Here is a 56,489-nt window from a genome sequence, read left to right as displayed (position 1 = left end):
TGTCCAAAACATGCATCTTCATTTTCTTCCGTTGTTTCTTTTATGTAGCGCAGTAAATGGTCTAATTCACTGCCATCATCCAATGGAATTTCCAAATTGATATACAACTCATGCACTCCGTTTTCCACCGGATACTGCGTGCTGTATGTTCCTTCCCTGTCACGTACTGTACGAAAAATTTCATACACTGTCTGACCGCCTCCAATAAAATCGTTCATTGTAATATAAATATGGTACACATCAGGCAGTTCCTTATACGCTTTCCCTTTCTGTAAAAGGTGTGTATCAATACTTCCATTGCAGTACCTCACACGCCGCATATGGTCGTCATCATCGGATATCTGAAATTCCACATGAATCGGCTCTTCTCCCGCCGTCTCTGCTAGAATATCCAGTACCACACTGCGAAATTGCAGATTGGTAATATCATACTGCGACGTCACCCCTGTAACCTCATATCCCTCTCCTAGAATAATCTTCACTAAGTCTTGGCAGGCCTCCTTGTCTCGGAACACTACTCTTGAAAACAAATCACTGATAAGATTCATCTTCTGAGGCAGGTTTTCAAATATTGTCTGATTCATAAAATCATTTCCTCCTTTCCTGTGATGTTGTCACAAAAGGCAGGAACATTTATATACAATCCTGCCCTATTCTTTTTTCCGGAATAAAGCAAGAGTCTTTTATAAAATAATCATAGAATCTGGATACTAAGTCTGAACCATTGCTTTTCTAGATATTTATATTATATATTGTTGCATGTGTCATGTCAAGCATCGTTTCGCGCCACAAAAAGTCGCGAAACGACTTCTTTACAGTAGCATTTTATGTTATAATAATTTAGTAAAAATACTTCACAAAGAAAAGAGGAATAAACATGGCTTGGTATGACGAATCAGTATTTTATCATATTTACCCTTTGGGATTAACGGGCGCACCGGCGCAGAATGATTATGGCGAGGTTATCCACAGGCTTCCTAAGCTGCTCCCATGGATTGACCATATAAAAGAAATCGGATGCAATGCAATTTACATCGGACCGCTTTTTGAATCCGTAGGACATGGCTATGAAACAACGGATTACCGAACACTCGACAGACGTCTCGGCGACAATGACGATTTAAAAGAATTTGTCCGTACATGTCACGAAAAAGGAGTGCGGGTTATCTTTGACGGTGTTTTCAATCACACAGGAAGAGATTTTTTTGCTTTCAAAGACCTGCAGAAAAACCGTGAGAATTCACAATACAAAGACTGGTACTGCAATGTGAATTTTGGTGGAAATAATGAATACAACGATGGATTTTCCTATGATAACTGGGGCGGTTATAATCTGTTAGTAAAACTGAACCAGTGGAATCCACAGGTAAAAGATTATATTTACGATGTAATCCGCTTCTGGGTTTCTGAATTTGACATTGATGGCATCCGGCTTGACGCAGCAGATGTTCTTGATTTTGATTTTATGAAGGGAATGCGTCAGGTTGCCAATGAAGTAAAACCGGATTTCTGGCTGATGGGCGAAGTCATTCATGGCGAATATACACGCTGGGTTAATTCGGAAACTTTGCATTCTGTAACCAATTATAACCTGAATAAAGCTCTTTGGTCCGGCTGCAACGAGCATAACTTTTTTGAAATTGCACACACAGTAAAGCGTCTTTATGACATGGGTGGATGCCATTACCGGAACTTGGAATTGTACAGTTTCGCCGACAACCATGATGTTGAGCGAATTGCAAGTAAGATAATAAACAAAGACCATCTCGGCGTAATCTACACTTTGATGTACACACTTCCGGGGATTCCGTCTATTTACTACGGCTCCGAATTCGGTATCGAAGGAAAAAAAGAACAAGGTTCCGATGCTTCACTCCGACCACACTTAGAACTTAGTGACTATGCCGATGCAATGACTGACAATCCGCTGACTGCGCTGATTGCCAAACTCGGTTCTATCCATCAAGCGCAAAAAGCATTGTGTTATGGTGAATACAAAGAACTTCTTCTTACGAACCGCCAATATGCTTTTGCACGCTGTTATGAAAATGAAGACGTGATTACAGCCGTCAATAACGATGAGCAGTCGACAACTCTCCATATTCCGTATCAGGGACCAAAAACACAGTTTAAAGGTGCACTATCCGGCAAAGATTATATGGTGCAGAATGGTTCAATTGAAATTACACTGGATGCATGTGGCGGCGATATTCTTATTTAGAAATATTTTTTGGTTCACGGTTGACTAAATAAATTCCTGCACATACAAGCAAAAGTGCAAAAAGCGTATTTACATTCCATAGGCTGTCTTTCAGAAAAATAACTGATAAGAGGCTTCCAAATACCGGAATTAAGAAATTAAAAACTGTCACTCTACCCATCGGATTATATTTTAACAAAACAGTCCATAGGGAAAAGGCTGCTGCCGACAAGAATGCTAAATACAAAAGCAGCAGCCAGCCGGTGGCAGGTACTTCCAAAATCGAAATTCTCCCTCCAAATAAAAAACCCACACCAATCAACAAAACCGCACCCAGAATAAGCTGCCACCCACAAAGAGTAACCGGTCCCATTTTCTTTGCCGCCTCTTTGTTACACAGCGAGCCAAGTGCCGATGACACAGCAGAACAAAGCATAAAACCTTCTCCTAAAAAGGAAAACGAACCGCCAATACTCCCTTTTCCGAGATTTACCACAAACACGCCAAGAAGGCCCAAAAGACACCCCGCAATTTTTCTTCCATTAATTGATTCATGATAAAAAATGCATGCCGTCACCACACAAAAAAACGCTGTACTCCCATTCAAAATTGCACCTTTTACTCCTGTCACGTGCGCCATACCAATATAATAAAAAACGTACTGCAAAGCAGTCTGGACAAATGCTACAAGTACAATCTGTCCTTTCGGCCACTGCTTTCTCCGTTCCTTTTTATGCTCCTTTTTCTCCACAAAAAAAGAAATCAAAAGAGTCAAAATACCTGCAATCAAAAATCTCGCACCGGCAAACATAAGCTGGTCTGCGGTGTCCTGACTAGCAATCCGAAACATACGGTATCCGGTTTTTATACCGGGAAATGCACTTCCCCAGAGCAAGGTACACAACACCGCCGTTGCAAACACAATCCATTTTTTTGAAAATAACTTCTGTGCGTTCATAAATACAATATTACCCTTTCACCTTTTTCTATGCAACAAAATGGCACCCCCTCAGGAAGACAGGATGCCATAAACTATCTCATTCATCAGTATCCGTAAAAAGGATTACCGGTTTGGACAAATGATATTGATAATATTTAATTACATTACCACTATACATACGCATCGGATTCCAGTTGCACAAATCATAATCCTTGTGATATGGCAAATGATAATAAAAAGAATCATTCGAGCGACTGGTTTTATCGTAAGTAACCAAACTCTTTGCAAAAATCTCTTGTGGTGTCATTCTCTATCCTCCGACCTTTCTTTTTTCCATTATATGACGGAACAAAAAATTTGGCAAGGAAAAATGAAGAAGGTTTTTGTTCTATGGCTGTTTCCTCCTCTTACTCTCCAATCCCATACTCCTGTAACAATTCTTTTTGGTAGTCTGTATCCATGATTGCTTTTTGTATATCTTCCATTCGGTTATCCGCCAACAAGCATTGGTATAATGCGTTAATTTCCTCGATTCCCTGTGAAATTCCTTGTAAAATCCCTTGTGAAATCCCCTTTGCTATTCCACGCGCCTCTCCTTGAGCAATCCCTTTCTCTATTCCTCGCGCTTCTCCACGTTCTTCATACATATCTAACAATACACACATATCGATTTTTCCTCCTTTTCCTTCTGTTGTCTCAATTAATTCTTTTGCTTTCCGATATCTCCTGTCATTTGTCACCGCAGACAGCCAATCTAAAAATGCTTCCGGGTGGTCTAATTGAAACTCCGTTGTTTGGAAATATTCATCCAGTTTTCTTCTGTCATTTCCGCAGGACAGGTAACGGACTATGTATTTAAAATCCGATTGATACTGGCGAATTGTCGTTTCCGGCTGACTGGCTAGGTTAATCACACAAACCGAATACGAGGGTATCCATTTTGTAAGTTCTTCACCAATATCTTCCGGAAACTCCAGCATATCATTCAGACATCTTGGCTTTCCCCATTCATTCTGACTGTAATTCAAAACCAGAGTGATGACCGGACTTAATTTCTGTGAATCGTTAAGTTCTTTTGTCATCGGGTTTGGATAATTGCCGGTTTTTCGATTGCTTTCCTTCACTTCCTTTATCTGCTCCATATATTTGGCGTGCTGGTATCCCATATCGCGCACCGGCATAACGTTGTTTCTGTCACTCTGATTTTCCAGACATAAGAAAAAACTTCTATTGTTCTTCTTACACTTCATCGGCACATCCATCTGTAACTGCCGAAGTTTATCATCCGATACGGCTTTCGTAATCAACTCGCCGGGTTCTCTCGACAACTCTTCTGCTGACACATAACATCTGCCACCAAATAAGTTGACATTCACAATGTCTGAAAATACATCTTTGTATTGTAGTAAATTTTTCTCTGCTAAATCTTTTGCTCCCAAATGGTATCCTCCTCTTACTCTCCAATCCCATACTCCTGTAACAGTTCTTTTTGGTAGTCTGTATCCATGATTGCTTTTTGTATATCTTCCATTCGGTTATCCGCCAACAAGCATTGGTACAATGCGTTAATTTCCTCGATTCCCTGTGAAATTCCTTGTAAAATCCCTTGCGAAATCCCCTTTGCCATTCCTCGCGCCTCTCCTTGAGCAATTCCTTTCTTCATTCCTCGTGCTTCTCCCTGCGCAATCCCTTTCTCTATTCCTCGCGCTTCTCCACGTTCTTCATACATATCTAACAATACACACATATCGATTTTTCCTCCTTTTCCTTCTGTTGTCTCAATTAATTCTTTTGCTTTCCGATATCTCCTGTCATTTGTCACCGCAGACAACCAGTCCAAAAAAGCTTCCGGGTGGTCTAACTGAAACTCCGTTGTTTGGAAATATTCATCCAGTTTTTTTCTGTCGTTTCCACAGCACAGGTAACGGACTATGTATTTAAAATCCGATTGATACTGGCGAATTGTCGTTTCCGGCTGACTGGCTAGGTTAATCACACAAACCGAATACGAGGGTATCCATTTTGTAAGTTCTTCACCAATATCTTCCGGAAACTCCAGCATATCATTCAGACATCTTGGCTTTCCCCATTCATTCTGACTGTAATTCAAAACCAGAGTGATGACCGGACTTAATTTCTGTGAATCATTAAGTTCTTTTGTCATCGGGTTTGGATAATTGCCGGTTTTCCGATTACTTTCCTTCGCTTCCTTGATCTGCTCCATATATTTGGCATGCTGATATCCCATGTCCCGTACTGGCATAACGTTATTTTTGTCACTCTGATTCTCCAAACATAAGAAAAAACTTCTGTTGTTCTTCTTACACTTCATCGGCACATCCATCTGCAACTGGCGAAGTTTTTCATCTGAAACGGCTTTCGTAATCAACTCGCCGGGTTCTCTCGACAACTCTTCCGCCGACACATAACATCTGCCACCAAATAGGTTTACATTCACAATGTCTGAAAATACATCTTTGTATTGTAGTAAATTTTTCTCTGCTAAATCTTTTGCTCCCAAACAGTATCCTCCTTAATTACCTAAATTCTTTTATTTCTATCACTACAAGGAGAACATCTGCTGCGCCCCACCCTTGTTTGTATATATACTAGCACAATCAAAGTGCAAAGTCAATATATTTACTTACAATTGTCAGACGACTTACGCCCCTCAAAAAGAACCTTAAATCGTGCCAAGCAAGCCAAATCTCGGCATATAAAAAGAGCGTAAAACGACACCACCAATAGGAGGGGCGTTCTACGCTCAAAGTTTTTATAAATCTTCCAATTGAATCTTTACAATCCATTTATCAATCGGAGTTAATTCCGTATTTGTTGCATAATAGTGAACAGTAGTCAAATCATCCTCTACAAAAAGCGTGAATAATTCATATTTTGGACATGATAAATCATGTTCATACTAATCACACTATGCTAAAGTATAACCATAAGATTATATGAGGAGGGTTACCATGAACATATTAAAAAAACAAACCATCAGTATCGGTTTATGCTTTGCGCTTGCCGTATCGACATTTAGTGCCTTTACTCCGGCAACAGCGGCTGCAAAAGCAAAACTGGTCAAAAAGAAACTTACATTAACCGTTGGACAAAAGAAAAAGATTGCGATAAAATCAAAAAAGAAAAAAGCAAAATATTCTTTCAAAGCTTCCAACAAAAAAGCTTCCGTAAGTAAATCCGGCGTTATCACCGCAAAAAAAGCCGGCAAAGTTAAAATTGCAGTAAAAGAGAAGTTGAAGAAAAAAACAAGAAAGGTGGGAACCATTACGGTTACTATCAAAAAGAAAATAGCACAAAACACGACAGTTCCGGCACTTAATACGCCAACACCTGTCGTTACAGCTACCCCGGCGGCGTCTCCGAGCAATGAACCTACTGCCGAACCGACCGCTACCGCTACTGCAACACCGACTCCAAAAGTCACTCCTACTCCATTTCCTGAGAACCCTGAATTTTCGAATATTCCAAAAGGTTATACCGCAAAAAATCAGGCTAACAAAGGAGAAGTAGAACGCTTTGAATATGAATCAACAGAATACATCAGTGACGATGAATCTACAAAAAAGACACCAATTGACCGCTATGCTATGGTTGTTCTTCCAAAAGACTATTCAAAGGCAAAAAAATATCCGGTTGTTTATATGCTCCACGGATTAAGCGACACGCCGGAATCCATGGTCGGAAACGGAATTCTTAACGATGGTGCAGGTACACAGTATGTGGTATGGAATGCCATTGCCAATGGTGATGTCAAAGAATGTATCGTCGTTTACCCATGTGTATGCTGTAACGAAGAAGGAAAAAGCAATTTTAACACAGATGCAAAAACAGCCTCTTATTATGACTACATCATTAATGACTTAACAAAAGTATTAATGCCTGCCATTAATAAAGAATATTCCACACTGACCGGACGAGAAAACACGGCGGTTTGTGGATTTTCTATGGGCGGACGCGAGACATTGAACATTGGTATAAGACGTCCTGATTTATTTAGCGGTATCGGATTATTTAACCCGGCACCGGGTGCTTTAGATGGCGGTGACATGCTTACAAAGGCAGATTTAAAACTTGCCGATGAGTACATAAACAGTACTTACATTCAGATTACAAAAGGTGCTACCGACACAGTTGTTGGCAGTAATCCAACCAATTATTACAATGCACTAAAGGCTGCCGGCATCCCATGTTCCTACTATGAAACAATGGGCGGCGACCCTGCAGGCAAAGGAAACGGTGGCCACTGGGCAACCGTTTATCATCATGGTTTGTATAATTTCTTAAAACGTATTTTCAAGTAAAAAAGAAAGGGGATTCTGAAACATGAAAAAAACATTTCTCTGCTTCAGTTTGTCCTTTGCACTTTTAGCATCTGCCCTGAACCCGTTGTTCTCGGCAGATGTTTTTGCAAAGGCAAAGTTAGCAAAAACAAAAATCACATTAACCGTAGGACAAAAGAAAAAGATTACAATAAAGGGAAAAAAGAAAAAAGCGAAGTACACATTTAAGGCTTCTAACAAAAAAGTTTCGGTAAACAAAAAAGGAGTTGTTACCGCAAAAAAAGCCGGAAAAACAAAAATTACCGTAAAGGAAAAACTTAAGAAAAAAACTAAGAAGATTGGGGTCGTTACAATTATAATAAAGAGCAAAGTATCAAATAGAAAGTCGATCGCAAGTGCGCAGCCGGCAGCCACAAATTCCGGAAATACCGGTGAAAAACCAACGACTGCACCAACAGCATCAGCCACACCAACACTGCCCCCTACTCCAACCGGCTCTCCGAAGCCTACTGCCACCCCACGTCCAACAGAAAATCCGGATTATTCTGATCTGCCATCCGGATTCATGAAAAAAAACGAGGCTAACAGTGGCACTCTGGAAGAATTCTACTACGATTCTACAGAAGTGTCAGAGGGCGAAACAGTAAAACGTCATGCACGCGTTGCACTGCCAAAAGGATACACGGAATCAAAAAAATACCCTGTCATCTATATGCAGCACGGTATTTTCGGTAACGAATATTCTCTTACCGGAGACAATACACAATATGTTGCCTGGAACGCTATGGCAAATGATGATATGAAAGATTCCATTGTTGTTTTTGCTAATGTTTGTGCAAACAAAGAAGGAAAAGGAACCGGCTTTAGTTTGGAGCATTACAAAGCCTATGACAACTTTATCAATGACTTAACAAAATGCCTTATGCCTGCTATCAACAAAAAATATTCTACACTGACAGGTCGTGAAAATACTGCTGTCTGCGGTTTTTCTATGGGTGGACGTGTAAGTTTGCAAATTGGATTTGAGCGACCGGATTTATTTGGTTACATTGGTGCTTTTTGTCCGGCTCCGGGTCTTTTGCCTTACACGATGAATGGAGTTACTGAACCCGGATTTTATACGGATTCCACATTTACGCTGCCAAGCGAATATTTAAATGACACTTATGTACAGATAACAAAAGGATTTAAAGATGATGTTGTAAAACAGCACCCACTTTTGTATCATCAGGCTCTGCAAAAAACAAACACACCTCATGTTTACTACGAAACGATGGGTGGTGATCCAAGCGGCAGCGGCAGTGGCAACCATGAAAAAGCAGTTTACCAGCATGGTTTCTACAATTTTATGAAAAATATTTTCAAACCAAATGTAACCGTTCCGGCAGGTGCATTAAGAAAAGATGGAGTAAAAGGAACAACGGAGGAATTCGAATACGAGTCCACTGCTGTAGCAGAAGGAAAAACAGTGACAAGAAAAGCCTTAGTTGGACTTCCGGATGGATACAATCCAAAGAAAAAATATCCGGTTGTCTACGGTTTACACGGTTATGGCTGGGGCATCTATAATCTTGCTCAAGATGGTGCCACAGATGTTGTTTGGAACGGCTATGCCAATGATGTAATGGATGAAGTCATTATGGTATTTCCTAATATTTGTGCAAATGAATCCGGTCAGGGAAACGGTTACAGCCAAGAAACCTATGACGCCTATGATAACTGTGTCAATGATATCGTAAACTGCTTAATGCCTGCTATTAACAAACATTACAGCGTCAAAACCGGACGTCTCAATACAGCCGTCTGGGGATTCTCAATGGGTGGCAGAGAAGCTTTGAATGCAGGATTTAAACATCCGGATAAATTTGGTTATATCGGTGCCTTTTGTCCCGCTCCGGGCGTTCTCCCATATAGTGCAGAAAAAGGGATTTTTACCGAAGATACTTTCACACTGCCGGATGCTTATAAAGAAAACACGTTAGTTATGATTGTAAAAGGGAAAAATGACACAACGGTAGGTAACAATCCTATCCTTTACCATAAGGCCTTGGAAAAAAATAATGTTCCGCACATTTATTATGAAACCATGGGCGGAGATGCTGTAAACCGCGGAGGTGGCGGCCACCAAAATGTCGTTTATCTGCACGGATTGTATAATTTAATGAAGCGGGCTTTTCCGTGTAAATAAATTTGTACACAGGTTAAAAATATCACCATGTAAAAAAACAGTCGCCTTGCTTAAAATCAAAGCGACTGTTTTTTCAGTCTTTTAAACAACCAACAGGTATAATCTTTACCCCTGAATCTGTTGTATACGCCATATTCGCATTTGCACAAATTACAATTAACGCTGAAGGTTCTCTATATACATCTCGTGGATGTCTTTCACTTGCCAAAGCCTTTTGATTGTATTTTTGAATAACATCCTTGAATTTCAATAGCGATTTCTCAGCTTCCGGTATTTTATTTACTCCTATTTTTATTTCAATAAGTGCATATCTTCCATCAGGCATCTGATATACCGCATCTGCTTCTAATCCTGTATCATCCGTGTAGTGTAAAAGACGTGCATTGTGTTTCTCAGCATAGACCAACAAATCCCTTAATACCATATTTTCAAATACGTGTCCAAACAAATCCAAATCATTTATAAAATAATTCGGGTTAATTCCCAATGCAGCAAGACCAATGGAAGGATCAATAAATATATGCTTTTTTGCAGCTCTAATTGCCGTTTTGGAACGAAGATGTGGAGTCCATGCATCAATATCTTTGACCACAAACAATGCCTCTAATGCATCAATATACGACGCAAGCGTAGCATCCGTAACATTCTGAGTTGCTTTTACATCTGCAAAGATATTTTTTCTTTTAGCTGTTGTAGCCATATTTCTGGCATATGACCACAATAGACTTCTGGCCCATTCAGGATTTCTATTCGTTCCATCGATAGCCGATATATCCTTTTGATAAATTTGTCTGTAATAATCTTTTGCAATTTCTAATTTCGCAGTATCCTTTGTTAATGCCATGCACCTTGGCCAACCACCTCTGCAAGCAGCAAAGAATAAGTTTTCTAATTTTAAATCAGACATGATACCATCAATATCATAGTTCTCCTCATTCAAGATTTTTGACAAAGATATTGCACCACTAGATTCCCCTGTTTCAAATAATGTCATAGGGTACATGGTAACTTCTGTAATTCTTCCTGTCCCCGTATGCGGTGTATTAATTTTTTTACTCGCTGACCCCGTCAAATAATACTCCCCCACATTCTCCGGATTGTCATCACAGGCTTTCCTTATTGTACCCCAAATTTTTACCGCATCCTGCCACTCATCAAACAAAATCGGTTTTGGATTTTTTAGGAATAGTTTTGGTGCTGTTTCTGCCACAGCAATGTAACCTTCTCTTTTATCTTCATCCTGAAATTCGATAACAGTTTTACAACGCTCTTTCGCTGTCCTTGTTTTTCCACATCCCTTTGGGCCGGTTATACTAACTGCATTAAAAGCCTCTGTCCTCTGATCTATCACATCATCAACAATTCTTCTTATATAATCCATAATGATTCCCCCTCGTCATTAACTATATTTTACACGTGTTCACGCCTTTTCGCAAGCGTATTTTAAATTTTTCGGCACTTTCATTTTAAATTTTTCGGCATTTTCATTTTGAGTTTTTCGGCGCTTTTATTATGAATTTTTCGGTTTTTTACTTTTTTCCACCATAAATAGCACATTCACCAAGCTCCTCTTCTATCCGAAGTAGTCTGTTATACTTAGCCACCCGGTCTGTGCGCGCCGGTGCGCCGGTTTTAATCTGCCCGGCATTCATGCCGACTGCAATGTCTGCAATCGTAGTGTCTTCCGTTTCACCCGAACGATGACTGACAATGGCATTCCATCCGGTCGTCTGTGTCATTCGAATCGCCTCGAGAGTTTCTGTCACGGTTCCAATCTGATTTGGCTTGATTAAGACCGCATTTGCCGCCTGAAGTTTAATTCCCTTTTCGATACGTTTAGTATTTGTAACAAACAAATCATCACCAACAAGCTGCACTTTATCTCCTAATTTATCCATGAGTTTCTGCCAGCCCGACCAATCTTCTTCTGCCAGTCCGTCTTCAATCGAAACAATTGGGTACCTGCGGCACAAATCACACCAAAAATCAATCATTTCATCTGTACTTTTGTACTCACCGGATTTCCAGAATAAATATTCGCCCGGTCTTCCTGCCTTTACAGCCTCCTCATACATTTCTGTGCTGGCACCATCCATAGCAATCGAAAAATCCTCGCCCGGACGGTATCCTGCTTTTTCAATAGCCCCTGTAATAAAAGAAAGCGCCTCGTCCTCATGAGCAAGATGCGGTGCGAATCCACCCTCATCACCAATGGAGGTGGCAAATCCCTTTTCTGCCAACAGTTTCTTCAAGGTAGCGTATACATTCGCGCACCACTCCAAACACTGATGAAAGGAAGATGCTCCTATCGGCATAATCATAAACTCCTGAATCGTTAAACTACTGTCCGCATGTTTTCCGCCATTCATAATATTCATCATCGGAATCGGCATAACACGCGCGTTTGGTCCGCCCAGATACTGATACAACGGAACACCGAGCTGTTTTGCTGCCGCCTTTGCCACAGCAAGCGATGTTCCTAAAATGGCATTAGCACCCAATTTTGCTTTGTTTGCGGTTCCATCTTCACGTATCATCAGCGTATCAATTTCCACCTGATTTAATGCATTTTTTCCTTCCAGTTTATCGGCAAGAATGTCATTGACATTTTCTACCGCACGCTTTACGCCATTTCCACGGTAACGCGGCAATTCACTGTCTCGCAGTTCCACTGCTTCAAACGCCCCCGTAGACGCCCCGGAGGGAACGGATGCTCTGCCCGCTGCCCCCCCGCACAATTTTACCTCTACCTCAATCGTTGGATTTCCTCTGGAATCTAAAATCTCTCTTCCTCGTATCGTATTAATTCGAAATGTCTGTATCATAAAAAAAGCCTCCTGTTTTCGATTAGTATAAACAGAAGGCTTCTTTCCTATACGATTATTTTTTGTGCTTTTTATTTTTCTTATTTTCCTCGTCCTCAAACGACTTATCCAACTGCTCTAACAGTTTTTTCTGCTCTTTGGTAAGCTTTGTCGGCACATCCACAACCAAATCCACATAATGGTTTCCTCGCATTTTGCGGTTACGAAGGGACGGAACTCCCTTACCACGCAAACGAACTCTTGTACCGGTCTGCGTTCCTGCCTTTACATTGTATGCGACATCGCCATCAATTGTCGGGATAACCACATCTCCGCCAAGAACAGCTCTTGGATAAGAAATCCGTACGGTTGAGTAAATATCATAATCCATACGCTGGAAATCTTTGTGGCGTTCTACATATACTTCTACAAGCAAATCACCGCGGGCACCGCCATTTTTGCCCGGTTCTCCTTTGCCACGCAGACGAACGCTCTGTCCGTGGTCGATTCCTGCCGGAATGCTGACCTGCAATTTCTCTTTTTTGCTTGTATAACCCTGTCCGTGACAAGCCGGACATTTTTCCTTAATAATTGTACCTTTACCGCCACAAGCCGGACATGTAGTAACATTCTGCACCATTCCGAAAAGTGACTGCTGTGTCTGAACAATCTGTCCTCGTCCGCCGCATCGCTCACATTTGACCGGGCTAGTTCCTGCTTTGGCTCCGCTTCCCCCACAAGTCTTGCATTCAACTTTGGATGGAATTTCAATTTCCTTTTCCGTACCAAAGCAAGCTTCTTCAAATGTAATTTTTACCTGTGTCCGCAGATTTGCTCCGCGCTGTGGGGCATTCGGATCTGCACGCCGGCTTCTGCCGCCGCCAAATCCTCCACCGAATAAATCTCCGAAAATATCTCCGAAACTGCCAAAGATATCATCCATATTCATATTGGTGAATCCACCGCCGCCACCGGCACCACCATCAAAAGCGGCATGACCAAACTGATCATACTGGCGTCTCTTTTCCGGGTCACTTAATACGGCATAAGCCTCAGAAGCTTCCTTGAATTTTGCTTCTGCTTCTTTATCACCCGGATTCGTATCGGGGTGGTACTTTTTGGCTAATACACGATAGGCCTTTTTCAGCGCTGCCTCATCGGCATTCTTGTCTACGCCAAGGACTTCGTAATAATCTCTCTTGTCTGCCATGTCTCCTCCACTCTCTTTCTATCCTTTTACGTGCAAATAACCCGCGTGATTCTCATCATCGCGGGCATTCGCCCTTCTCAGCTCCCAGTTCTCTAATGAGCCGTGATTCTTCGCAGCTCCCAGTTCTCTAATGAGCCGTGATTCTTCGCAGCTTCGCTGCTCATCATCGCGGGCATTCGCCCTATGACAAGGAAACAAATGTTTTTCTCTTGTGCAAGCACAAGAAAATCATTTGTTTCCTTGTCGCACGGCTCATTAGAGTTCGCGGAAGTCCCCATCTACTACGTCATCGCCGCTATTGTCCTGAGCTGCACCGGCTCCAGGGTTTGGTCCGGCACCTGCGCCACTCATGTCAGGGCCTGCTCCCTGTGCACCTCCGGCAGCCTGCTGTGCCTGCTCGTATACTTTTGCGAATACCTGCTGTGCATTTGTCATCAAAGATTCTTTTGCTGCTTTCAACTCATCAACATCAGCATCGCTCATGTTCTCCGGTGTTGTACGCTCCAAGATTGCTTTTACTTTATCAATCTCAGCCTGTACTTTTTCTTTCTCTGCTGCATCTACGCCATCGCCAACGTCCTGCAATGCTTTCTCAGTCTGGAATACCATACTGTCAGCTTCGTTGCGGGCATCAATGCCTTCTTTTCTCTTCTTATCCTGTGCTTCGAATTCAGCAGCTTCTTTAACTGCTTTTTCGATTTCTTCATCATTCATGTTAGAACCAGCAGTAATTGTGATGTGCTGTTCTTTTCCTGTTCCCAAGTCCTTAGCGGATACATTTACAATACCATTGGCATCGATATCAAATGTAACCTCAATCTGTGGTACTCCACGCATTGCCGGAGGAATACCATCCAAGCGGAACTGTCCAAGAGATTTATTATCTCTAGCGAACTGTCTCTCGCCCTGTACTACGTTAATGTCTACAGCGGTCTGGTTATCTGCTGCGGTAGAGAAAATCTGACTCTTCTTAGTAGGAATTGTTGTATTTCTCTCGATAAGTTTGGTAGCCACACCACCCATTGTCTCGATAGCAAGTGACAATGGAGTTACATCCAGAAGAAGGATGTCGCCGGCACCGGAATCTCCAGCCAGTTTACCACCCTGAATCGAAGCACCAAGTGCTACACACTCATCCGGGTTCAAGGATTTGTTTGGCTCATGTCCGGTCAACTGTTTTACTTTATCCTGTACAGCAGGGATACGTGTTGAACCACCAACTAACAATACTTTTCCTAATTCAGAAGCGGTAATACCGGCATCTTTCAATGCGTTCTGAACCGGTGTTGCTGTTCTCTCTACAAGGTCAGCGGTCAATTCATCGAATTTTGCACGTGTTAAGTTCATATCAAAGTGCTTTGGTCCCTCAGCTGTAGCTGTGATAAATGGCAGGTTAATGTTTGTTGTAGTTGCAGAAGACAACTCTTTCTTTGCTTTCTCTGCTGCTTCTTTCAAACGCTGCATTGCCATCTTATCAGTAGAAAGATCTACACCTTCTGCCTTCTTAAATTCAGAAACCATGTAGTCACATACTTTATTATCAAAGTCGTCACCACCAAGTTTGTTATCACCGGAAGTAGAAAGTACTTCGATGACGCCATCACCAATCTCAATGATGGAAACATCAAATGTACCACCACCAAGGTCGTATACCATAATCTTCTGCTCGCCTTCATTATCCAAACCATAAGCAAGTGCTGCTGCTGTTGGCTCGTTGATGATACGTTTTACATCCAAACCTGCAATTTTACCTGCATCTTTGGTTGCCTGACGCTGTGCGTCGTTAAAGTAAGCAGGAACTGTAATTACAGCCTCTGTTACCTTCTCACCACCAAGGTAATTCTCTGCATCGCCTTTCAATTTCTGAAGAATCATAGCGGAAATTTCCTGTGGTGTGTATTTCTTGTCATCAATTGTTGCACGGTAATCCGTACCCATATGTCTCTTAATAGAAGAAATGGTCTTTTCTGCATTTGTTACTGCCTGACGCTTTGCCGGCTCACCAACCAAACGCTCACCAGTCTTTGTAAATGCTACAACAGATGGGGTTGTTCTTGCGCCCTCAGCGTTTGCTACAACAACCGGTTTACCACCTTCCATTACTGCTACACAACTGTTTGTTGTTCCTAAGTCAATACCAATAATCTTGCTCATAATAATACTTCCTTTCTGTCTATACCATGACTGTTATTTTCTTTATTAGTTTAACACTTTAACCATACTGTGTCTGACTACTGAATCTTTATACATATAACCCTTTTGGAATTCCTCAATGACCTGATTGGATGCATCTGAATCATCTTCATCATGCATAACGGCATTATGGAAATTCGGGTCAAATTCTTTACCAACTGCCTCAATCGGTGTCACACCGATTTCTTCTAATCCGGTAAGAAGCTGTTTGTAAACGGCCTCAATTCCTTTGGCAAATGGTGTCTCTTTTTCTTCCTCGGAAAGTCCGTCGAAACCTCGCTCCAAGTTATCCACAACCGGAAGCATCTTTTCAACAACTGACTTCGCACCAATTTCAAACATGGCACTTTTTTCTTTTTCCGAGCGGTTTCTAAAGTTTTCAAACTCTGCCAGATTTCTCATCAGGCGGTCATTCAACTCTTCAATCTTTTCATCTTTTTTGTCTTTTTTTGCTTTCTTCTTAACCGCTTTTTCTGACTTCTCCGTTTTTTTCTTTTCTTTTGTTTCTTCTTTATCGGCTTGTTCCACCGTTTCTTCTACGGTTTCTTCTTCCTTTACTTCTTCTTTAACGTCTTCGTTTTTCATCTCTTCAGCCAATTCACTTCACCTCGCTATTTCTTTTTAAATATGTCATCTAGCTGCTGCATGCAGTTTTCCAATGTGCCAACTACTTTTTCGTAGTCCATACGCTTTGGTCCGACAATACCTATCTTTCCATAAACGCCTTCTTTAATTCGGTACGTGGCAGTTACAACGGAACAATCTTTCATTGACTCTACCGGTGATTCCTCACCAATGTACACCTGAATGCCATGTTCTTTGTCATCCTCCGGTGGTTCATCGTTGGCCCATGCTGACAACATCTGTTTTTCTTCAAATGTGGAAAGCAGTCCGGTCATTTTCTCCTTATCCGATAACTCCGGATATTTCAAAATATTCGTGGCACCCGATGTGTAAATCTCTGAGTCATCCTCTTCTGTCATAACTTCCGAAATACAATCCAAAATGCTGGATGCCAATTCTCCGTATTCCCCTGCTTTTTCCTTGATTTGCTGCATAATCGCCATGTTAATCTCAGTAAAATCAAGTCCGGTGAGTGCCGTGTTCATCAAAAAATTCATCTGAGCAATCACATTCTCATCGGCATCCGTCATAAGGTTAATGAACTTGTTGCTTACGTGGTTGTTATCAAGAACAACAATCACAAGCAGCTGTCGTTCACTCATCTGATTTAGCTGGATAAACTTAATCCGCTTATGCTGATACTTTGGCTTGGTCACCATGGAAGTGTAATTCGTATTCTGTGCAAGTAACTTTGCAACCTGCTGTAACAGAAGGTCAATCTTGTCTGCCTTCTCGACCATCAACTCCTTCATCTCAGACACTTCTTCATCTTTTCTCTGTAAAATCGTGTCTACATATAGTCGGTATGCTTTATCCGAAGGAATTCTGCCGGCAGAAGTGTGTGGCTGTAAAATGTAACCCATCTCTTCCAGATCCGACATTTCATTACGGATGGTTGCGGAACTAAGATTCAAATCCGTGTACTTGGAAACGGTTCGGGAACCAACCGGCTCGCCTGTCTCCATATAATTACGAATAATCGCTTCGAGTATCTTTTGTTTTCTCTCATTCAGTTCCAAAATACCACCTCGATTTCTTTTTGTTAGCACTCACTATCAAAGAGTGCTAATCATTGACTAAACTAAAGATACCACCTTGTGTTACCTTTGTCAATAGGGTTTGTAAAAATTTTTTTCAAAATAAAAACACCGGTGCAAAAAAGGCTCCTTCTAAGCACCGGTGCATTGTTTCATTCTTATTATTTTTGCAGAGACGCAGCATAATCATTAATTACATAATCCATAATGGATGCCGTTCCTACAATTTCACATCCATAAATATAGTCATCTCCGCTTTTCTGCTGACGGATAATTCGAACAACACAATTGAGCGAATCGTTTTCTGCCAAAGTAAGTCTCGCATTAAAGTAATACCCCATCGGCAGTACACTGGCTGAACGAAAACCAATGCCCGCTTTGGAAACATCAATTACCTCAATCGGTGCATTAATATTTTCCACCTTTACGTGATCCTGCTTAAATAAATTGGAAATTTCCAAATTCAATTTTGCCGGCCAGCGTTTTTCTCTTCTCATCTCAATCATAATAAGCCTCCATTATTCATCGTCATCTTCATCATCTGTATCTGCATCATCTATAACAGTAACGGTACATTTTGCTTTTACACCGCTTCCGTCAGTTGCCATTGCCGTAATCACTGCCTTACCGGCATCTACGATATAAACATAACCATCCTCATCTACTTTAACCACTTTTTTATTGGAACTGGTCCATTTCAATGTCTGGTTTGTTGCATTGGATGGAGAAATGCGAGGTTCAAATTCATAATCTTCTTCGTCCTCATCATCTTCATCATCATCGTCTTCATCATCCGAATCCTCATCAGAATCCTCTGTGTCATCATCCGAATCATCATCGGAATCGTCCTCTTCTTCAACCAATGGCATATGAAGTGTCAACTTTTTCTTCATGCTGATTTTTTTAATCAAAACATTCTTTTTTGCAACGGTAACAGTAAATTTTACCTGTTTCGCCGGATTCGCTTTGGATTTCACTGTAATCTTAGCTTTTCCTATTTTTTTGGCTTTCAAAACGCCCTTTTTAGAAACCGTAACAACCGATTTTTTGGAAGACTCAAACTTGACCGCTTTGCTTGCCTTACTTCCTTTTTTTAGAATAACATTCACGGAAAGTTTCAGTTTCTTGCCTTTACCAAGTGTGATATTTTTGCCTTGGACATTCGTAACCTCAACTTTTTTTACATCTTTGCTCTTTGTCATCTTTGCCTGGCTCGGATTCCAGATAACCGTGTAGGTCATCATAACCGCAAGCGCTAACACCCCGGCGAACAGCCTAAAACATCTTTTCTTCATATAAAATACCCCCTTAAAATAAATAATGGCATCTGCGAATCACTTCACAGATATCATCATTTTATCATACGTGTCATTTTATTGTCAAATATTCCATATTATTGTTTGTGTCAAGTGTTCGTTGGCACTTTTGAATTTTCCGTAATTTCGTAGAAAACATTTGTCACACACCTGCTATCTCCTCCCTAGACAACTCTTTTTCCTTAATTTGTCCTATATGGTTGCATCTTGGCGTCATAATCTCAATCAAGCAGAGAAAATTAGGCTGTTAAAACAACGTTTTTTGCCAATTTTCTTCTTCATAGTTGTTTTTTTCAGAAAATCACAAAAAATTATGCAACTCTTTTTTTGTTTGACAGCAATTTAGGTTGCATACGATTGATTTGTATCAAATGCTCATTGCCGCTTTTAAACTTTCCGTAATTTCGTAGAAAACCTTTGTCACCCCATCATTCCAGACTCAGTTTCTCTTTACCTTATAACCGCATCTATTAGCAACACATAACCATCTCATCCGGCGATACTTCATCCTCATAGTAGGTAATTACGGTACGGTTTTGGGCTTCCAGTGATTTAGGAGAAAAACATTTGCGTCTCGTGGGTTTGAGTACGTCGGTATGTGGCACTGGTACTTTCAGTGCCCATACCGCTACGCACTCAACTAGTGAGAACGCCCACGAGACGCAAATGTTTTTCTCCTAAATTACCGGAATCCCAAAAAATACCGGCTCTATTATTTCCGATCAAGAATCTCTGTCAATATCTGATTTACCATACCCGGATTTGCTTTACCCTGCATCGCTTTCATTGTCTGGCCAACCAAGAAACCAATTGCTTTTTTCTTCCCTGCCTGATAATCGGCAACAGACTGTGGATTTTCCTCTACAATCTTCTCAATCGTTTCGCGCAGAGCTCCTTCGTCACTGACCGTACCAAGTCCATGCTCTTTGACATACTGCTCCGGGTCTGTATTCTCTGTGAAAACAACTTCGAAGACTTCTTTTGCTACGGTGGAGTTAATCGTTCCTTTATCCGCAAGGGCAATTAACTTTGCGAGATTCTCCGGGGCAAAAGTGATGTCTTCCGGCTCCATTTCTTTCTCTTTTAAAAGACGCATCGTCTCGCCCATCAGCCAGTTTGATGCTTTCTTTGGATTTGCTCCAAGTGAAACCGTCTGCTCAAACAAATCTGCCATCTTCTTGCTCGCCGTAAGAATTGAAATGTCATAGGCAGGAATATCAAATTCTTTTTCATAGCGCGCTGCCTTCTGCTCCTGAAACTCCGGTTCGCTGTCCTTAATCTTCTGAATCCATTCATCGGAAATGACAATCGGCGTCAAATCCGGGTCCGGGAAGTAACGGTAATCCTGCGCATCCTCTTTGGAACGCATTGCATAGGAATATTCTTTATTGTCATCCCATCGTCTTGTTTCCTGCACAACCTTTTTGCCATCTTCCAACAGTTCAATCTGACGTGCACGTTCTCCTTCAATGGCGCGGGCAATTGCTTTAAATGAGTTCAAGTTTTTCATCTCGGTACGGGTGCCAAATTCACTCGCACCAACCTCACGCACTGACAAGTTGACATCCGCACGCATCGAACCTTCATTTAATTTACAATCAGATGCGCCAAGGTACTGAATGGTCATACGAAGTTTTTCCAGATACGCAATTACTTCATCTGCGCTTCGCATATCCGGCTCTGACACAATTTCAATCAGAGGCACACCGGAACGGTTATAATCCACAAGGGAGCAGTCAGCCCAGTCATCATGTACCAGTTTGCCGGCATCCTCTTCCATATGAATTTCATGAATACCAACGTTTTTTTTGCCACCGGCTGTCTCAATTTCAACATGTCCATTGATACAGATTGGCAGATACAACTGGGAAATCTGATAGTTCTGTGGGTTATCCGGGTAAAAATAGTTTTTTCGATCAAATTTACAATACTGGTTAATGTCGCAGTTTAATGCCAGACCAACTGCCATCGCATATTCTACAACCTGTTTATTTAATACCGGCAGAGAACCCGGCATACCGGTACACACCGGACAGGTATGAGTATTTGGCGCACCGCCAAATGCCGTTGAGCAGCCGCAGAAAATTTTCGTTTTCGTTGCTAATTCCACATGGACTTCCAGTCCAATCACTGTTTCGTACTGTTTTGCCATGATTACTCCGCCTCCTTTGCCTGTTCATATGTGTATGCCGTCTGAATCATTTTCTTCTCATTAAAACAATCAGCGATAAGCTGCAAACCAATCGGCAGACCATTTTTATCCGTTCCACAAGGAACTGTCATTCCCGGCAGACCGGCAAGGTTTACAGAAATCGTATAAATATCACCCAAATACATTTTCAATGGGTCACTTAAGCTGTCTCCAATTTTAGGTGCTGTCGTTGGCGCTGCCGGTGATAAAATCACATCATATTTTTCAAATGCACGGTCAAACGCCTTTTTAATCAATGCTTTAGTACGCAGTGCTTTTAAGTAGTAAGCATCATAATAACCACTGCTTAAAACAAAGGAACCAAGCATAATACGACGTTTTACTTCCGGACCAAAGCCTTCGGAACGGCTCTTTTTGTACATATTATGAAGTCCTTCGTATTCTTCTGTGCGGTAACCGTATTTTACACCGTCAAAGCGGGACAAGTTGGAACTTGCCTCAGCGGAAGCAATGACATAATACGCCGGAATTGCATACTCAACAAGACTTAAGTCAAATTCCTCGACAATTGCTCCTTTTTGTTTCAAAACTTCTGCTGCCTTGAAAATCGCATCCTTTACCTCGGAATCAAGTCCTTCTCCAAAGTAGTCTTTTGGAATACCAATTTTCATTCCCTTTACGTCATCTACAAGTGCCGATGTGAAATCGGTATCCTCACGTGCCACACTGGTGCTGTCCTTCTTATCATAGGAAGAAATTGCTTCCAAAATTGTTGCGCAGTCGGTTACATCTTTAGCAATTGGACCAATCTGGTCAAGTGAAGAACCGTAAGCAATCAGCCCGTAACGGGAAACCGTACCATACGTTGGCTTGATTCCGGTCACACCACAGAATGAACTTGGCTGGCGGATAGAACCGCCGGTATCTGAACCAAGGGCAAAGGAACATTCCTCCGCCGCAACTGCCGCACAGGAACCACCGGAAGAACCGCCCGGTACATGCTCCGTATTGTGTGGGTTTCTCGTAATTCCGTAAGCAGAGGTCTCTGTTGTACTTCCCATCGCGAACTCATCCATGTTTGTTTTTCCGATGATAACTGCTCCTGCTGCCTCCAGATTTTTTACTGCTTCCGATGTATACGTTGGCACAAAATTATATAAAATCTTGGAACTGCATGTTGTAAGCACGCCCTCGGTACACATATTATCTTTGATTGCCACCGGAACTCCCGCAAGCGGGCCTGTCAGCTCACCGGCATCAATTTTTTTCTGTATTTCTTTTGCTTTTTCTAAAATAGCTTCTTTCTCTAACACCGTAACATAACTGTGAATCGTATCTTCTTTTTTCTCAATCTGCTCTAAGGCGTCCAATACTGCCTCTTCTACAGTCACTTCCCCGGCTTGAATCTTTTTTCCGAGTGCAACCGCCGTCAAACTCATTAAACTCATATGCTTCCTCCATTCCGCTTATTAAGCAAAGGTTTTTGGCACCATGTATGTTCCTTCTTTTTTCTGCGGTGCATTTTTCAACATGTTCTCTCTATCATCTCCATTTGTCACTTCGTCCTCACGGAACACATTGTGAACCGGGAACACATGAGACAAAGGTTCCACGCCCTCGGTGTCAAGTTCGTTTAATTTGTCAATGTAATCGAGCATACTTTCCATATCTTTTTTTGCCTGTTCTTTTTCTTCTTCATTCAATTCTAGTTTTGCTAAAATTCCTACATATTCAATTGTTTCATCTGAAATATGATTTGCCATACAAACACTTCCTTTCTTTTATGGTTCGAGACGGTTCAAATCCCTTGGGAACAAGGTCGTCTCACGAACATTCTCTTCCCCTAACAGTTTCATTGTTAAGCGCTCCATTCCAATTCCCAGTCCACCATGTGGCGGCATGCCATGTTTGAAAATCATCATGTACTGCTCCATGCCTTCCTGCGTCATTCCCCTGTCCGCGATTTTGTCCACAAGCGTCTGGTAATCGTGAATGCGCTGTCCACCGGTTGTGATTTCAAGTCCGTGGAACAATAAATCAAAACTCAGTGTATACGTCGTATCTTCCGGGTCATCCATCGCATAGAACGGACGTTTTTTTGAAGGATAATGGGTAACAAACACAAAATCGGCATCCATTTCTTCCTTAAAGTATTGTCCAATCAGTGCTTCCTCTTCCGGCTCTAAGTCAAATGGGTTGCGGATTGTCCGGTTGTATTTTTCTGCCACGAGTTCTTTTGCCTTGTCAAACCGAACCTGTGGAATTTTATCAACCTTTGGCAGTGTGACTTTCAAAAGATCCAATTCTTTTTTGTACTCTTTTTGCAAAAGTTCCATCGTGTACTGCAAAAATCCGGTTTCCATCTCCATAATATCTTCAAAGCTGTCAATATAGCCCATCTCAAAGTCAAGAGAAGTATACTCATTCAAATGACGCTTTGTGTTGTGCTTTTCTGCACGAAATACCGGCGCCGCCTCAAAGACACGGTCAAACACGCCAACCATCATCTGTTTGTAAAACTGCGGGCTTTGTGCAAGCACAGCATGTTTATGAAAATATTCGAGACGGAATAAGTTTGCACCGCCCTCAGCACCTCTGGCGCCGATTTTTGGCGAATGGATTTCGGTAAAGCCCTGCTCATGCAGAAAATCCCGGAATCCACGGATGATTCCTTCCTGGATTCTAAATTTCGCACGCTCCTTTACATTTCGCAGAGAAAGCGGACGCAAATCCAATTTTGTTTCCAGCGAGGTATTCATTTTCCATTTGTTAATAGCTATCGGCATTGGTTCCGTTGGCTTTGACAAAATGGTTACGGTACGCAGGCGGATTTCAAATCCATGCGGTGCACGCTCCTCTTTTGCCACAACACCGGTCACACAAACGGTATCTTCTTCCTGCAATTCTTTCAGCGAAATATCCGTAACGCCATCTTCATAAACGGTCTGCAAAAGCCCCTCGCTCTTTCTCAAAACCACAAACGCCACATCGCCCATGTCTCTGATTTTGTGAACTGCACCATTTACCGTTACTTCTTTTCCCTCATACTCACCGGCTAAAATGTCTTGAATGCCAAGTGTCTTTTTTTCTGTCTTTCCTGTTAAATATTCCATAGTAACCTCCATTCCCATGTGTCTTCACATGATTCCACCAAATGATTTTGAAGGTTGCAAAAAAAAGCAACCTGCCTTCGACAGATTGCTTTGAAATAAATACGTCCCAGCAAAGCATCTCTGCCTTCTGGGACGGGAAAAATGTTCATCAAAATAAGAGCCTAAAAACCCGCGGTACCACCCGCATTGAGACACCCCGTCGTATCTCCACTCATTCAACCAATAACGGTGTCACCCGGATGAGCCTACCTCTTATAACCGTTTCAACTCATCAGCTCCGGAATGTTCTCCTGTTTACCGCTTCCGCAAGACGCTCGCAGTCCATGACGCCTCTCCCTGTCGTAAAGTCACTGCATAAACAATCGTTTCCTTCATCGCTTTGCCATGTATTGTAGCACAGCGAAAAAAATGTGTCAATCACCCTTGAAAAATTTTTTCCTGCAAGAATTTACATTCAACATCTATTTTCGTCCCAAAATAGGGAATATTTGTAATGTATATTATGCAAAAAATAATATTTTTTATACAAAAGTGTCCGTTCACTCCCAATTTTGTGCCGTTCACGACTTTTACGATTCACGGTGCTCATAATGTGCTATGATAATAAACGGAGTTGAAATTTTCAGAAGGGAGGATGATATTCACTACATAATTTCAGGAAAAGCGAATAAGCAGGGACCTTGACTTCTCAGAAGCAATTTGGGTAGATGCGTTCTGTGATATATCCGTTATATATTACAGTATCGGTGGCGAGAGAAAGTGTTTAAAGGAACTTGTGTATATAGAGAGCTACACCAGAAAAAGCGAACAGGGGTACATAAAAGTTCTGAATATAATGGAAAAAGAAGTTTATTCGTATCGAGACGGGATAACGCTTTGCGTTATAGTCTCTCACGAATAAGCTTCTTTTTCTATGTTTTTATAAGTATCCTACATCAAATCCCTGCTGTCAAGCACGACTGTAAACGGCCCATCATTCACAAGGGCAACTTTCATATCGGCACCAAACTCCCCCTGCTCGACCACCGGGATTTCTTTGCGGCAGGCTTCCAATATATACTCATACATCGGCTCTGCCATCTCCGGTCTGCCGGCGTCTGTAAAAGATGGACGATTTCCCTTTTTGCAGTTGGCATATAAGGTGAACTGGGAAATCATAAGCAGTTCGCCGGACACATCTTTTAGGGCAAGATTTGTTTTCCCATTTTCGTCTTCAAATATACGCATATTCAAAAGTTTGTGTAAAAGTTTATCTGCAATTTCTTTTGTATCATCCTCTCCAATGCCGATTAACACAACAAAACCTTTTCCTATTTCTCCACGTACTTTTCCGTCGATTGTGACAGAAGCACTGCTGACTCTTTGTATTACAAAACGCATGGTTTCCTCCTTTTTATGCCTTTCTGTTTTCCCGGCATGTGAAATAAATAACCTGATATTCTTTTCCGACTTCCTTCAAAAAGGTAAGCGCATGACGCATTTTTTCGTCGTCCAGATTCACAAAGGAATCGTCAAAAACAAGAAATGGTTTGTCCTTTTCATACATGGCATCTACCATTGCCATACGCGCACAGATTCCGGCGAGGTCTTTGCGTCCCTCACTCAAAAAACGAATTTCCCGCGGCATGCCCATTTCCTCCACAGTCAAATTTACGCCAGCATCAAATCGGTAATCTTTAGCATCGCCACCATCTACCATTTGGTAATATTTCGTGAAACCTTTCTGCACCGGTTCAATATAGCGCGCTGTCAGCGTATCTTTTGCCTGCTGTAATTTATCCATTGTTTTTAGCAAAAGCTCATACTTCTTATTGCCGCTTGCAAAGTGCTCTTTCCGCTCCTCTAACTCAAGACGGATTTCTGCAAGTTCATCAAGTTTTTCCTCCAGCTGCTCTAATTGTTTCTCGTATGCAGCCATATTTTTGCGGTTGGTTTCCTGCTCGGTCATCCACCGTTTTTCACGCTCGTGACTTTCGCTCAGGCCTTCCTTTTCCTCAGGCTTATCTGTCTGGCGGATGCGCTCCATATCGTGGTCATTTTCAAACTGTAACAAATTTTTTCCTGCCGCCTGCCATGACTGCTCTGCCACCTGAACACGGTTGATGGCCCCGGCAATTTTTTGCAGTTCCTCGTCAAATGGCTCTTCAAAAATCAAACCATACTCTTTTCCGCCAAGTACAAATTCTTCTTTTGCCTGCTCGTATTTCTTTTTTGCCCCCAGAAAACTTTCCAGTTTTTCACAGAGACGACGGTACTGTTTCAGTTCGCTGCGAAGCTTTGACAAGCCAAATGCAAACCGCTCTTCTGAAATTCCCATTTCTACATAACCATCCATGAACTCACGAAGCGATTTTTGAAGAGTCTGATAACGAACCTCATCTTCTTCACTTACCGCCTCGCTCTTTGCCTGGTGCGTCTCATAGGCTATCGTATCCATCTGCATCTGCTGAATCACATCGCGGGAATCGCCGGAAATTCCTTCCGGGAAATAGGCAGAAAGCACGAAAGAAATCTTTTCATTTCCCTGCTCTATCTCTCTTTTTGCCCGTTCCATCTCCTGTTCAAGTTCCAAAAGCGGTTGCTCACTTAAATCTTCTTCCTGTTTTTTCCCTTTTTGCTGTACAAAAAGAACCACGGCGGCAAGTGCCAGAACAACAAAAGCTGCCATGCCGGCAAGCACCTGTACGAAGCTAAGCCCCACACCAAGAACCAACGCAAGACAGCCAAGAACAAGTGGAAGCGGTGACGCTTTTTCCGGCTTTTTCTGTGCCGCCACCTGCTTTAATGCACGGGCTGTTGTCTGCGCATTTGCAAGTTGATCCTCCTTATGTCGGACATCTTCACAGATTCGATTTAATTTCAGCAATTCATCCTTCGCCGGCATTCCATTCGGATAGCTTTTTTTCAGCGTTTCCCACTCATTTTGTTCCGCCGGGGTAAACTCTCCTTTGCGAATGGTCTGTTTGAGCGATTCATATTCGGTAAGAGCCTCCTCCATCGACTGCAGTGCTTCATCCTCCGGAATCTCCTGTCCGAACCGTTCTTTGACAGAGGACACAAGTGCATTTTCCTCGCCAGTCAGCTGATTTCTCACCATCTGCTCACGGAACTGTTCGCACTCCCGTCTTTGCTTCTGCCATTTTTCCATCTGCTCCATCGAAGGAATTTTATCCTCGTAAGGAAATGCATTTTTACTGTCTTCCCACTGTTTTCCCGCCTGCTCTTTGGCAGACACAAGTGTGTCATACTCTTTTCTATTTACCGCATAGTCCATCGCCTTACTAAGTTTTTCCTGCTTCTTTTGCTCCGCAGCAATCACCTCGGAAAGCTCTTTTTCTTTTTCTTCACACTGCTTGTAATAAGTTTCCGCCTCTAAAATCCCCTGCCGGATGCTTTCTTCTTCACGAAGTTTCTGCTCTCTTTCTTCGATTTCACGTTTTTCTCTGTTCAGCGAACCGGTTTTTCTTTTTGGCGTCATTTTATTCGTGGTATCTTTCAATTTGTCATACACACTTTGAAAATTGTGGATATCATCCGTCTGCTCAATCAGATTGCCAAGTTTCGCATGAATCCCGTCGGTCGGTGCAGACTCGCAGTCCTTCTGTGAAAAAAATACTGTGCGGCCAAAGGATGCCGCATCAATACCAAATAATTCAACACCGATATTCTCGGAAAAATCCTCGCACGGAAGGTTTGTCGAAAGGTCATAGAGTTCAAAAATATCATCTTTGTCTTTTTTCCCAAACACGCGGTTTAGCTGATAACTTTTTCCCTCTGTTTCGAATTTAACACTTCCGCCATACACGCCTTTCGCACTCTGCCACGGGAAATAACGCTTTCTTTCATTCACCAGTTTGTCCTGTTTATTACCATTTAAAAAACCAAAAAACATAATTCGGATAAAATTCGCAAGCGTACTTTTTCCCCATCCGTTTTCCTCGCAGAATGTATTGACACCCTCTGAAAAGTCAAAGGAGACATCGCTTAATTTACCGAAATTTTCTATTTTACACTGTAATAATTTCACTCGATTTCCTCCCCTTCCAAAGCTCGTATGCCATACTGAATCATCTGCGCCTTTTCCTCGTCAGAAAGTTTCTCATCCGCCTGTACCAGACGAACAAACTCGCCGCGAAGTGACGCATCGTTTTGATAATCTTCATAGTCAATTCGGATTTTTGTTTTGTCCGTCACTTTCACGGTATAATAATCATCCTGAATCCATTGATTCAAATAATCCAAATCTTTTTCACTGGCAAGTGCCATCTCGCCAACTAATACAAATTTCACAAAATCCTCATGTGGCAGATGCTCTTTTTTTGCCGTCTCGTTGATGGCATCCATAATCTCAGCTGTACTCATGCAGTCACTGACATCGACTTCTACATAATGACCGTTTCTAAGGGCAAATGGGATAAATTCACTCGCCACGGTTCTCTCTTCCAAATCCACATCTAAAAGAACAAAGCCATGCTCCCCATATTCATCAAAGCCACGGCATTCTAAACACCCCGGATAGCAATACTCACCTCGGCTATCCAGTGTTTCCTTTTTATAACCATGCACATGTCCAAGTGCCAGATAATCAATGCCCTTGCCACGCAAATCACGCAGCGGCACGACTTCCGCCTTGTCCTGTGCAGCGTATTCCGCTTCCTGTCCGTGAAGCATCACAATATTTACATCCTCACGGTTTAAAGTCAGCGAATTGGCTATCAGCGCATGATTTTCCTCACACAACTCAACGCCGCTAATCACAAGACGGCATCCCTCATCTGCCTGCACATAAGCGGTCCACTCTTCACCAAACAATTTTAAATTTTCAGGACATTCTTTGCCATTTGGCAAAAAAAGACGCACATCATGATTTCCTTTCAGATAATAAAATGTCATCTCAGGGCGTGTCGAAATCGCATGATAAACTGCATTGCGTGCCGTTGCCGAAATATTTTTCCGGTCAAACAAATCACCCGCAATCAAAACCGCCGACACATTTTCCTTGTCGGCATACTCCATCATCCGGTTAAAAGAAGCGAGTAATTCTGCTTTTCGCTCCTTTGCTTTTTCCTTTGTCAAATGCGTCGTCATGCTTGAATCCAAATGCAAATCCGCACAATGAATCAGTTTCATCGCTTCACCCCTTCCTCTTACTCTCTCTCTTTACGGCTCCATCTTCCGCTTGCGCCACACGGCAAAACAAGTCCCTGCTTACCGCGCACCGGCAATCCGATTTCATCTGCTTCAACCGTTCCGCCAAAACGGCTTTTTAATTCCAAATTTAACATATAAGAAAGCACCGCCGGCTGTAATCCTGTTGTATAAGAATTAATCAGGAAAAATAATGGCTTGTCTGCAAGTACCTTCGTGCAAAGCTGTACCAGTGGGAAAATTTTTTCTTCTATTTTCCAAATCTCGCCTTTGGGACCTCTTCCATAGGAAGGCGGGTCCATAATAATCGCATCATAATGATTGCCCCGGCGAATTTCACGCTCCACAAATTTTACGCAGTCATCCACCAGATAGCGAATCGGCGCATTGGCAAGCCCGGACGCTGCCGCATTTTCTTTCGCCCAGGTAAGCATCCCTTTTGATGCGTCCACATGTGTCACAGCTGCCCCCGCATCGGCGCATGCCACTGTCGCGCCACCCGTGTATGCAAATAAATTCAGCACCTTAATTTCTTTTCCCGGATTTTTCTTCTTTGCCTCGCGAATCAAATTTCCGCTCCACTCCCAGTTTACCGCCTGCTCAGGGAAAAGTCCGGTATGTTTAAAATGAAATGGTTTCAAATGAAATTTGAGATTTCCATAGGAAATCTCCCACTGCTCCGGCAAATCAAAAAATTCCCACTGTCCGCCGCCTTTATTGCTTCTGTGGTAATGTCCGTTTTTCTGTTTCCACTCTCTTACTTTATGCGGTGTGTTCCAAATCACCTGCGGGTCCGGGCGCACAAGAATATAATCACCCCACCGCTCTAATTTTTCTCCCGCCGAAGTATCTAACACTTCATAATCGTTCCATCCATCTGCAATCCACATAATTTACAATCCTCTTCTTCTATTTTTTCTCGCTTGAAAATACACTCTTGATTTCTTTACCAACTTTTTTTGCCTCTTTGGTGACAACCTCTGCGGCATGGTCAATTTTCTTGTCCAGTTCTTTTTCTTTGGCGTACTTGCCGGCTTTGTCTGCCGCATTGTTCACGGCGTCAACTGCCTTGCCAAAACCATCCATCATTTTTTCTTTATTTAATAATGGCATAACGCCACCTCCTTGTCATTTGGTATGATTATATCATAAGATGAGGGAAGAAACTAGTGGGTGTTTGTGTCAGTTTGTGTCAAGTGTTCGGTGGGACTTTTTTTGTTTTTCTACGGAATTACTGGAATCCAAAGGAATTGACAGCGAACATTTAGCGCAAACTTATTCCTTTAATCTGAGTTTTGTTAAAATTCCAATCGAATTTTCCCAGACAAAACAACTCTTTTCCCAGATTTTCTACTTTATGGTTGCTTTGCTTGCAAGTGGTTTTCTATTTTGTACAACTCTTTTTTAATTTTGAACGGATTAGCGTTGCCTAAGACTTTTGATGCTTATATATAATGGATTTCTCCATTGCTCCACAACTGCTGCAAACCCACAAACAAAGAAAAATGGTGCTGGGACAACAGAACAGTCCTAGCACCAACTTTGTCTACATAATACTTACTTTCCTTAATTAGCAGTTAATCTCTGCTTTAATTCCAAGCAAGTCTTTGTTTTCATCGAGAATTGGTGTGACCACGTCTTCAACAAATTCTTTTACCTGACTTGGTGCACGGCCAACATATTTACTTGGGTCCATGGTCTTCTGCAATTCTTCCAAAGTCATTGGGAAGGCATCGTCTGCGGCAATCAACTCTAAGAGGTTATTGTCTAAGCCGCGCTCTTTTACATTTCTGCCTGCTTCCATGGAAAGCTCACGAATCTTCTCATGCAGTTCCTGACGGTTGCCGCCGGCTTTTACGGCATCCATCATGATATTTTCGGTTGCCATAAATGGAAGTTCGGACATGAGACGTTTTGTAATTACTTTATCGTAAACAACAAGTCCATCGGCTACATTTAAGAACAAATCCAAAATACCGTCGATTGTGAGGAAGCCTTCTGCTACGCTCAGACGCTTATTTGCAGAATCATCGAGCGTTCTCTCAAACCACTGAGTTGCCGATGTAATCGCCGGGTTCAAGGCATCAATCATCACATAGCGGGACAGGGATGCAATTCTTTCGCTTCGCATTGGGTTTCTCTTGTATGCCATTGCAGAGGAACCAATCTGGCTCTTTTCAAATGGCTCTTCCACTTCTTTCAAATGCTGAAGAAGACGGATATCGTTTGAAAATTTATGTGCGCTGGCTGCGATGCCGGCAAGTATATTTACTACGCGAGTATCCAATTTACGGGAATAGGTCTGTCCGGAAACAGGGAAGCATGCGTCAAATCCCATTTTCTTTGCAATCAGTTTGTCCGCTTCTTTACATTTGCTCTCATCACCGTCAAACAGCTCAAGGAAACTTGCCTGTGTACCGGTAGTTCCTTTCGAACCAAGAAGTTTCATATGAGACAGCACGTGATTCAAATCTTCCAAATCCATCACAAGTTCCTGAATCCAAAGCGTTGCACGCTTACCAACTGTTGTCGGCTGTGCCGGCTGGAAATGAGTAAATGCAAGCGTCGGAAGGTCTTTGTATTTCATTGCAAAATCAGATAATACGGAAATGACATTCACCAGTTTTTTCTTTACTAATTTAAGTGCTTCGGTCATGATAATGACGTCTGTATTATCACCAACATAGCAGGAAGTTGCTCCGAGATGAATGATTCCTGCTGCCTTTGGACACTGTTTGCCATATGCATATACATGGCTCATTACGTCGTGGCGCACCTCTTTTTCGCGAGCTTTTGCAACATCATAATTAATATCTGTCACATGTGCTTTTAACTCCTCAATCTGCTCGTCTGTAATACGTGGATTTCCATCTGCATCCTTTAAGCCAAGTTCTTTCTCGGTTTCTGCTAATGCAATCCATAATTTTCTCCAAGTCTGAAATTTCATATCCGGCGAGAAAATAAACTGCATTTCTTTGCTGGCGTATCTCTCCGACAACGGGCTTACATATCTGTCTGTACTCATATTCTTTCTTTCCTTTCTCTATCCTTTTATAAAATAGTGCCAGGGCTTTTCCTTAACACCTATTTACGGTTCAAAACTTCCACGAATATCTTCGGTTGGCGGCTCTACCGGGTAATTTCCGGAGAAGCACGCATCACAGTAACCAGTGTCTCCCTCAATCAATTCCGGCAGTCTCTCGCCATCTAAGTAACCAAGCGAATCCGCTCCAATCAACTCACAAATCTGGGATACCGTGTGGTCATGTGCAATCAGCTGGTCGCAGCTTGGCACGTCGGTTCCAAAATAGCATGGAAACAAAAATGGCGGCGAACTGATTCTTACATGCACCTCAGTCGCTCCGGCATCTTTGAGCATTTTTACAATGTGACCGCTCGTCGTACCACGCACAATCGAATCATCGACCATCACAACACGCTTGCCATTAACCACTTCCTTCAGGGCATTCAGCTTAATATTTACACTGGACTCACGGGCAGACTGTTTGGGTTTAATAAATGTTCTTCCCACATAACTGTTCTTGATAAAACCAACACCATACGGAATATTTGACTCCAAGGCAAATCCCATCGCAGCCGCATTTCCGGAATCCGGCACTCCAATGACAATATCCGCTTCTGCCGGATGCATCTGGGCAAGGATTTTTCCTGCCATAATACGTGAATTATAAACACTCACACCATCCACATAACTGTCCGGTCTTGCAAAATAAATATATTCAAAAATACATCTTGCCGGTTTTACCCTGCAGAGACTTTCATCCGATGTAATACCGTTTTTGTCTAACATAACAATTTCACCCGGTTTAACATCCCGGACAAATGTTGCACCAACAGCATTGAGTGCACAAGTTTCGCTGGCAAGCAGATAACTGTTATCTCGTTTTCCAATCACCAGAGGGCGAAAACCAAATGGATCGCGGGCACCAATCAATTTTCTCGGACTGGAAATCACAAGTGAATATGCACCTTTTAATTTCTTCATCGCATTTTTCACAGCTTCTTCTACCGTACCTGTTTTCAAACGCTCTCTCGCAATATGGTACGCAATGACTTCCGAATCAATGGTCGTCTGGAAAATAGCCCCTGTGTATTCCAGTTCTTTGCGGAGTTCCGGCGCATTTACCAGATTTCCGTTATGTGCTAACATAAGAATACCTTTGACATAATTTAATACTAACGGCTGTACATTCTGTCCATTGCTCGCACCTGCCGTCGAGTAACGGACATGTCCAACCCCGATATTTCCTTTGAGTTTTTCAAGTTTTTCAGAATCAAAGACTTCATTGACAAGTCCCATGCCTTTTGAAGACAATACTTTTCCTTTCGGTCCTTTTGTATCGCTGACCGCAATACCACAGCTTTCCTGACCTCTGTGCTGCAAAGCGAAAAGTCCATAATAAATTGTGGAGGCAACATCACCGCCATCCAAATCATAGACACCGAAAACACCACACTCTTCATGCAGTCCATCGTAATAAGTTTCATCAACCTGTGAGTTCATTTCAAGTCCTTCCTTTTGCTGTTTATTCTAACACAAGTATGCCCCTTTGAATCTTATTCTGTAAGATTCGCCGGACGGATGTGTTAATCACTTTTTCATCAATCCTGCCTTCCTCCACGGCAGTAATTAAAGCCTCATAGCACTCCTTGAAATTCCCCGGCAGGACGATTAAATCGCATCCTGCTTTTACCGCTTCCACTACGGCAAATTCATTTGTATAATTGTTCTCTATCACATTATCATTGAGTGGGCTTGTCATAACAATTCCATCAAATCCGAGTTCTTCCCGTAAAAGTTTCGTCACAATATCCTGCGACATAAATGCCGGTACTTTTTTCACCGTCAACTTACTGTATGCGGCATTGCTCACCATCACGCAGTCAGCGCCTGCCTGAATCCCGCTCGCATACGGCACAAAATTCGTATCACGTATCGTCATCAGACTGTCTGTATTTTCGGCAATTGACTCTGTCACATCCGCAGAAACATTACCAATTCCCGGAAAAGTCTTAAGCGTCACGGAAAGTCCGCCCTCGCGCATGCCACTTACAAAATCATCCAACAAATCTGCCACGCCATCCGCATCACTTCCCAGGCAGCGCATTGCATACGATGGATTTTGGGCACTTGCCAAATCCGCCACCGGCGCCAGATTCAGATTTATACCGATTTTCGTCAATTCTCCGGCAATCGTTTTCCCCGATTCATAAATCTGGTTTGCCGTCATATTTTGTCCCATTTCTTTTGGGGTAACATAACCGGTATCTTTTAAATCCTCAACTTTGGCAGAAATGGAATTTTCTCCACCACCGTCTTCCTCTACGGCAACGTAAAGCGCACTTCCTGATACAACGCTCGCCTGTAAATTCTGCACCAGTTTTTTCGTCTGCTTCTGCGACTTAATATTTTCCTTCGTAAGATAGACGCCACCCAGGTGATAATCAATAATTGCCTGTTTCATGCTGTCCGTCGCCTTATAAGCGGTTCCGTCCACCGATGGTGATACATCTAACTGCAGTAAATCCACCAAAAACATCTGTCCTACTTTTTGTTCAATTGTCATTGTTTTTACAATCTTCTCTGCCTCTGAAAAAGCCTCATCCTCTGAAATCAACGGCGTAACGCTCGCTGTTGCAGACGGTGTACTCGTACTTTCGCCGGCTTTCTTCTCAACCTCTTTGTCCGTACCGCACGAGCACAGAAGCAAAACAAGGCTCAGCATAATCCCCATCCACTGATATCGTTTCATCGTCGTGAATCCCTCTTTTTCATTTTATCTTTTTTTCTCTCACTATCTAACGCAAAAAAGCCATATTATCACTAATCATAATGCTGTCAATATTATAGTATATTCTCTGTCTATATGCAAATAAAATATTTCCGTCTTTTTTTTCATTTTTTTGTGTAAATCACCCAAGCCACCCTGCATAGGATAACAGTGTAAATGAAATTTAGGAGGCAAACCTATGAGTGATTTGTCAGCAACAAACTGTGGCGGAGGATGCTCCTGCAACGAGAACAATTCTTCCTGCTGCTGGATTATTATCCTTTTACTTCTTTGCTGCGGCGGCTGTGGTAACGGCTTTGGCGGCGGCATGGGCGGTGATTGCAGCTGCATCATTTGGATTCTCATTATCCTCTGCTGCTGCGGAGGCAATAACGGATTCGGTGGATTCGGCTGCGGCTGCTAATTGAAAATTGCTTAATGCAAAAAAATGGGGCGGATAACCGCCTCATTTTTTATTTACGATTCGTCTGAAATGAATGATTCCGTCCAATAGAACCGTTCTCCTCTTTCCATGCCTGCGGGAAATATTTTCTTTTTTCCTCCGGCGTCAAAGATTCATAACACGCTAAATCCACCTCATAAATGGTTGTGTCGTCCACAATTACTTTTGTCCTTTCCTTCATCGGTATCTGCCCGCCTTATGTTTCTTATTTTATTGTATGAAAGCTTTTTAGAAACGGTTCATAAGGACATTCACGGGCAGCCTCTCATTCGCCAGGACTGCTTGATATTACCTTTCCGGTATTCCAAAGCATAACTGCACGTTTGGCGGCATCCAAGCGCTCTTCATCCGAACGGAAATCAATATTTACCGTATGACATCCACAATCCAGACATGATACATAATAACTACATCCACATTCCTCTTCTAATAACGCACCGCCATCACATAATGGACAATCGCTAATTTCTAACATTTCATCGATGTTCATAATTTTCCTCTTTTCATTTATTCTTTGCTCTATCATAAGGCAGATGGCAATGCTAAGTCAATAGGCTATGTACTTTTACCTCATTAACTTTTATTCTTTTTCAAGAACAATAATTTTATTTGAAAAATTTTTGACTGCAGGAATTTTACCAATAATACGATATATCGGCATCATTTTTTTCATGCCTTCAATCAGGCTTACTTCTTGTTTATATGAAAATGCCGGAACAAGCTTTTGCAGCAATTTTCCGTTTTTGACACCCCATGTAAATTTTGCATTACTGCCTTCAATTGATTTTTCCTTTATATGACGCACGACAAACGGCGACATCGTCTCAATCATAACGGTAACTTTTGGAAAAGTTTTCTCTATAATGGAAAACATCTGTAGCACATCTTTTTCTTGTAAATACATAGAAAGTCCCTCAATCACAACCAATACATTTTCGCCGTCACACACGATTTCATCCGTGTAGGATGCGTCCATTGCTGACTTTGCAATCTGATAAATCGGCCCGTTTTCCGTAAGAAACTTTTCTCTTATCTCCATTGTTTCCGGCAAATCCACATTGTACCAGCGCAGATACTTTCCTTTCATTCGGTAACATCTTGTGTCCATACCACTGGCAATATTTATCACAACGGTCTTTGCATTTTTACTCAAATACCGCTCTACCATCTCATCCAGTACAATCGTTCTTGCGATTACACCATAACTCATCGCCTTATCTTTATCCGCATTAGAAAAATCGTAATCCAGCTTTGACACAATCTCTGCTGCCATATCATCCTGAATCATCGGATTGTCTTTCTCCGATTCCTTTGCCCTCGCATATAAAGTCTGAATCATTGTCTCCGGCACACCGGTCACACTTACTTTCTCTTTCATCGTATCATCCTTTCGTAACGTTTGTTATGAATTGTTATGTTGTAAAAAAAGCTCCACAGTTAGTCTCTGTGAAGCTTTCTTAAACTCTCTATTAATCTTTCGGTTCCGCCTCCGGCGTAAATACCAATCTGTTTCACTAAACACAGGCTGTATTCCATGTCATAATCCTCTTTTACAATCCGCAAACAACTGTCTAGCCGCTGCTTTGCCAATATTTTATCAATCCTTTATCCGGCATTGTCTTAAGTTGGCTCCGGTAATATGTAAGAAATGACTGCTCCATCATTTTTTCAACACGCTCTCGGAATCCTTCGTAACACCCGCCCTGCAGCAGATTGTCCTAAGACTTGCTTTTGCATATCCATTGGCGTAAAACTCTTCCAACGCCGCCTGTTTAATTTTTTCAATGGTTTCTTGTTTGTTTTTCATCATAACACTTGTTATGTTAGTCTAATTTGGGGAGTTTGTCAACTGCTGTAACAAAATTCTGTATGTCATTACTATAAGACTAAACATAACACACAATGCAATTCTCAAAAGATTAATTTCTACCACGCCATAAACTTCAAAAAAACATAGTCCCCCATGATTTGCATAAAAAAGTTCTTTTCCTACGAATAAAACATAGTCTGCAATACACATTCCAACTACCGCTTTTACTGACAATTTACTTGCAATAAACAGTACCAACACCACAAACAACGGTAACGGCTACAATATCACATACCAAAATTCTCTTATATTTAATATGGTATTAAGGATAAAAAATAAGCCACTTGAATTTTCATTCCAGTCTAATGCACACACAATATTTTATAGTAACTATCATTTGTTTTGAAGTCATACATTCCGCGCCGCTTAATAACTTCTCTTATAATTACAATAACTATAATTGCCAAAAGAGCACCTATAAAAGATATCTTAAAAACTTCTAATTCCTGCTCCGGCAACTCATGAGGCGTCGTAAAATTTTTTATAATTATCAAAATTTTCGCTATTGTCAACATTGAAAAAATCTCTCTAATGACACTTTTGCTTTTAAAATGTATATATATCAAAAGAAACATCCCAATAAGTCCTCCTACAAAAAAAGAGACCTCATTATAAAATAATTGTTCCCCCAAAAAGGACCCTATCATAAAACAATCAAACGCAACAACAAGAAAAATGCATATATCATAGTATATTTGTGTTTTCTCTGTTACATAAAGAAGTATAATTCAAATAGCAAATGATGCTATCTCATATATTAATAACAATTCTTTATTCATTAATAATTGAACTAAAATACTTTGCATTAATTTCTCCTCTCCTTCACACCAATACAGACTGTTTGCTTTTTGTTTCCACGAGTTTGCCAGACTTATCATATTCGTTTACTACGATCTGGTAACTAGCACTGCCATCTGTATTGTTCTGCGAAAGTTCTTTTTTGATTTTACACAACAAAAGATTATAGCCATACGTTTCCGCCACATTCTCATTGTTTTCATTGACAACAATCTACCTCCTTCTACGTCCACTTTATGTAGCTGCTCCTATCTCCCTCATAAATATGCAAATAATCCCCTTGCACATCTATATTTGCAGAAAAATACTTGCTAAATGTAAATATTGTTTGTGTATCTCCTGTTTTTAAATTTTTCTTGATAATTTTATTGTCAGTTTGATAAACAAATTCATCATTTTCTGCTATTATTGCAATACTGGAACTTTGCTTTTTTAATATCTTCAACTTATTATTTTTTTTACTAATTTTATAACAGCACGCCATAACCACATCCTTTGACTCAATCGGATATGCTGGAATATACTCTCGTAACACATTACAAACACCATAAATCTTATCTCCCATTTGGTATTCGACTATTAAATAATTAGGGTTTGAAATACCACATTGCCCTATTTCCTTCACAAGTAAAGTTCGATTAATCTTCTCTTGCTTTGTTTCTGCCTGATAATTAGATTTCACATCATCCAACGTAAAATTTCCCGTTGAGGTTCCTGCATAATCTAACCATGAAGGTTCTGTTGAAAAAAAGCCCTCTTCATGATAATACATCTTGGTATTTCCAATTTTGCATCCCCAGTCATGATTCTTTATTATTTTTTTCGGCTGTTTTCCAAATTTCTCTTCCTCTATATAACAATTTGCATAAAATCCTTTATAATAAGATTCAAAATAATAACGGTAATCATCCTTTAAATCCCAATTTCCAAAAAATAAATAGTTGTCTTTCCATGCGATTGTTGCAACATTAGACACCCTACATTCTTTTAATTTATTTGACTTGTAATCATATTGAACAATTTTTCCAGTTCCTTTTTGGTCATCCCATCGATATAGTAAAAAAAAGGTCTTCTCCCCTAACACCACTTGATCTGGGCTATTACCTAATAAATCAAGCTCTGTAACTTTTGTTCCGGCATGATCTTCAATTAGAATATGTTCCATTTTTGCATCAATTTTACCAGTATATTTTTCGTTTGACATTATTGGCATTTGTTCATAACCAAAATAGCATCCTTTCATCCTCTCTCTTGGAATAAAAATCAATATCCAATATGCCAATCCTATAAATAACATAATTCCAAATAAAATACAGCAAATAATTATTAATTTCCCCTTTTTTCTCATTTTATCTCCCTTCATAAATGTTTCATCCTACTTTCTTCATATCACCTTGGAAATCCATGCAATATAAAGCATTTTCACCCGGATAATCATGGTCCTGTACTACATCCCCCTCATCTTCCTGCCAATATGCTCCCACTATATCTTCATCGTACTCCACTAGATATATCTTTTCATCTGTGGCATACACTGACATCCATTTTTTCTTTGATAATTTAACATCCTTTCTTGTCTTTTTATCAACTCGATGAAGCCGATACTTCTTGTCCAAATAAAAAATATATTTTCTATTAGTAGAAAATGCAAATTGACCTCCCCAATATTCTCCAGCATTTCTCAATAATGGCCGCATTTTCCCACCTTTGCGGGGAATTGCGAACTCCTGACAATAAATATATGTTTCATCCATTGTCACAAAAACACAATCGTAGTTAGTTGGATGAAAGGGCGGTACTCCATAACATTTATATGCCTTTTTTCTTTTATAGCATAATATTTCACTTTCTTTTTTTGTGTTTAAATCATAAGCATATAAATATACTTTTTTCCCTTTCTGCCTTCCATACAAAATCTGTCCATCAACAAAAGTCAGGTACGGCTTAGCCTCGTTCATATTCGATGTAGATAAAATCTTCTCTGTCCTTTTCTTATTATTAATACTAAATCTTTGTAATGATTTGCCGGATTTATATGGTTGATAATCCAACTTTTTGTCTATCACTTCATCTCTTGAATCATGATATATGCATTGCTGATAAAGTGCTGAATAATCATATAAATGATCAGCCCGAAAATAATTGTCCTGTGAATCCGCATTTTCTGTTTTTTCATAATCATCTATAATTGATTGAACTTTTTTGTTTTTCAAATCGACACGAACAAGTGCCTGTCTCGTTGTCTCCACCTCCGCTTCTCCTTCTTCTATTGTTATAAAAGCATAAAAATCATTTTGATATTTAGCAAAACCGGATATGTATCCATAATCCAACGTAAATTCTCCCACAAAAACATCTTCATCTCTAAAAATTTTATATTCCCTTTTGCTATTTGATTTCAAATAATAGTAATGCCCATTATCAATCTGCCCGAACACACTCGTGGGATCAGCCTCTCTAAAATATACTCCCGTATCTTTTTCATTTAATTTAGCAAGTTTCAACGTGCATTTTTTCCCCGTTTCATCTGTAACCTTAACAGGCTGTATACTCTCACGGCTTAAAATTTGTTGACATATTTTTTCCTCTCTACCGCTTTTTTCTATATAATAATATAACAATACATTGTCGGTTTTGTAAAAACGTAACACTTTTTTATCAACATATTTTTCGGATTTATCTTCTCGAAGTTCTTCTTTCCATATACTATCATTTCCATTGCAATAATATAGCTGTCCTTCAAAAATGTACATATACCTTGGACAACTATTACTGATTACAGATAAGTGCTTTCCGTCATAATCCACATAACAAACTTTTTGTTTCTCTTTGTCGGCAAAATAAATTCCTTTTTTGTCCGCTATAAAAAAATCCATTTCCGCTTTCACAACATTTGTATTAGATGAACCATCAATGTTTACCTTTTCTATCATTTTATCATTCATGCTGTAATAATAAATCCAGTCCTGTACTAAAATAAGATTGCAAATTCTATCTTCACGATTGGAATAAATGTATGTTTTTTCACTTCCATCACATCGAATTTTGGCTATATGTTGTATTCCCTCTCTTTCCTCTAAAAAATATAGGTAATCTCCATAATAAGCCAAATTGTCAATTATTCCCTTATAAATAACCTGTTTTTTACTACCATCCAATCTCATTTTAATAATTTGATGATTTTTAACATCTCTGCAAAATAACCATCCCTTTCCTATATTTATATTGTCACATCTATTATCATGCAGTTTTTGTTCTGTTTCTCCTTTTAAATTTTTACGATATAAACTCCAATTATCGTTTGCATTTGAATAATAGATTTTTCCACTTTCTTCTGCCAGTTCTCCACCAAAAACAATATTGTTTAAAATACTCCCATTAGTTTCTATGCTTTCATTATATTTGCTATCACTTTTCTTTTCAGATACACAGTGATTACATACTATTATCAAACCTATTGCCAGAATAACTCCCAATAAAGTACCAATATAAATCCTTATTCTTTTTTTGCTGTAACGCAGTTCCTCCATTTTATCCCTCCACACTTAATTTTGAAAATGGCTCACTGTAATTTATGCCGCCCAAATTGTAATCTTTCATAAACTCAGGTACAGCATTTACTTGTGCACCAACTATTCTATAATTACTTTATCGTAATCTCTTTTCAAAAAACTATACTTGTTACCGGACTTCTCTATTATTTGTAAACAAATATCTCGGTAAAGTTCTCCTTCATCACGTAAAGTTTCTGCTGTTTCACCCAAGGATTTTACTCTTTCACTCGGTGATTTATTCAACGAATTTGTTTCTGCTTTACTTATTTGCAAAACAGCTTGTGCCTCTTTTATGTATTTTTTCACCTGATAATCAAATTTTTCTATGCTTTTTTTATCATCCTCATATTTACACCGTTCACTCAACCAGTGTATCACATTTTCATATTCCGTTTCCTATAATTTCCCGTATAATCTTTGCTTGCCCCTGATTTCAGCGTATGTCATATCTTGTTTCATCACCTTATCAAAATAGCTGTCAATCGGATTAGCATTATCTACAGAAACTACTTTGTCCTGCGATAATTGCACATATGTTTTTTCTTTATTTAATACAAATATACTCAAAACAACATTAACAAGTAAACTGATGCCCAAAAACAGGCAAAACAATATTTTTTTCATTCGGATACCCCCTCATATAAATCAACACTTTCTCAAATACAACGATTCACCTTTCCGGAATGTTGCAGTAAAATCACCTCAATCATACCATACATCACTTGGAAGTTTCACACCCTTCTTTTTCAACCTAATACATTCCACCCCATCTCTATATCCACTCTGGTAAAAAATCAACCCAGTTCCTTCTTCCCAAATAAAAGTCTCCCAATATCCTGAATGCTGTGGATATTGATAGTAGCCACCATAACGCAGTCTCTTTTTAGGCGAATCTTGAATCTTTTTTAAGTACTGATGCCAGTCTATCTTATCGTGTTTTAATGTATCTTTATATGTCTTTTTCTGCCAAACAATTGTACTATACTTTGGAATCTCACTGGTCTTTATGATTCTATTTAACGTTTTCTTCGACAGCGTCCAAACATTTCCTTGTGCCTCATAATCGTTATTTTCCCATATACGCATTATCCTATTTTTTTTCACATAAAAATAACCAAGGCTAAGCCTTTTTGTTGGAATCTTAAGATCTGATGCCTGTTCAATCTTCAAGTGATACAGAATGCCTTTTTTTAGTTTTGCAATCTTTATAAAATTCATTTTTGTTTTATACTTCAAAGCCGGAATATCTCCCCATTCATCATAAAAACCTGCACTCGCATCAAATTTAACTTTACCACTTCCTTGCATATTCCAATACGAATTGATACCTTTTTGTAAAGTCTCAGTTTTCCCCTGAGACTTTTTTGTTTCTTGTGATTTTGTGTCCATCGTTGGTTTTGCTTCTACCTTTTTTTCAATCTTTTCAACACTATAATTACCAAACAATGGAGAAATCCTGCTACGAACATAGACTATCACCGCAAGTAAAATTACAATTCCTACCGTAACTAGAATATTTTTAGTTTTTTTCATAATACACACCCTCCTCATTAATTCATATCATTTGATATATAACGCTTTAGCACTATAAAAACTATATTTATTATATTAACAAGCACAGATTTTGTCAATTTATGTTTTCCTCAAATACAACAATTTAGCCCTCAATATGTTGCATCGTATTGGATATATTTATTTTCCACAGCTACAATTCACCTCATTTCTGTTTCATCTACCGGGTTATTTTCTTCCAGTTTCTCAACTTTTCCATCCACGCAGCGAATTCGATACAGTACATCACTCCATTCATCGGATGCTTCCTTATCGTTGTCTTCAAGAAATTCCCATTCTTTTGAATAGCCCCTAACATAAAGCCATTTTCTTTTCTTCTGTTTTATTTTCCTCTTTTTCATTTACATCCTCCGTATTAATCAATAACGCTTCGGTAATCAAAAAATTCCACCACGAGAATCGTCATAATTAAATTACTTCAGCCGAATCAGCTTAACGTAATGTACAAATGCCCTTTCCATCCATCGTCATTTGATAAATTGGACAATCACTGTCATATATGCTCTCTGCCTCATCATCTTCATCACATTTCAAATATGCCATATTAGCCTTGTATTTTCGTACACATATATTCCCTTTTATACAGGCCACTCCAACACATTTTTTTGCAATTACCGTTTCACTTTGATTACTCATATCATATCTGCACAGATTAAACTTTTTATCTATGTAAAGCAAATATTTACTGCTAAAATCATATAAAGTTCTTGTTTGAATATATGCACTTTTTAACATACGTTTTTTTACACGAAGCACTGAACTATACTGTACTTTAGTTTTATAAGAGATACCAAGTCTCTTTTTCGTGCCTTTCGATACGTTATTAAAATCAACCAGTTTTCCATCTGTCAACCGAATTCCATAAAGGAAATTTCGTCTTACAAAACAAAATTTTCCACCACTAAGAAAACATTTATTAAAAAATGATGATTGTTCGTCCAAAGTGACCAAAAATCCAATTCTCGTTTTCCATTCAAAGCAAACTTCCGGTCTTTGGCTTTCTTCAGAAATCCTGTATATAGTTGCAGAATATATGTTAAATAAGTCCTCCCAATCATCGTCGCGCTGTTTCACAAAATAAAATGCATTCTTATATCTTACAAAGGCAATTAGTCTTTCTTGATTTCCCAATGTAAACGTCAAAATCTTTTTCCTATTTTTATACACAAAATACTTATTTTTCGTTTTGTCCATACGGAGGTAATAGTAGTTCCCATTTACTACCTGTGAATACTGCGAAGCATCACAAACACTTTGGAAATAATTATTCGCATTCACATCCGGACAGTCCGCCATATTTTCATTGATTTTTCCCACCTGCACTGCTTTTCCCCCACGCTCTGACATCTGAACAACTCTACATTTGTCCGGCACATCCCAATTTTGTATTTCACCATAATCAGTCTCATAATCAGGTTCCAGTTCTTCGTCATATTTCTTAATAAACAAACAATCTTTTGATGTCTGTACATCGGACGCCTTTTTCTTATATACAATTGTATCCGCTAAACTCACCTTGTTTATTTTATGCACCTGACGTTCTTTGTCCAAATAATATATATTTTTGTTTGTGCATGAAAACAATACATCTCCGCCATCTTTGACAGCGTTGTTAAAGATTTGTTTTTTTGTTCCGTCCTGTCTATTTACCATGCAATTTGACACATACAAATTTTCATTATCAAATTTAATACTGACAGAACAATTTTTAACTGCATTTTTGCTAACATATGAATAAAATTTCTTTTCCATATTATTCTGCATATCAAAATAGTACAAATTTATCTTATTTTCATCGTGGATACCATAAAATATCTTATTATCATATACCGTATAATCCGAATCCCCTTGCGGTAGATGTGGCGCATTTATAACGGCTTTGTTTTTCTTTCCTGTCATGTTCCAAATATGTATTTTCTCTTGGTAATAAAGAATAACTTTATCCTTATAAACACACACATCATAAGCATCCGGTATCTGGGAGTCCGACCTGCTTTCACTAGCATTAAAGATTTCTACAAATGCATTGTTCTTAAAATCTATTTTTCCAATACTCCATTTATAAACGGCCTCTTCAAATTTGGTGTCTTTATCCGTATATTCATTGGCACATATTCGCAGTGCATAAAACTCTTTTTTGTATCTTACAAGTCCTGCTATATAACCATCAGACAAAGAAAAACCGCCAATTGTATTTCCATTGCAAAGAACTATATAATTTCTATCACCATCGGACTGCATCGTATAACATTTTCCTTCGCTAATCTGCCAATACTTTGCCGTTCTATCCGCACAAATCATCTTTAAGCCCTCTGATTGTGCATTGATATCCGGAATTTGTGTTGGATACTCAAACAACTGCATTTCTGCACATTCATTTTTCTTTGTTTCCTTTTCTTCTATTTTATTTTTCTCTTTTCTATTAAAGCAGATAAAAGCTACTACAAAAACAATTGCAAGTACCACTCCTGCCAAACCAATTTTTTTAATCTTACTCATCCCACTTTCTCAACTCTTTCATACTCTTAATTGCATAAATTTCATTATCCATTCCATCTCTATCACATAACCGGACAGCTCCTGTTTTGCTATCATATTTTAGCAACCCATTTTCGTCCTGCCAAAACCACTTGCCTTGAACACAACCTAACAATATCATAAATACATTTTTCTCATTCCACGACAAATATAAATGTTTTGCATTATCCAATTCCGGCTCATAAAGCACTAAATTTTTATTTACTTGATAGGATAACAATACCTCTCTATTGTAACCGCCCTTCACTTTTGTTTTTACCGAAAAATAAATCTTTTCTTTACTATAATACAATTCCTCTATGCTAAATTTTTTTATATCATCCATAGAAACACACAGGCAATTAACAAGCACCGGTAAAACTTCTTTTTTGGTTATTATCGCACTCTTTTCACCCGTTTTAATACTATATTTCTCTATTATTTGAGGGCGATTTTCTTTGCAATAATAAACTTCATCCTTTAATGGGTCAAATGCCACATTACTTGTCTGTTTTTCGTTAATCAAACTAACTTTGTTTTGTTTAATATCATAATAAAACAAAGCCTCTTCTCCCCATACAATTCCTTTCGACGAACTTCCAAACACTTGCCACTCCAGTATTTTTAGACTTGTTATTTCTTTTGGAACGATGCACTTTTTTGTTTTATTATTTTTCAGATCAACTAAAAAAATCTCATCTTCTTGTTGTATAATATAACTCCCCACTAAAGAATTATTATAGTTTACACATGATGCAGAGCGTAAATAAACAAGATACTTATCTACGACTATTGCTTCAGTTACTCCATCCAAATGCTCCACAACGTTTTGCTCTTTGCCTGCTAATACACTTCTCCCACCTCTCCCCTTCTTTAAAGGAATGCGGCATACTGCTTCAATTTCTATCCCATATTGGGTATTTTTTTTAATCTCCTTCTTAAAATACAACCAATCATCCGTTACTCGAATCAAGCACCCTTCCCCCATTGTTGCCTTTAGCTTTCTCTTATTTTCTCCGTTTATGTCATATGAAAATAAATTATTTTTCTCCACACAAAATATATCCGTAGAATTTGCATAGGGATAATCCCCCTCCCACGTTATCTTTTTCTTTACCTCTTGTTTATCCGTATTTTGCTTCACACCGCAGCTTGTACAACTAAACAATATTAACATAATCATTATTATAACTAACTTTTTATTGTACCGGATTGCCATCCCTTTTGTTCCTCCCTCTCTTTTTGTTCTGTCAATTCTTTTCCTTTTATATAATACAACGATTCACCCTTCAAAAATGTTGCAATATCTTCCTCTATTAGCATCAAAGCATGTTTAACTCTCCTTATTTATTCCTTAAAGAATCTTAGTTTTGTTCTTTCTTTTACATCAGGATCCTCGATATCATCATCGTAATACCACCCAGACCCGGTATAGCCCGGAAACATAACTTTTTTATATTTTTTTACATACACTCCCTTTTCTGTACAATCCACACTCATGTACTTCTCTTTCCCATACCCTTTCACCGATCCGGTTCTTTTGTCATATCTCTTCAAATGATAGTTTTTATCTAAATAGTAAAGATATTTAGAATTTGACGAAAAAAACCTGCTGCCCGACCTATTGCCATACCAATACTCGGGACACACTACTGCATCTTTCAAAACCTTTTTCGCTTTTCCACCATGTCTTGGAATTGCCAGCTCACTACAATATATGTAATCCTCATCCACATATATCATCAAATTTCCTTTTGCTTTTTTGTCTATTTTACTCGATGCAGCTTTCTTTTGCTCCCCTGTCTTCCAATTATAAGTATAGATAGCAACTTTCCCCTTGATTTCATTTGCATACCAAAAAGCATTTCCAACTAAATTTACATGGGGCAATGCCTTCTGCATCTCTTTTGGTATATTGAGTGCTGTCATTTTTTCTTTTTTTATATCATACATGCTAAACTGTCCACTTTTATATGGATTCAAATGATAAATATCGTCCGGATACTTCTCACGATTATCAAAAAATATTTTTTCATCTTGTATCTGCATGTAATCAAACCTATCATCACCATACACACGGTCTAATATAGTAAAATCAATATCTATTTTCTTAATACTGGATTTCTTATAATCTATCTGCGCTAAATATGTAGGGTATAATTCATCCTCATCATTTGAATATATGATAGTATACGCCTTATCGCCTTCTACCGCAAAAGTCCCCATGATTCCGCCTTTGGGAATTAAAAACTTTCCAATGGGTTCTTTATTTTTCATTACCGTATAGTTCCAATTACCATCCGTTACTAAATAATAGTAATCTCCGTCATACACCTGAGAATATTGCCAAACCGGTTTGCAGCTGCGTAGATAAACCCCTTGCATTTTATCGGTATTAACATTTTCCGTTTTCGTTTCATGTGATTTTGATTTTTCTTCCGTCGCATGAGGTGTTTTTTCGCTTCTCGGTGCTACGGATACCGACGTATTGCTGCACGAGCAAAGTAATACTATTCCTAACAGACATATACTGTTTAAAATGATTTTTTTCATCCAAATCCCCTCGCATATAAATTAACTTCTTTAATACTCCCCATAAAATATTAGTTGTTTACTACTTGGAACAAAATAGAATTCTCCAACAAATGAATCGGACGTATAGTCATCCGTAAATTCCTCGCAATACATATAATCCGTATTTTTTGTCTTTATTGATAAATTTGGTATAGTATCACACGGTTCCCAATCATATTCTCTTGCAATTTTTTCCGAGAAATTCTCACCAATATTTATGATGCCTTCAAAATGTATCCATTCTAATCCAATCTCCCTATCGTTACTTTTCTTCTCATATATATATGATACAGCTTTAATTTCTTCTATATTGGGAAATTTTGATTTTACAAATTCTATATCCGTAGAATTTGCATAGGAATAATCCCCCTCTCTTGTTATCTTTTTCTTTGCCTCTTGCTTATCCTTACTTTGCTTCACACCACAGCTTGTACAACTAAGCAATATTAACATAATCATTATTATAACTAACTTTTTATTGTACCGGAGCGCCATCCCTTTTGTTCCTCCCTTTCTTTTAGCAGTCTTTTTGTTCTGTCAACTCTTTCCCTTTTATATAATACAACGATTCAGCACTTATAAATGTTGCAGTTTATTGGACCTTTTTGTACGTCATACCAAACATAAACGAATCCCTAACAACACATAGATTATTATCAATCACTATTAAGAATTCCCCTACATCTTCCGATATCTTTTCTAATTTTCCTTTTGCCAAATCTAATCTATATATTCCATCGTCAATTGATTCTGCACGTGTAAGTGAATTATTCATATCTCCATCATTATAACTACATCTCATGTAGTAGATTTCTCCTTTCCAACGAACAACATCATTCCTTATTGCATACTCATTTGTTTCTTTTGAAGAAAAAGGAATTTTTTGTATGTACTTTGTTTTTAAATCAAACAAATACATATCAAAACCATCCGCACCATCACTTTCTGTACAAAATACAATTTTATTTTTCACAACGCATGCTCTTTCAAAATTAACTTCCACACCTTTTTTCTTCATATCAATTGCTTCAATTTCCTTCCATGAATAATCATATTTAAGCAACATTTTTTGAGCCGTATAAATATAAAGAAATTGATTATCACAAAATATAATCCGTGCCTCCTCCGATACCCTCTTTTCAGACTTTTTATTGGCCCCTAAGAGAGGCATTTCATATATCGCTTTTATATTGTCGGTAGTTGTATATATCAAACGGTTTTGCCACACCAGAAAATATGCAACCTGTCTAACGCAAATTTTCTCTTCCTTTGGACTTTTTAACCACAGTGCATTATTCTCATCTAAATAATATTTTGTATCATTAAACTTCTGTACACTTAAACTTTCAAAAGAACTCGTATTAATACTTGGCTGTATATTATCTATTTCCCGAGAAACAACATCCCGGTAAGAATGTGGTGCAAATACAATCCGATAACAGCAAAAAATCAATATTCCTGCCACTGCAACTAATATAATGTATTTTACTTTTTTCATTCCAAAATACTCCTCTGTGTTTTTTTCCATGCTTCCTTCTAATAAATTAAAACCATCTTCATCCATACTCCCCTCGTATGAATCCTCTGTAAAATTTCTAAGTATGTACTCATTCTATTCTTTTTGCCAAAAAATAAACAGGTCCAAAAAATATCAGATGGTCTTTATCTCTAATCCAAAATATATTTCCAAATTCATCCCATTCATCCTTATCATCAAAGACTGTTACTGCTTTAATTTTCTCGCTTTTAAAACCAAATCCACTATGAATATTAGCATGACTATACTCCCAAAAATCCTCTTCATTTTGTTTTTCCAATTTATAAATTGGATTTTTTAATTTCCACCTACCCAATGGCAGATTAGTCTCAATATAATTTTCACGTATAGTGACAGTCCCTCCTACATAATCTTTCATTGAAAATTCTCCATAAATATACCCGTATCCAACCATATCTAATATTTTCCATTTCCCATATATTGCCTGTAATTCCCCTCTCTTTGATTTATTTCTGCCTTTTGATTTTTTCGGAGTCTGAGTTGGTAACGAAGAATTTTCTATTATATCCGGCGTTCCGGTAGAATAATTCTCCTTCTTGCCAATATCCGGTTTATTTGTAGAAATGTTCTCCTGTCCACATGAAATAAGAGTTATACAACATAATAACATCGTTAAACTGTACTTAATTAATTTTAAAATCATAAAACAATCCTCCCTTAAATAATTTACTACGAACAAATAAATGTTTCAGTAAAACTTACTTGACGCCTACCATAGCTTCATCCCCTCCTTATTAATCCATAACTTTTAATATAACGCTTTGACAACAAAAATCTGTGTCTATTATATTAATAAACACAGATTTTGTCAATTTGCTTTTCCTAATATTTCACAATTTCCCTGACTTACTCAATTAATTTGGCACTCTCCATACTTGTCACACAACTCGGCTAATTCTTTATATACTTTGCCAGTAATCCTATATAATTCATTGTCTACCATCATAAAACCATCATAAAATTTAACTGTATAAATCTCTTTACCGCTTTCACCGTAACAAGTAATCATTGCCTGTGGTGGTTCACCACTTAATTCTTCAGCAGAATATTTTCCACGAATTGCTTTTATTCGATTCAAACTACAAACAACATTTTCAACATCTTCTCTCCCTTTAATCGACGCTTTTCCAGTAATAATATCATCCGTCATCATACTATGCATGCCAATATATATTTCTGAAATATTAGAAGCATTCAAATTAACAGGTGTTGTCTCAAAAAGAGTAACAAAAATAATTATAAAAGTTATAGGGAAAAGAATTATTAGTTTCTTCCATAATTTTATTTCAAACCACTTAGCACACATGCTTTTTTTCATATATAATTTCTACTCTCCTTCACACCAATACAGACGGTCAACAAATCTCTTTAAATCTTGCAACTATGTAAACTGGACGTCTCTCTTACTTACACTGAGAGATTCCCTATCTGTATCTATCGTAAGTTGTTTTATCTCCTTAATTACTCCTTAATAATATTTTAGATCATGCTATCAGCATCTTTGTCACAAAACATTTTAAGGACATTCTTCGTAATCATTTTCTATTTATACCAAGAACTTTTTGTCGCAAATATCTTATTATATACATTTTGTTTTACCACATTAACATCTTTAATTTCTTAACATATATATGATGATTATTCTTCTCCAACTTTCTTCAAAAAAAATAACAAGTTTTTCTGCTCATACTTATCCTTTACTATACAACTAAAAAATCCTTATAATTATATCCTATTAGCTGATATAATTAGGAAGTACTTACCGCTTTCCACTTAGCTAATTACATTTTTTATAATTATCCTACCATGTTGACGCATTCTTGCATCATCAATAACAAGTATATTCCCCTGTATGTAAAATCCACTTTTATTTTCAAGACCGGTTCTTTTTGCATTAGATACAGATGGAAACATACTTTCATCCATAGAGCATTCATCCACCATTTTTTCTAACTCTGTAATGGGAGTCTTTTTTAAGGATTCACGAAACCGTAAAGTTGCCCTCTCATTCTCTTTCTTATCCAAAACCGCAAATTCTTTTAAATAAACATCTGTTCCTTCTCGCATTTTTTTAATAATTGTCTTCTTATCCACAATGTCTTTTAAAAAAATTCTTTTTTTTCTTTTCAAATCAATTGTGATAAAATTACATATTTCAAAAACTTTGTTTGCATGAGTACGATATGTTAATTCAATTGACAAATATCTATCGTTATGGCACCTGATTACTGGTTGTTCTCGTTCTGCTACTGAGCTTACAAAACAATAGTTCATCCACTTTGTAGCACTATCAAACAAAATATCATTTATCTCATCTGTTGTTTCTAGGTTCTCATCTGTTGTTTCTAAACTAGCAAAATCCACAAAAGGTATCCAGCACTTTTTTGTCTTATTCCGGATTTTCTTTTCATAACTATAGAATCCAATCGAATAATTACCATCTTGTACCGTTTTTTTTTACTGTTGCAGTATTTTTCACTGTTTTAATATCATTACTTTCGTTTGCATTATTTCTAAAAAAACAACTCACCAAAAACACAATTATAATAATAACTATAATATTAATTCCCCAAATAATATTTTTTTTCATCCTCAATTCTCCTCGTATAAAATATTTTAGATTAGGCGTTTGCAAAACGCCACAAGCCACATAAATACTACACATTTCTCTTTAAAAGCAAATAACTCCTGACTAGATATGGTATAATTGAGTTGATAGATACTAAAGACCAATCACCTAGAAAGAAGTTATTCTAACATTATGATACCATCCTTATAGTTTTTCGTAAGCGTCTCGGTCAGCTGATTCAAAGCATTATAATGGTTTACTACGTTATCGTTCAATTGATTGTCTCCCAGCGTCACATCGACATCGATGTAAGACGTATCCTTTGCTTCTGTCGGAATTTCAGAGCGGTTCACGGTAGCAAGCTGGTTCCCGTTCTTATCATTTTTGTAAATTACCACATCGTTCTTCTCCGTGTCGGTATGCAGCGTATCGGTGCGGAGCAGTTCGTCGTTTTTGTTGTACTGATAAGCGGTTGTCTTGTTTCCGATTGTCATCTGTTTCCGGTTATTGTTGGCGTCATAGGTATAGGAAATATCTTCCCTTCTTAAGGGCAACATCCAGCATCTTCAGATCGTTCCTAAAGGGAATGACCTTCTGCTGTGGCAGTAAAGCTTTATTCTCAAGCGGAGGCAGAAGCGGTACATCTGCATAAGTTCGTCTGTAAAGGCTCTGCAGACTGTCCGGGTCTGTTGCATTCAGCCGGACTGCTTCATCCACTGTTTTAACGGCGCTGGCAAATCCTGTTCTTTCCGTAAGTTCAGCAAGAACCTTTAAGACCCGCCCCCGTTCCCTGCTTTCGCAGTTATCCATGTAAAGCTGCATGGTCTGGGGCATCATGTCATAAATGCCACTGTTTCGCAGAGAGCGTGGTTTCCTTGCGATATATGTAAGATATGGAAGCCAGTCCATTCTTTCATGCTCATCACCATAAAGGCGCTTGTGACGGACAATTTCGTGCATGTCGGTATCCATGACAATCACAGCAGATGATGTAATCTTAAGATTGACGATTGACTCACAAAAAGCCGGTGAAGCAGAATAACGGTGCTTTCCTGCATCAAGGGTAAACTTGCCATATTTATCTGTTGTCGCGGTCGTGTAAAGAGCCGTGTCGAATGGTACGCAAGGGAGTGGCCGCAAACGTGCCTTATCCTCTTCAAACAGTTCGCTGATAAAACGATTATCATCGTCATCATAATGCTCACGTTGCATGTCGCTTTCGCAGCGTTCAAGAAGATGACGATTTTCTTCTGCAAGATCATTGAAGCGGGGAACCGGTACAAGTTCGTTACGACGCAGGTAGCCGACCTTGTTTTCTACGTTTTCCTTTTCCCATCCGGATTCGGGATTCATGAATACCGGCTTGATTCGGTAATGCGCTGAAAACGCTCTGTTACATCTCGTCCGCCACCTTTAATAACCTTGGTGACAATGGTTCTGGTATTGTCAAACCAGATTTCAGTGGGAACCCCACCGATGTGCTCAAATATGGCAACCAGACCTTCCAGAAGACACTCCATGTTTTCTCCGTAATTAAGCTGGAGAAAGCCGCCGTTACTGTATGGAAAACTAAGCACAAGATACTTGGCTTCGTGATGAAGCCTGCCGTTTTCGTAAAAATCAGCAGTTCCAAAGTCCGCCTGACCTTCGCCGGGGTGATGCACAAGAGGAATGTAGCCATCGGTTCTCTTTAGCCGTAATTCCTCTTTCTTCTGTTTGACGTATAAAGCGACAAGCCTGTAACTGCATTCAAAGCCATCTGCCTCATCTTTAAGGCGTTTATAGACTCTTTTGGCTGTATGCCGCTGCTTTCGAGGTGCAAGCTTGTCTGCCAGCAGCCATTCATCAATCAGAGGTTTGAACGGGTCCAGTTTGGATTCATGAATCTCTGATATGATGTATCTGATCCATTGTAGTTGACATTCTCCTTTCCTCCTTGTCTTTATTTGTTTGCTACAACAAAAACAAGGTTAATGGTTTTTGGATATGTCTGCAATGGATCTTTTCATTGGAAAACTCATACTTGGTGGCTACCACTCAGGCGCTACACCGTTCCTGAGAGTTTTTAACGAATGTTTTGCAACATTCTCCAATTCTCATTTGCAACTTTCGGTAATTATATTTTACAATAAACACAACAATTGCAATACTCAAGTCGATTTTTGCAGAATGAGGGGACACTTTTGTAATTTTTTCGATATTCACCTGTCAAACTCCTGGGTAGTATCACGACTTAGAGGAACGATACTTCTGCCTAATAATCTGTAATAATAGCAATTTAACTAAAATAAGCCATATTAATTACCCCTTCTTTCTTTAATATCTCTAATCCAATGGATACATAGTAACGGCATGTTCCCTCTACATATGTAATACTAAAAGCATTTTCTGATATATAAAAATCCGCACGTGTCTCAACAGTAGTTTTTCCTTTCCCCTCATCATATAATAAAATATCCTCTTGTGACATTTTGCACTGTTCTAAAAGTTCTTTTATATCATCTTTTGACATTTCCTTCATTTTTTTTCTTATATATAGATCTGACTCATTCTGATTATTATCATATATTGTACCATCAGAGAAAATTGACTTTCCATCTCTTAACAAATCAATCAATTTACCTTCATTTTCTATCAATTCGCTATATGTAATTTTTCTTCCAGTTTGCATATCAATTGTAATATAATGATTTACAAACGATATGAATCTGCCACCAACACTTCTATAGGGCAATTCAATTGATAATATTTGCTTAGATTGACATATCACACGTGGTTTCTCTGACTTATGACCTTTCGAAAATATATTATCATTCATCAACCATGTTACCGCTTCCTGTTTTAAAACATTATTTATAGTCTTTTCTAAATCTTGGTTTCCTAGATTCTCCACATATGGCACATAAATTTTGAATCTGTCCCATTGTTCTTCCTTGTACTCCATATATTCGACATTATAAATTACTGGAAATTCAGTATTTTTTTCCTTTTTCCTTTCCGTCGTAAAAATATTAACAACAAATAACAAAAAGCCCAAAAATACACAACTAAAAATAATATATAACCATTTTCTTTTCATATTCAAACATATCACATCCTATCTCAATGGTAAATAAATTTATCACATCATTTACCATAGAACACTTTCATAGCTTTTTCATAAGATTTACTTCTCTCGCTCCATCTACTTGGTGCCCTATATTTCATATTATCAACTACTATCTTTTTCCTATTATAAGAAAATTTCTTTGTCTTCTTTCGTAATGAAGTCATATCAGAATTAAATTGTTCATATTTTTTATCACCTTTACTATAAGGCCATCCATTAATATAATACTGAGTAATCAAAAAAACCGATATACTTTTCCCATGATCACTAACATATTTATTCATACTATGACCACCTTTTTGACAAATCCCCCATTCCCAACATGCAGCCTCCCATGCATATTTTTTTGAAATCTGCTCTGTCCTATTTGTCTTAGGTTTAACTCCTATATATGACAAAAAATCAAGTTGATCATTTCCTGTAATTTGGATATATCCTGCACCTTTAGTATATACTGTATATCCATGACTCCTACAATAATTATCATCTCCCTCTTCTTGCATAATTCTTCCCTGACCACTCTCTTGATCACAGGTTGCCATCATCAATGCAATACTCTTCTTCTTCTTAATACCATATTTTTTTAAAAGAGCATTCATCATGCTAATATTCTTTTTAGTCCATTTCCTTCCCTTCCAATTTTTCTTCCATTTCATTCCATTTATATGCTTCATCTTAATTTTATAATGTCCACTCGGATCCCATGCATTCACCCCGTCATTCTCACAATAGGTATACAAATGCAGACTCAGCGGCTCATTACTTTCCCCGGTATAAGTATCTCTTGTGATAAATCTTCCTACACTTGGCTCATAGTATCTTGCCCGCAGATAAACTTCCTCCGTCTCTTTATCGTAGTATTCCCCACAATAACGGTACGGGTTCTC

The 56,489-nt window shown here is 39.1% G+C and carries 57 protein-coding genes; 4 read left to right on the top strand and 53 right to left on the bottom strand.

The features are described from left to right. Positions 1-584: PD-(D/E)XK nuclease family transposase (locus tag DW019_RS11850; RefSeq protein ID WP_182431123.1), on the bottom strand; the 584-nt coding region annotated here is incomplete at its 3' end. A 293-nt stretch (positions 585-877) separates the two neighbouring features. Between DW019_RS11850 and DW019_RS11845 the strand changes: the two genes are divergently transcribed. After that, positions 878-2,221, top strand: a complete 1,344-nt coding sequence (locus DW019_RS11845) for an alpha-amylase family glycosyl hydrolase (RefSeq protein ID WP_118443553.1) — start codon at positions 878-880, stop codon at positions 2,219-2,221. Here DW019_RS11845 and DW019_RS11840 read toward each other — a convergent pair. The 4 genes from DW019_RS11840 to DW019_RS11825 all read right to left on the bottom strand — a co-directional run bounded on the left by DW019_RS11840 (position 2,214) and on the right by DW019_RS11825 (position 5,661). Further along, the gene (locus DW019_RS11840) at positions 2,214-3,158 is read right to left on the bottom strand and encodes a DMT family transporter (protein WP_118443551.1); all 945 of its coding nucleotides are present in this window, start codon (positions 3,156-3,158) and stop codon (positions 2,214-2,216) included. The genes DW019_RS11845 and DW019_RS11840 overlap by 8 nt on opposite strands. Before the next feature lie 79 nt (positions 3,159-3,237). Continuing rightward, positions 3,238-3,447 (bottom strand): hypothetical protein, encoded by a 210-nt coding sequence (locus DW019_RS11835; RefSeq protein ID WP_022376531.1) that lies wholly within the window; start codon positions 3,445-3,447, stop codon positions 3,238-3,240. A 100-nt stretch (positions 3,448-3,547) separates the two neighbouring features. Continuing rightward, entirely contained in the window at positions 3,548-4,579 is a 1,032-nt protein-coding gene (locus DW019_RS11830; protein WP_118443549.1) for an Rpn family recombination-promoting nuclease/putative transposase, read from the bottom strand. A 14-nt stretch (positions 4,580-4,593) separates the two neighbouring features. Then, positions 4,594-5,661 carry an Rpn family recombination-promoting nuclease/putative transposase gene (locus DW019_RS11825; protein WP_118443547.1) on the bottom strand — a complete coding sequence of 356 codons (1,068 nt, stop codon included), beginning with the start codon at positions 5,659-5,661 and terminating at the stop codon, positions 4,594-4,596. Between the two features lie 451 nt (positions 5,662-6,112). Between DW019_RS11825 and DW019_RS11820 the strand changes: the two genes are divergently transcribed. Then, positions 6,113-7,462 (top strand): alpha/beta hydrolase-fold protein, encoded by a 1,350-nt coding sequence (locus tag DW019_RS11820; RefSeq protein WP_118443545.1) that lies wholly within the window; start codon positions 6,113-6,115, stop codon positions 7,460-7,462. A gap of 22 nt (positions 7,463-7,484) precedes the next feature. Next, the gene (locus DW019_RS11815; protein WP_118443543.1) at positions 7,485-9,629 is read left to right on the top strand and encodes an alpha/beta hydrolase-fold protein; all 2,145 of its coding nucleotides are present in this window, start codon (positions 7,485-7,487) and stop codon (positions 9,627-9,629) included. Between the two features lie 73 nt (positions 9,630-9,702). Here the strand turns inward: DW019_RS11815 and DW019_RS11810 are convergent, their stop codons facing one another. The 20 genes from DW019_RS11810 to DW019_RS11710 all read right to left on the bottom strand — a co-directional run bounded on the left by DW019_RS11810 (position 9,703) and on the right by DW019_RS11710 (position 35,000). After that, complete coding sequence (locus DW019_RS11810; RefSeq protein ID WP_118443541.1) at positions 9,703-11,010, bottom strand: DUF4143 domain-containing protein; 1,308 nt, start codon at positions 11,008-11,010, stop codon at positions 9,703-9,705. A 148-nt stretch (positions 11,011-11,158) separates the two neighbouring features. Beyond that, positions 11,159-12,454, bottom strand: coding sequence for a phosphopyruvate hydratase (gene eno / locus DW019_RS11805; RefSeq protein ID WP_118443540.1), 1,296 nt, complete (start codon positions 12,452-12,454; stop codon positions 11,159-11,161). 55 nt (positions 12,455-12,509) lie between these two features. Next, positions 12,510-13,643 (bottom strand): molecular chaperone DnaJ, encoded by a 1,134-nt coding sequence (gene dnaJ, locus DW019_RS11800; protein WP_022376436.1) that lies wholly within the window; start codon positions 13,641-13,643, stop codon positions 12,510-12,512. 255 nt (positions 13,644-13,898) lie between these two features. Further along, positions 13,899-15,797: a molecular chaperone DnaK gene (dnaK, locus tag DW019_RS11790; protein ID WP_118443536.1), complete on the bottom strand. Its 1,899-nt coding sequence runs from the start codon at positions 15,795-15,797 to the stop codon at positions 13,899-13,901. A gap of 45 nt (positions 15,798-15,842) precedes the next feature. Continuing rightward, positions 15,843-16,433 (bottom strand): nucleotide exchange factor GrpE, encoded by a 591-nt coding sequence (grpE, locus tag DW019_RS11785; protein ID WP_347474423.1) that lies wholly within the window; start codon positions 16,431-16,433, stop codon positions 15,843-15,845. Between the two features lie 14 nt (positions 16,434-16,447). Further along, positions 16,448-17,479 (bottom strand): heat-inducible transcriptional repressor HrcA, encoded by a 1,032-nt coding sequence (hrcA, locus tag DW019_RS11780; RefSeq protein ID WP_022376433.1) that lies wholly within the window; start codon positions 17,477-17,479, stop codon positions 16,448-16,450. Between the two features lie 179 nt (positions 17,480-17,658). Continuing rightward, positions 17,659-18,003 carry a PilZ domain-containing protein gene (locus tag DW019_RS11775; RefSeq protein ID WP_022376432.1) on the bottom strand — a complete coding sequence of 115 codons (345 nt, stop codon included), beginning with the start codon at positions 18,001-18,003 and terminating at the stop codon, positions 17,659-17,661. Positions 18,004-18,015: 12 nt separating this feature from the next. Further along, positions 18,016-18,792, bottom strand: a complete 777-nt coding sequence (locus tag DW019_RS11770) for an Ig-like domain-containing protein (protein WP_118443534.1) — start codon at positions 18,790-18,792, stop codon at positions 18,016-18,018. A gap of 733 nt (positions 18,793-19,525) precedes the next feature. Beyond that, positions 19,526-20,965, bottom strand: a complete 1,440-nt coding sequence (gatB, locus tag DW019_RS11765) for an Asp-tRNA(Asn)/Glu-tRNA(Gln) amidotransferase subunit GatB (RefSeq protein ID WP_118443532.1) — start codon at positions 20,963-20,965, stop codon at positions 19,526-19,528. Positions 20,966-20,967: 2 nt separating this feature from the next. Beyond that, positions 20,968-22,413: an Asp-tRNA(Asn)/Glu-tRNA(Gln) amidotransferase subunit GatA gene (gene gatA, locus DW019_RS11760; RefSeq protein WP_022376429.1), complete on the bottom strand. Its 1,446-nt coding sequence runs from the start codon at positions 22,411-22,413 to the stop codon at positions 20,968-20,970. A gap of 21 nt (positions 22,414-22,434) precedes the next feature. After that, positions 22,435-22,728 carry an Asp-tRNA(Asn)/Glu-tRNA(Gln) amidotransferase subunit GatC gene (gatC, locus tag DW019_RS11755; protein ID WP_117479315.1) on the bottom strand — a complete coding sequence of 98 codons (294 nt, stop codon included), beginning with the start codon at positions 22,726-22,728 and terminating at the stop codon, positions 22,435-22,437. A gap of 18 nt (positions 22,729-22,746) precedes the next feature. Then, positions 22,747-24,078, bottom strand: coding sequence for an aspartate--tRNA(Asn) ligase (gene aspS / locus DW019_RS11750; RefSeq protein WP_022376427.1), 1,332 nt, complete (start codon positions 24,076-24,078; stop codon positions 22,747-22,749). 930 nt (positions 24,079-25,008) lie between these two features. Then, positions 25,009-25,458, bottom strand: a complete 450-nt coding sequence (gene dtd / locus DW019_RS11745; RefSeq protein ID WP_022376425.1) for a D-aminoacyl-tRNA deacylase — start codon at positions 25,456-25,458, stop codon at positions 25,009-25,011. A 13-nt stretch (positions 25,459-25,471) separates the two neighbouring features. Beyond that, the gene (locus tag DW019_RS11740) at positions 25,472-28,105 is read right to left on the bottom strand and encodes an AAA family ATPase (RefSeq protein ID WP_118443530.1); all 2,634 of its coding nucleotides are present in this window, start codon (positions 28,103-28,105) and stop codon (positions 25,472-25,474) included. Next, positions 28,102-29,208: a metallophosphoesterase gene (locus tag DW019_RS11735; RefSeq protein WP_118443528.1), complete on the bottom strand. Its 1,107-nt coding sequence runs from the start codon at positions 29,206-29,208 to the stop codon at positions 28,102-28,104. Before DW019_RS11735 ends, DW019_RS11740 begins: the two co-directional genes overlap by 4 nt. Positions 29,209-29,225: 17 nt before the next feature. Then, positions 29,226-30,116: a class I SAM-dependent methyltransferase gene (locus DW019_RS11730; protein WP_118443526.1), complete on the bottom strand. Its 891-nt coding sequence runs from the start codon at positions 30,114-30,116 to the stop codon at positions 29,226-29,228. Between the two features lie 19 nt (positions 30,117-30,135). Further along, a complete protein-coding gene (locus DW019_RS11725) occupies positions 30,136-30,339 on the bottom strand; it encodes a hypothetical protein (RefSeq protein ID WP_117479307.1) in 204 nt (67 codons plus the stop codon). A 457-nt stretch (positions 30,340-30,796) separates the two neighbouring features. Beyond that, positions 30,797-32,251: an adenylosuccinate lyase gene (gene purB / locus DW019_RS11720; protein WP_118443524.1), complete on the bottom strand. Its 1,455-nt coding sequence runs from the start codon at positions 32,249-32,251 to the stop codon at positions 30,797-30,799. 63 nt (positions 32,252-32,314) lie between these two features. Continuing rightward, entirely contained in the window at positions 32,315-33,751 is a 1,437-nt protein-coding gene (gene purF / locus DW019_RS11715; protein WP_118443522.1) for an amidophosphoribosyltransferase, read from the bottom strand. 22 nt (positions 33,752-33,773) lie between these two features. Continuing rightward, positions 33,774-35,000, bottom strand: a complete 1,227-nt coding sequence (locus DW019_RS11710; RefSeq protein ID WP_118443520.1) for a glycoside hydrolase family 3 N-terminal domain-containing protein — start codon at positions 34,998-35,000, stop codon at positions 33,774-33,776. Between the two features lie 221 nt (positions 35,001-35,221). Here DW019_RS11710 and DW019_RS11705 point away from each other — a divergent pair, with 221 nt between their 5' ends. Next, positions 35,222-35,446, top strand: a complete 225-nt coding sequence (locus tag DW019_RS11705) for a hypothetical protein (RefSeq protein WP_182431122.1) — start codon at positions 35,222-35,224, stop codon at positions 35,444-35,446. Between the two features lie 45 nt (positions 35,447-35,491). Here DW019_RS11705 and DW019_RS15160 read toward each other — a convergent pair whose 3' ends face one another. From DW019_RS15160 to DW019_RS11590, 28 genes are all read right to left on the bottom strand, one after another. After that, entirely contained in the window at positions 35,492-35,662 is a 171-nt protein-coding gene (locus tag DW019_RS15160) for a hypothetical protein (protein ID WP_181975031.1), read from the bottom strand. A gap of 84 nt (positions 35,663-35,746) precedes the next feature. Then, the gene (locus DW019_RS11700; RefSeq protein WP_181975030.1) at positions 35,747-35,971 is read right to left on the bottom strand and encodes a Lar family restriction alleviation protein; all 225 of its coding nucleotides are present in this window, start codon (positions 35,969-35,971) and stop codon (positions 35,747-35,749) included. A 90-nt stretch (positions 35,972-36,061) separates the two neighbouring features. Then, complete coding sequence (locus DW019_RS11695; protein ID WP_118443519.1) at positions 36,062-36,859, bottom strand: class I SAM-dependent methyltransferase; 798 nt, start codon at positions 36,857-36,859, stop codon at positions 36,062-36,064. Positions 36,860-36,918: 59 nt separating this feature from the next. After that, positions 36,919-37,071 (bottom strand): hypothetical protein, encoded by a 153-nt coding sequence (locus DW019_RS15550; RefSeq protein ID WP_243024154.1) that lies wholly within the window; start codon positions 37,069-37,071, stop codon positions 36,919-36,921. Positions 37,072-37,141: 70 nt separating this feature from the next. Beyond that, positions 37,142-37,291 carry a TetR/AcrR family transcriptional regulator gene (locus tag DW019_RS15545; RefSeq protein ID WP_243024153.1) on the bottom strand — a complete coding sequence of 50 codons (150 nt, stop codon included), beginning with the start codon at positions 37,289-37,291 and terminating at the stop codon, positions 37,142-37,144. Positions 37,292-37,653: 362 nt separating this feature from the next. Continuing rightward, a complete protein-coding gene (locus tag DW019_RS15305) occupies positions 37,654-37,866 on the bottom strand; it encodes a hypothetical protein (protein WP_207663932.1) in 213 nt (70 codons plus the stop codon). A 307-nt stretch (positions 37,867-38,173) separates the two neighbouring features. Further along, a complete protein-coding gene (locus tag DW019_RS15155; protein WP_181975029.1) occupies positions 38,174-38,335 on the bottom strand; it encodes a hypothetical protein in 162 nt (53 codons plus the stop codon). A gap of 37 nt (positions 38,336-38,372) precedes the next feature. Continuing rightward, entirely contained in the window at positions 38,373-39,512 is a 1,140-nt protein-coding gene (locus DW019_RS11675) for a hypothetical protein (RefSeq protein ID WP_117479287.1), read from the bottom strand. A 7-nt stretch (positions 39,513-39,519) separates the two neighbouring features. Continuing rightward, entirely contained in the window at positions 39,520-41,679 is a 2,160-nt protein-coding gene (locus tag DW019_RS11670) for a DUF5050 domain-containing protein (protein ID WP_118443516.1), read from the bottom strand. A gap of 102 nt (positions 41,680-41,781) precedes the next feature. Beyond that, positions 41,782-42,069 carry a hypothetical protein gene (locus tag DW019_RS11665; protein ID WP_118443514.1) on the bottom strand — a complete coding sequence of 96 codons (288 nt, stop codon included), beginning with the start codon at positions 42,067-42,069 and terminating at the stop codon, positions 41,782-41,784. A 30-nt stretch (positions 42,070-42,099) separates the two neighbouring features. Then, the gene (locus tag DW019_RS11660) at positions 42,100-42,327 is read right to left on the bottom strand and encodes a hypothetical protein (RefSeq protein ID WP_118443512.1); all 228 of its coding nucleotides are present in this window, start codon (positions 42,325-42,327) and stop codon (positions 42,100-42,102) included. Between the two features lie 78 nt (positions 42,328-42,405). Continuing rightward, complete coding sequence (locus DW019_RS11655) at positions 42,406-43,236, bottom strand: hypothetical protein (protein ID WP_118443511.1); 831 nt, start codon at positions 43,234-43,236, stop codon at positions 42,406-42,408. A 179-nt stretch (positions 43,237-43,415) separates the two neighbouring features. Beyond that, positions 43,416-43,616: a hypothetical protein gene (locus DW019_RS11650; protein ID WP_118443510.1), complete on the bottom strand. Its 201-nt coding sequence runs from the start codon at positions 43,614-43,616 to the stop codon at positions 43,416-43,418. A gap of 91 nt (positions 43,617-43,707) precedes the next feature. After that, positions 43,708-45,774, bottom strand: coding sequence for a hypothetical protein (locus DW019_RS11645; RefSeq protein ID WP_118443508.1), 2,067 nt, complete (start codon positions 45,772-45,774; stop codon positions 43,708-43,710). Next, positions 45,767-46,846 (bottom strand): hypothetical protein, encoded by a 1,080-nt coding sequence (locus tag DW019_RS11640; RefSeq protein ID WP_147353030.1) that lies wholly within the window; start codon positions 46,844-46,846, stop codon positions 45,767-45,769. Before DW019_RS11640 ends, DW019_RS11645 begins: the two co-directional genes overlap by 8 nt. Before the next feature lie 137 nt (positions 46,847-46,983). Further along, a complete protein-coding gene (locus DW019_RS15685) occupies positions 46,984-47,118 on the bottom strand; it encodes a hypothetical protein (RefSeq protein ID WP_279217653.1) in 135 nt (44 codons plus the stop codon). Between the two features lie 21 nt (positions 47,119-47,139). Beyond that, positions 47,140-48,345: a hypothetical protein gene (locus DW019_RS11635; RefSeq protein ID WP_118443505.1), complete on the bottom strand. Its 1,206-nt coding sequence runs from the start codon at positions 48,343-48,345 to the stop codon at positions 47,140-47,142. 30 nt (positions 48,346-48,375) lie between these two features. Beyond that, a complete protein-coding gene (locus DW019_RS11630) occupies positions 48,376-48,861 on the bottom strand; it encodes a hypothetical protein (RefSeq protein WP_118443503.1) in 486 nt (161 codons plus the stop codon). A gap of 97 nt (positions 48,862-48,958) precedes the next feature. Continuing rightward, complete coding sequence (locus DW019_RS11625; RefSeq protein WP_118443502.1) at positions 48,959-49,930, bottom strand: hypothetical protein; 972 nt, start codon at positions 49,928-49,930, stop codon at positions 48,959-48,961. A 43-nt stretch (positions 49,931-49,973) separates the two neighbouring features. After that, positions 49,974-50,567, bottom strand: coding sequence for a hypothetical protein (locus DW019_RS11620; RefSeq protein ID WP_118443500.1), 594 nt, complete (start codon positions 50,565-50,567; stop codon positions 49,974-49,976). 207 nt (positions 50,568-50,774) lie between these two features. Beyond that, positions 50,775-51,242: a hypothetical protein gene (locus tag DW019_RS11615; RefSeq protein WP_118443498.1), complete on the bottom strand. Its 468-nt coding sequence runs from the start codon at positions 51,240-51,242 to the stop codon at positions 50,775-50,777. A 455-nt stretch (positions 51,243-51,697) separates the two neighbouring features. Beyond that, entirely contained in the window at positions 51,698-52,288 is a 591-nt protein-coding gene (locus tag DW019_RS11610; RefSeq protein ID WP_118443497.1) for a hypothetical protein, read from the bottom strand. 70 nt (positions 52,289-52,358) lie between these two features. Continuing rightward, positions 52,359-52,514, bottom strand: coding sequence for a hypothetical protein (locus DW019_RS15150; RefSeq protein WP_182431121.1), 156 nt, complete (start codon positions 52,512-52,514; stop codon positions 52,359-52,361). 158 nt (positions 52,515-52,672) lie between these two features. After that, entirely contained in the window at positions 52,673-53,050 is a 378-nt protein-coding gene (locus DW019_RS11605; RefSeq protein ID WP_118443495.1) for a hypothetical protein, read from the bottom strand. After that, positions 53,010-53,705 carry a hypothetical protein gene (locus DW019_RS15540; protein ID WP_243024152.1) on the bottom strand — a complete coding sequence of 232 codons (696 nt, stop codon included), beginning with the start codon at positions 53,703-53,705 and terminating at the stop codon, positions 53,010-53,012. The genes DW019_RS11605 and DW019_RS15540 overlap by 41 nt, the downstream gene beginning before the upstream one ends. A gap of 137 nt (positions 53,706-53,842) precedes the next feature. Beyond that, the gene (locus tag DW019_RS15535; protein WP_243024151.1) at positions 53,843-54,157 is read right to left on the bottom strand and encodes a hypothetical protein; all 315 of its coding nucleotides are present in this window, start codon (positions 54,155-54,157) and stop codon (positions 53,843-53,845) included. 614 nt (positions 54,158-54,771) lie between these two features. After that, complete coding sequence (locus DW019_RS11595; protein WP_118443493.1) at positions 54,772-55,578, bottom strand: hypothetical protein; 807 nt, start codon at positions 55,576-55,578, stop codon at positions 54,772-54,774. Positions 55,579-55,619: 41 nt separating this feature from the next. Continuing rightward, positions 55,620-56,489, bottom strand: an 870-nt coding sequence (locus tag DW019_RS11590; protein ID WP_147353029.1) for an RHS repeat-associated core domain-containing protein, incomplete at its 5' end; no start/stop codon positions are given.

It is taken from the genome of Clostridium sp. AF37-5, from assembly GCF_003477605.1.
Classification (GTDB): Bacteria; Bacillota; Clostridia; order Lachnospirales; family Lachnospiraceae; genus Eubacterium_F.
The sequence above is the reverse complement of the archived record's forward strand: the minus strand, read 5'-3'. Positions and strand labels throughout refer to the sequence as shown.

Excerpts from the sequence above, each read along its gene's own strand:
- DW019_RS11845 (WP_118443553.1), top strand. The coding sequence starts at position 878 with ATGGCTTGGTATGACGAATCAGTATTTTATCATATTTACCCTTTGGGA.
- DW019_RS11840 (WP_118443551.1), bottom strand. The coding sequence starts at position 3,158 with ATGAACGCACAGAAGTTATTTTCAAAAAAATGGATTGTGTTTGCAACG.
- DW019_RS11835 (WP_022376531.1), bottom strand. The coding sequence starts at position 3,447 with ATGACACCACAAGAGATTTTTGCAAAGAGTTTGGTTACTTACGATAAA.
- DW019_RS11820 (WP_118443545.1), top strand. The coding sequence starts at position 6,113 with ATGAACATATTAAAAAAACAAACCATCAGTATCGGTTTATGCTTTGCG.
- DW019_RS11815 (WP_118443543.1), top strand. The coding sequence starts at position 7,485 with ATGAAAAAAACATTTCTCTGCTTCAGTTTGTCCTTTGCACTTTTAGCA.
- DW019_RS11810 (WP_118443541.1), bottom strand. The coding sequence starts at position 11,010 with ATGGATTATATAAGAAGAATTGTTGATGATGTGATAGATCAGAGGACA.
- eno (WP_118443540.1), bottom strand. The coding sequence starts at position 12,454 with ATGATACAGACATTTCGAATTAATACGATACGAGGAAGAGAGATTTTA.
- dnaJ (WP_022376436.1), bottom strand. The coding sequence starts at position 13,643 with ATGGCAGACAAGAGAGATTATTACGAAGTCCTTGGCGTAGACAAGAAT.
- dnaK (WP_118443536.1), bottom strand. The coding sequence starts at position 15,797 with ATGAGCAAGATTATTGGTATTGACTTAGGAACAACAAACAGTTGTGTA.
- DW019_RS11775 (WP_022376432.1), bottom strand. The coding sequence starts at position 18,003 with ATGATTGAGATGAGAAGAGAAAAACGCTGGCCGGCAAAATTGAATTTG.
- DW019_RS11770 (WP_118443534.1), bottom strand. The coding sequence starts at position 18,792 with ATGAAGAAAAGATGTTTTAGGCTGTTCGCCGGGGTGTTAGCGCTTGCG.
- gatB (WP_118443532.1), bottom strand. The coding sequence starts at position 20,965 with ATGGCAAAACAGTACGAAACAGTGATTGGACTGGAAGTCCATGTGGAA.
- gatA (WP_022376429.1), bottom strand. The coding sequence starts at position 22,413 with ATGAGTTTAATGAGTTTGACGGCGGTTGCACTCGGAAAAAAGATTCAA.
- gatC (WP_117479315.1), bottom strand. The coding sequence starts at position 22,728 with ATGGCAAATCATATTTCAGATGAAACAATTGAATATGTAGGAATTTTA.
- aspS (WP_022376427.1), bottom strand. The coding sequence starts at position 24,078 with ATGGAATATTTAACAGGAAAGACAGAAAAAAAGACACTTGGCATTCAA.
- dtd (WP_022376425.1), bottom strand. The coding sequence starts at position 25,458 with ATGCGTTTTGTAATACAAAGAGTCAGCAGTGCTTCTGTCACAATCGAC.
- DW019_RS11735 (WP_118443528.1), bottom strand. The coding sequence starts at position 29,208 with ATGAAACTGATTCATTGTGCGGATTTGCATTTGGATTCAAGCATGACG.
- DW019_RS11730 (WP_118443526.1), bottom strand. The coding sequence starts at position 30,116 with ATGTGGATTGCAGATGGATGGAACGATTATGAAGTGTTAGATACTTCG.
- DW019_RS11725 (WP_117479307.1), bottom strand. The coding sequence starts at position 30,339 with ATGCCATTATTAAATAAAGAAAAAATGATGGATGGTTTTGGCAAGGCA.
- purB (WP_118443524.1), bottom strand. The coding sequence starts at position 32,251 with ATGAGTACAGACAGATATGTAAGCCCGTTGTCGGAGAGATACGCCAGC.
- purF (WP_118443522.1), bottom strand. The coding sequence starts at position 33,751 with ATGAACTCACAGGTTGATGAAACTTATTACGATGGACTGCATGAAGAG.
- DW019_RS11710 (WP_118443520.1), bottom strand. The coding sequence starts at position 35,000 with ATGAAACGATATCAGTGGATGGGGATTATGCTGAGCCTTGTTTTGCTT.
- DW019_RS15160 (WP_181975031.1), bottom strand. The coding sequence starts at position 35,662 with ATGAAGGAAAGGACAAAAGTAATTGTGGACGACACAACCATTTATGAG.
- DW019_RS11700 (WP_181975030.1), bottom strand. The coding sequence starts at position 35,971 with ATGAACATCGATGAAATGTTAGAAATTAGCGATTGTCCATTATGTGAT.
- DW019_RS11695 (WP_118443519.1), bottom strand. The coding sequence starts at position 36,859 with ATGAAAGAGAAAGTAAGTGTGACCGGTGTGCCGGAGACAATGATTCAG.
- DW019_RS15545 (WP_243024153.1), bottom strand. The coding sequence starts at position 37,291 with ATGATGAAAAACAAACAAGAAACCATTGAAAAAATTAAACAGGCGGCG.
- DW019_RS15305 (WP_207663932.1), bottom strand. The coding sequence starts at position 37,866 with ATGTTGACAATAGCGAAAATTTTGATAATTATAAAAAATTTTACGACG.
- DW019_RS11675 (WP_117479287.1), bottom strand. The coding sequence starts at position 39,512 with ATGAAGGGAGATAAAATGAGAAAAAAGGGGAAATTAATAATTATTTGC.
- DW019_RS11670 (WP_118443516.1), bottom strand. The coding sequence starts at position 41,679 with ATGGAGGAACTGCGTTACAGCAAAAAAAGAATAAGGATTTATATTGGT.
- DW019_RS11660 (WP_118443512.1), bottom strand. The coding sequence starts at position 42,327 with ATGAAAAAAATATTGTTTTGCCTGTTTTTGGGCATCAGTTTACTTGTT.
- DW019_RS11655 (WP_118443511.1), bottom strand. The coding sequence starts at position 43,236 with ATGAAAAAAACTAAAAATATTCTAGTTACGGTAGGAATTGTAATTTTA.
- DW019_RS11650 (WP_118443510.1), bottom strand. The coding sequence starts at position 43,616 with ATGAAAAAGAGGAAAATAAAACAGAAGAAAAGAAAATGGCTTTATGTT.
- DW019_RS11645 (WP_118443508.1), bottom strand. The coding sequence starts at position 45,774 with ATGAGTAAGATTAAAAAAATTGGTTTGGCAGGAGTGGTACTTGCAATT.
- DW019_RS11635 (WP_118443505.1), bottom strand. The coding sequence starts at position 48,345 with ATGAAAAAAATCATTTTAAACAGTATATGTCTGTTAGGAATAGTATTA.
- DW019_RS11630 (WP_118443503.1), bottom strand. The coding sequence starts at position 48,861 with ATGGCGCTCCGGTACAATAAAAAGTTAGTTATAATAATGATTATGTTA.
- DW019_RS11625 (WP_118443502.1), bottom strand. The coding sequence starts at position 49,930 with ATGGATGAAGATGGTTTTAATTTATTAGAAGGAAGCATGGAAAAAAAC.
- DW019_RS11620 (WP_118443500.1), bottom strand. The coding sequence starts at position 50,567 with ATGATTTTAAAATTAATTAAGTACAGTTTAACGATGTTATTATGTTGT.
- DW019_RS11615 (WP_118443498.1), bottom strand. The coding sequence starts at position 51,242 with ATGAAAAAAAGCATGTGTGCTAAGTGGTTTGAAATAAAATTATGGAAG.
- DW019_RS15150 (WP_182431121.1), bottom strand. The coding sequence starts at position 52,514 with ATGAAAAAAAATATTATTTGGGGAATTAATATTATAGTTATTATTATA.
- DW019_RS11605 (WP_118443495.1), bottom strand. The coding sequence starts at position 53,050 with ATGTTGCCCTTAAGAAGGGAAGATATTTCCTATACCTATGACGCCAAC.
- DW019_RS15540 (WP_243024152.1), bottom strand. The coding sequence starts at position 53,705 with ATGCAACGTGAGCATTATGATGACGATGATAATCGTTTTATCAGCGAA.